Source organism: Nocardia sp. SYP-A9097 (assembly GCF_009649815.1).
Classification (GTDB): domain Bacteria; phylum Actinomycetota; class Actinomycetes; order Mycobacteriales; family Mycobacteriaceae; genus Nocardia.
Map to the genome: position 1 here is coordinate 1 of NZ_WJIC01000012.1, position 57,671 is coordinate 57,671.

Sequence of the window (57,671 nt, forward strand, 5' to 3'; positions counted from 1 at the left end):
CATACTCCAACTCGCCCTGGGCATTCCAGCGCACCAGATCACCCGTGCGGTACATGCGCGATCCCGCCGAGCCGAACGGACACGCCACAAACCGCGACGCCGTCAAACCCGGACGACGCAGATACCCACGACTCACTCCTCGACCCGCGATATACAACTCACCCACGACCCCGACCGGGACCTCGGACAAACCCTCGTCCAAAACGAAGAATGCGAGATTACTCAGCGGAACACCGATCGGGCTGACACTGCCATTCGCATCGGACTCATCGAGATCCCGGAACGAGGCATGCACCGTCGTCTCGGTCGTGCCATACATATTGATCAAACGCGGAGCATCCGAATACCGGCCCCACCACGACGACAGACGATAAGGTTCGAGCGCCTCACCGGCAAAAACAACCGCGTCGAGCTTCAACAGTTGCCGCTCCGGTTGCATATCCTCAACCGCCTGCAGAGCATGGAATGCCGACGGCGTCTGGCTCAACACCGTCACTTGCTCATCGACCAACAGCCGATGCAAATCCACCGGCGACCGCACCACCGACTCCGGAACCACCACCAACCGGCCGCCATGCAGCAGCGCGCCCCACATCTCCCACACCGAAACGTCGAACGCATAGGAATGGAACTGTGACCACACCTGCGGCGCCGCTGGGACAAACCCCGAACCGCGCACCGCGACGAACAACTGGGTCACGTTCTCATGCGTGACAGCGACGCCTTTGGGAGTGCCGGTCGTACCGGAGGTGTAGATGATGTACGCCAACGCCGACGCGGGCGGAACCACCAGAGGTGTACCGGATTGGCTGGCCGGGGTATCGGATCGGTCGGCCGATACGTGGTCGGCGACGTTGATCACGGCGAGGCCGTGTCCGGTCAGCCGGGACACGTACTCATCGGTCGTGATCACCGCGACCGGGGACGCATCGGCGAGCATGAAACCGACCCGTTCATCGGGATGACGCACATCAATCGGCAGATACGCGGCCCCGGTCTGCAGTACCGCCACGATCGACATGATCGCCTCAGCCGATCGCGGTAGCAGCAGCGCAACAATGTCGCCCGCACCGATTCCCCGCTCGATCAGCACACGCGCGAAGCGTGACGACGCATCATCGAGTTCGCGATAGGTCCACGACTGTCCCTCGAACACCATTGCCACCGCATCGGGCGTGCGCGCCACCTGCGCGGCGAACAATGCCGGAATCGATACTGCCGCAGTGTCTTCGGCCAGCGCCGCCCGGTTGGAGTAGCTCGCCAGCTGAACCAGTTCCCGCTCATCGAACACCTCGATCGAGGACACCAGCCGCTGCGGGTCAGCGATCACCGCGTCCAGCACCCGCCGCAACCGAGCCACAAAATCAGCGAAGGTGCGGTTGTGGCAATACGCGAACGCGCTGGTCTGTCGAAGCGTGATATCGCCGGTGCCATCGATAATCGCGAGACTGAAAGTATCGAGGTCTCCAATATTCAGATAGTCGAATGTCCACTGCCCACGTGCGCCAGCCAATGGGGGGAAGCTCGGCATGACGTTGACAATCATGTCCAGCTCCGCGGACCCCAGCGTACGAACAGGGAATCGCTGATGACGGGCGCATTCCCGAACCCTGTCGCTTACACTCTTGACGAATTCAATGAAACCGATATCGCCGTCGACCGTAATCCGCAAAGGTGCGACACCCGAACACATTCCCGGAATAGCCTTCAATTCCGGCAGCGTTCTCCTGCCGACCGGAATACCCAGAATCACGTCCCGCCTACCCAAATCGCGGGAAGAACACAAGGCTGCCGACGCAACCAGAATCGTGGTCCATCGCACACCACACATATCGGCAATACGTTTGACATCCCGCACCAGCGACTCCGCCAACTTTATCGGCCGGGAATCGACATCATCGGCAGATGCTCGAATCAGCCGGGGAGTGGCGTCGCGATCGGATTCCAGCAGTGCAAGTTCATTCAGCCAAAAGTCGCGATCCAGGGCATACTCGTCCGACTCCTCGTATTCCTTTTCCAGTCGAATCAAATCGGCGAGACCCGAGAAAGAACTCGGCGTGGGCTCCAGACCCGCAGCAAATCGTTCATACAGTTCGAATACTCGATATGTAAATATCGTGGCGCCGAACCCGTCCAGAACAAGATGGTGCGAAGAAAAGAGAACGTATACCTGATCGTCTCCGGTTCTGAAGTAGGCGAACCGATACAAAGGCCCCACCAGCGGCATGGGCTTGTTCAACTCCGCATGAGCCAGCTCGAGCGCCTCGGCCTGCGGGTTGTCGCTGGACCGAAGATCGACCAGCGGCCAACCCAGAGCCTCGTCCACATCGCCCACCTGCTGACAGACAACGCCATCCGATTCAAAGATGGACACACGAACCGGATCCGACTCGAGCACCGCCTGTCGCAGTGCACGATCCATCACCTGCGGGCTGAATTCGCCATCAACAATTACGAGCTGCCCGATAATCCATCCAGCCCCCTCACCGCCGACTATCTGTTGCCCCAGCCATACATCGAGCTGAGGTCCGGTCAAGGGAAAAATTTGAGACTGAATTGACATGTTTAGACCCATAATCTATGCGGGACAGCCCATAGGCGGCGGGGCAGCAACGCCCAGCAAGTCCGAAGTTCTCGATGGTTGGCTACTCGACGAATAGCCGACAGTCATTTTCAACCGTCGCCAAATACAGCTCGGCTCGTGCACGCAGTAGTCGAATAAATTCGACCATGACATCGATGCCTAATACGGCCCGCGACTCACAGCGGACCGATAATTACACTGCCGATGACGGCATGGATTTATAGGCCAACCCAATGTTGATCCACATACGCAGTTCCATCAGCCCGGGAAACCCCTTCGACCTGGACGGACCAACCTTCCGGAACCGCCGAGAAATCGGGCCACAATGAATACTCACCGAGATCATTACGAAGAACTCTGAAGATGCCGTCTTCGTTATCGAACGGATTGGACACAGTTCACCTTTCGAAGGATTCAGAAAACTTGGGTGCACGTCCCGACAACTCCCCGTCGACGGGACAACCCAACCGCCATAGATCATGGCTCTGAGCCAAGGGCTTCACTGCCCGAGACAACATCGGTGCCACCACAGATCGACCACGCTCGGGATCGTGTTCGTGGCGGCCCCGCTTCACCGGTACCACGGAATCCATGGCGGATGTCGGTGCGTCGCTACCATCGGATGGCCGGCAACGATCTCACATTGCGATGGCGTCGGAAATCCGAACGCCACATCGGGGCGAACGGGCTTGCAGTGGAACTCGATGATCGAGGCATCCACGCGAAGAGCTACGCCGCAGCGGCCGAATCACCTACGGCACATCGAAAAACCGCATGCGCCAATTGTTTTGAAGTTACGGAACCCTCAAGCCCCGCCCCAGCGACAGAATCGTCGCAATCCATGTGGTCTCCCTTCCACCTGAAGAGGACTGTAACACGTTCTCGTTTCGCATGCCGAACGAAGTCCACTGCGGCACAATGCCTTCAGTTGAAAGCGGGCAACACGCTGCGCAAATCCCCCGCGATCCGAAACGCCCTGTGGCCCAACCTCTTCGCGCCACGAAGAGGTTGGGCCACAGTACTTTTCAGATCTACCGCCGACTCAGCCGAAGTCGTACGTGACCCCGGTGAGACGCTCGGACTCGACCCACAGTTTGCCCGCGAGGTCCGGATCGTTGGCCTCCGCGCTGGCCTCGACCAGCACCGGATAGCCGTGGATTTTGCCTGTGGGACCGTAGAATTCGCCACCGCGCGCGCTCGGGTCGGCGGCTGCCCGCAGCGTCGGCAGCGCACCCATCTCGGTGCTCTGCAACATCCAGCTCGTCGCCCAGTTGATGGTGGGATGCTTGAGCATTCGGATCGCCGGACTCAGGTTCTCCACGAAGTCCGAGTGTGCTGCGCCCGGATGTGCCGCCAGCGCAACGAGTTCCGCCGCAGTGCCATTGAGCTGGCGCTGCAATTCGAAGGTGAACAGCAGATTCGCCAGCTTGGACTGCCCGTACACCCGCATGCCCTTGTAGGCGCGCTTCTCGTACCCCAGATCATCCAGATCCAGCACGGTCGACCCATGCCCGGAACTGGCACTGCTCACGGTCACCACCCGCGCACTCCCGGCCGCCAGCAACCGATCCAGTAGCAGCCCCGTGAACGCGAACGGCCCGAGATGATTTGTCGCGAAAGTGGTTTCGAACCCGTCCACGGTCTCGCTACGCTCCCGATTGAGCGTCCCCGCATTATTGATCAGCAGGTCGATTCGCTCATACTCGGCGCGCACCTGATCGGCCGCCTCGCGCACCGACGCCAGCGACGAAAGATCCACCCGCACAATGGGCAACTCGGCCTCGGGCACGCTCGCCCGAATGACATCCGCCGCCGCGGCGGCCTTCTCGACATTTCGACAGGCCAAGACGACCTTGGCCCCGCGCTCGGCGAGCCGCAACGCGGTCTCCAACCCGAGCCCGGCACTTGCACCCGTGACAATGGCGGTGCGGCCCCGCAGATCCGGTATATCAGCCGCGGTCCACGGCGTCTTCTTATTACCCACAGCGCGATCCTGACTGTTCCGATCGAGAACTTTCTCGATCAGCAGCCTAGATCGACTTCTACATGCCGACCAGTCTTCTACCGCTCGGTCGACGGACCCGAGCGGTAGCGGACAAGCCACGAATGTTGTTGTGCCGCAGGTCAGACCGGCGTGACCGCGGTGGCCAGCCAGTGCGAACCATCCTTGGTCAGCTCGACGCGCAGGCGCGAGCTGGTGATGGTGCCCTGGGGCAGGCTGTCGCTGGTGGTCACCTGATTCATGAAGATGAGCACGGCGGCGTGATCGCGGTCGGTGGAAATGACGCCCGAAGCCTGCACGGTGGCCTGGACGTTGATCTTCTTTTCCTTGGCGGTCGGGATGACCGTCTTGTCGATCAACTTCAGGTAGGTATCGCGCAGATCGCCGGTCATATTGTCGGCGGCCTTGGGCATTTCCTTGTCGACGCTCTCGTACTGGTACGAGGACATCGTCTCCACGGTGTGCGTCGCGGCGGCGACCGCGTCGGTGCGCGCCCTTTCCGACTGCACATCGGACCAGTACCGGAAACCGGTGAACGAGGCGGCGGCGACGGCGGCGATGAACAGGATCGCGGCGGAGGCTACGAGGATGGTGCGCTTGTCGAATTTCATGCCACGAACTCCAGTTTCGAGGCGGTCACGTTGCCGTTGCCGTCCTTGGTCACGGTCACCCGGAAGCGGTAATCCTTCAGCTGCGGCTGATTACTGGCCGCATTGGTGACCGTCTGCTGGCCGAGCACCAGCACGTGCGCCGAATCGGGGCCCTCGTCCTCGATGGCCGCGGCCAATACCGATCCGTTGGACTGCACCTTGATCTGCTGGAAGATCTGCTTGTACAGGTCCCGGTTCTGCGAGTATTCGGCCTTGAGATCACCGGACACCACCGACAGGATGCGGTCGATGTCCTGATCGGCCGTCCCGTCCTTCATGGTGGACAGGTTGATCACGGTCTGCTTGGCGACCTGGATGTACTCCGCCCGGCGTTCGTGCAGGGCATTGGCCTGATGCTGGTGGTAGAAGAAGACCCCACCCGAACCGGCCAGTACCAGCGCGGAGATCACAGCAACCACGGCCGCCGCCATACCCACGCGACCGAGTGCGCGGAACCTGCTGCGGGACTTCGATTCCGACTTCGCCTCGGCGGTGTCATCGGCATCATCGGCCCCCACGGCAGCGGCTACCGATACCGTCTCGGCGGTATCGACCGACGTCGTGTCGGCTGGGTCAGCCGCCTTCGACAGGTCGATCGCATCCACCTTCACGGTCGCGGCATCGATGGAATCGGCGGCATCCGCCGATCCACCGTCCACGGCAACAGCGATCTCCGCGACAGTCGATTCGACCTCGACCACCGGGGTCTCGGCCTTCTCGGTCGCCTTCGCCGCGGCGGCCTGCACCGGGGTCGAAGCTGAGAATTCCGCCTTGGTCGGCTGGGCGTCCTCGACAGGCGGACCCGCCTGTCGTTCAGCCCGCCGCCTGGGGCGGCCGCTGTTTGCCGTGGTATTGCTCATCGCTGTTGCTCCTCGAGCATTTGCTGCCAACTGGAAGGCACTGTACTGGAGCCGTCAGCGCCGATGTCCCCCCGCCGGTAGGTCCGGCCGTCTGGTCCGAGGAAGGTGTTGCTCCCCGGATCATCGTGCGTAATGAATGCTGCCGGCTGGTTGCCCAGCAGGTTGTTCAGCGGCTGCCCGTTGTTGTCGACCGGGTTCGGCGCACCGAAGGGCGGGTTGTCGCCCAGCGGCTGATAGCCGTTCGGATCGCGGCAGAGCTCCGGGCTGGGAGCCCGCTTGCCGGGCACCTCCGCACAGGGGGTGTTGCGGATACCGCGCACTGCTTCGCGGGCGTTCTGCGCCACCTTGCAGTACATATTGTCCGGCGTCTGAACCTCCGACACATCACCCGGTGCCCTGCGCTGATCTGCGGGCAGGAAGCCGGTGGTGCATCCCGGAGGATCATTGAGGCCGAGCATGAAGTCGACCATAGCGCCATATTCGGTCGGGCCGCGGATCGCGGTGAGCAGCGCCGAGAGCAGCGGCGGGTAGATCACCAGAATCTGTTCGAGCCCGGCGTGATAGGTGACGCCGACCTGTCCGACGGTCACCATATTGGCCAGCAGGATCGGCAGGGTCGGCTTCAGATCCTGGAATGTGTCGGTGGCCTTCTGCGCCGCAGATGGGGTGTGCTGCAGGACCGCTCGCAGCGCCGGATCATGCTGGCGCAGTTGGTCGGTCAGGGTGGCCAGGTCCTTGGTCCAGCCGCGGATCGACTCATCCGACTGGTTCTGGGTGTCGAGCAGCGGACCGAGCTTCTCCAGTAGGTCCTTGGTTTGCCCGGTGTTGTCCTTGGCCTCCTGCACCAGCAGGGAGGCGGAATCGATGAACCGCTGCAGATCCGGTCCCGCACCGTTGAAAGCGGTGAAGGCGTCGTTGATGACCTCTTGCAGCTTGGTATCGGCGACCGAGGACAGCAGTCGATCCGCCTGATCGAGCATGCTGCCCACATCCTGTGGCAGCTTGGTCTGCTCGACCGGGATCACCGAACCATCGTGCAGATTCCCGCCTTTCGGCGCATCCGCCGGAACCAGGTCCACGTACTGCTCGCCGATCGCGGAAACGCTCTTCACGTATGCGGTGACATCGGCGGGGATCTTGTAATCGCTGTTGATCGACAGCTTGGCATCGACCCCGGCCGGGGTCAGATTGACCGCCTCCACCTTGCCGACATTGGTGCCGCGATAGGACACGTTGCCGGTCGGGTAGAGACCGCCCGTAGCCGTCAATTTGACTGTGACGCCATATCTTCCGATGCCGAACATGGCGGGCAGGTGCACATAGCTACCCGCCATCACCGTCAGGCCGATCACCGTCAGCACCGAGAAAATGGAGAGCTGAATCTTGACGAACTTGGTGAGCTTCACCGACCCCCGCCTTCCTGCGTGCTGGGCACGGTCAGCCCTGGGATTGCGGGCAGGCCCGGAATCGGTGGCAGCCCGGCAATACTCGGCACCGGCGCGGCCGGTTGCGGATTGAGCGGATCGGACATCGGATCACCCTTACCCATTGCGGTAGGCGGTACCCCGACTCCGAGGGTGGCCTGGGCCCCGCCGAAGGCACCACCGAGCGGCGTCCCGGTCAGGAAGTTGGAGTCCAGTCGCGCCTTGGTGATATCCGCGGTGATCACCAGGTTCATGTAGTCGCCCTTGATGACTCGATCGATATTGCGCATCGGGAAGGGGAACGTCAACAACCACTCCAGCGAATGGGCGAGCTTATCGCCGGTATCGGCCAGCGTCTGCAGCGTCGGTGCGAGGTTCGCCAGATCGGCCTTGAGGCTGTCCCCTCCGCCGTCGATGATCCGCTGCACGATATCGCTCAAACTTCCCAGCGCCGTAAGAGTTTTGGTGATGTTCTCACGACGATCCGCGAGGACGGTCAGGGCCGGATGGATTTCGGTGACGGCTTGGGTGAGCTCATCCTTCTGGTTCGACAGCACACCCGCGAAGCGGTCCAGCCCGCCCATCGCGCCGATGATGTCACCGGTCTGCTTGTCGAGCGTGCTGGTCAGCTGATCCAGCTGCGGGAGCAGATCGCGAATGGCGTCGGTGCGCCCGGTGAAGGTGGCATTGAGCTCCTTGGTGATGGTCTCCACCTGTGAGATACCACCGCCATTGAGCACCACCGACAGCGCGGAGAGCGTCTGCTCGGTGGTTGGGTAGGCACCCGCGCGGTCCAGCGGAATCAGGTCGCCGTCCTTCAGAGTCCCTTGTGCCTGTTCGTCTTTGGGCGCCGACAGCTCGACGTGATTACTGCCGAGCAGACTGGTCTGCCCGATCCGTGCGACGGCGTTGGCGGGCAGCTGCACACCCTTGTCGAGGCCGACGGTGACCAGCGCATGCCAGCCCTCGACCTTGACCCCGGTGACCGTACCGACGGCCACGTCATTCACCTTGACCGGTGAATTGCGGGTCAGCATGGTCACATTCGGCATCTGGATGCGAACTGTCCAGGAGCCTTCGCCGGTACCGATCGAACCGGGCATCGAGACGGAGTTCAGTCCATCCCATTCGCATCCGCTCACGCCGAGCAGCGCGACCAGGCCGACCGCGACGCCGGCGATACGAATCCGTCGGCGGTTCATCATCGTCCTCCTCCGGGCAGCATCACGTCGGTGAGGCTCTTGGGCGCGACGTCCGCCGGAGTACCGACACCCTGGCCCGCCAAATCCGGTGTGCTGTAGGTGAGCTGGTTGGGGAAGGCGTTCTGCTGGGTCGCCGGGTTGAGCAGCAACGGGGGGTAGTTCATGATCAACGAATTCAGCACCGGCCCCAGATACTGCTTGCACAGCGCCTCACTCTTGTCCGAATCCTTCTCGCCGACGGATCCGGCGATACCACACAGGAATTGGACCGGGTTGGCGAAGTTGGGCGCCGAGACCGCACCGGTGATCGTGCCCTGCGCCGGCTTGTAGAGCTGGTAGAAGTTCACCAGCGCGGTCGGACCGGAGTGCATGATCTTCTCCAGGTCGCCCTTCTTGTCGGCGAGCACCTGGGTGGCATCGCCCAGCCGCTGGATGCCTTCGGTGAGCGCACCACCGCGTTCATCCAGGAAGCGCTTGACATCGGTGACCGCAATATCGAGATTGTCCAGTCCCGCACCGAGATCGGTGGAGACGCCGGACAGCACCGACGACACCGAGGCGAGCCGGCCTTCGAACTGGACGATCTGATCATTCGACTTGGACAGCACATCCACGAGCTGCTGCAGATTGCGAATGGTGCCGAACAGATCGGTCCGGCCGTCCGACAGCGTATTCAGCGTGCTGGACAGCTCTTTGAGCGTGTCCCGGAACGCCTGTGCGTTGCCATTGCCGAGGTTCGCGGCGGCGGTGTCGATGACCCGGCCGAACGAACCCTGCTTATCCTCACCCACCGGTCCGAGTGCAACGGACAGCTTGGTCAGTTCGGTCTTGATATCGTCCCACTCCACCGGAACGGCGGTGTGCTCGATCGGAATCGACGCTCCGTCAGCCATTTTCGCGCCGCCGGTGTAGGCGGGCGCGAGCTGGATGAACCGTGCCGAGACCAGCGACGGCGAGACGATCACCGCGGCCGCGTCGGCGGGAATATCGATGCCGCGGTCGACCGTGATCTTGGCGGTCACCCGGTCCTTGCCCGGCTCGATCGAGTCGATCTTGCCGACCTTCACACCGAGCACCCGGACCTCGTCGCCCACGTAGAGCCCATTGGTCGAGGGGAAGTAAGCGGTGATGTGCTTCTTGCCGATATCGGCGACCAGCCCGTAGACCAGCCACCCGACCACGGCGACCACCAGACCGGCAGCGACGAACCGCGTCCACCGCGGCAGTTTGCGAATCGCGTTCACTTCGGCGGCTCCTTGGGTGTGGGCACGATGGAGATGCCCCCGTCGAGGTAGCTCTGCAAGGACTCCGGCAGGTGCTCGGGCCAGACCATGGCGTCGATCAGCGCCCGAATGGGCTTGCTCTCACCATTGGCGACCATCGATTGGAAGTACGGGCCGGAGCCCACCTGCTCGCCGAGCGCGGCCTCGAACGGACCGATATTGTCCAGCGCCTTGCCGATCTGATCCTTGTTCTTCTGCAGCAGCGCGAGCACCGAATTCAGTCGGTCCAGCGTCGGCTTCAGCTGCGCCTCATTGTCATTGACGAAGCCGGAGAGCTGCTGCGCCAGACCGTTGATGTAGACGATCAATTGGCTTATCGCGGCGCGCCGGTCGTTGAGTTCGCCCAGCAGGCTGTTGCCGTCGAGCAGCAGCGTATTGAGCTGTCCCGCACGGTCTCCGAGCACCTTGGTGACGCCCTGAGCGTGCGACAGCAGTTCGGTCAATGCCTTGTCGCGCGCGTTCAGGCTGCGCGACAGTGCCGTCACCCCGTCGAGCGCGGAGCGCAGCGGGGCCGGGGTATCGGCGAAAGCGTCCGACAGCGTATCGAGGGTCTTGTTGACCTGATCGGTGTCGAGCCCCTTCACCGTCGTCGCCAGATCACTGAGCGCGTCATTGAGCGAGTACGGAGAGGTGGTGCGCTCCAACGGAATCGGATCGGCAGCACGAATGGCACCATCACCCGCCGGGGTCACCTCGAGCGATTTGCGGCCCAACATCGTATTGGTCTTGATGGCGGCGGAGGTCTTGCCGCCCAACACGATCGACTCGTCGAGCGTGAAATGCACCTTGACCTTCGCGCCGTCCAGCTCGACCTTGTCGACCCGGCCCGACCGCACACCCGCGACCTGTACCGGATCTCCCGGAAGCAGCCCGCCCGCATCGGAGAAGAAGGCGTTGTAGTCCGCGCCGGATCGAATGAACGGCAGGCGGTCGAATTGTATGGCGGTGAGGCAGACCGCCACCGCGAGCACGATGCCGACCGCGCCGATATTCAGTAGTGGAGAACGTTGTTGATCCATCAGCCGGCACACCTTCCGGTGGTCTGCATACCGGGCATCTTGATGAGCTGCGTGCCACCGTCCGGCGCATCGGTGAGGAAGTTCGCACCGCAGATGTACATATTCAGGAACGAACCGTAGGAACCGATCCGAATCAGCTTCTTATAGGTGTCCGGCAGCAGGTTCATGACGTACTGCAGCTGATCCTGCTGATCGTCGAGGTTCGCCGACAGGCGCCCCAACTCGGTCACATTCGATTTCAGATCCGGACGCACCACCTGCAGCAGGTTGGTGAGATCGCCTGTCGCACCGGCCAATCGGGGCAGCGCGTCACCGATCGGATCCTTGTCCGCGGCCAAACCGCTGACCAGACGCTGCAATTCGTTCAGCGTGGTGCCGAAGTCCTGATCCTTGGCGTCGATGGTGGCCAGCACCGTCTCGAGATTCTCGATCACACTGCCGATCAGGGCATCCCGGTCCGCGAGCGTCTTGGTGAACGAACCACCGCTGTTGAGCAGCGACACCAGCGTTCCACCCTGGCCTTGGAACACCTGCAACAGCGCACCTGTCAGATCGTTCACCTGCTGCGGATTCAGACCGCGCAGCAGCGGTTTGAATCCGCCGAGCAGCATGTCCAGATCCAGTGCGGGCTTGGTGTGCTCGACACCGATGGTCGAGCCCTTGCGCAGCGGCTGCGCCGTGCCCGGTCCTTCCATCAGTTCCAGATAGCGGTCACCGACGAGGTTTTCGTAGCGAATGGCCGCTTGGGTACCCGAATACACGTGGTACTCGTTGTCGATATCGAAGTCGACATGCGCCAGATGATCTTTGCCGACGGTCACCCGCGACACCGAGCCCACCGGCACACCGGCGATTCGTACCTTCGCACCCGGCAGCACCCCCGACGAACTGGTGAAGATCGCGTGGTAACCGGTCGAGCGCGAGAAACGCATCTGGCTGAAGATCACCCCCAGCCCTGCCAGGATCAGCACCATGACCAGGGTGAAGATCCCCAGTTTCACGGTGGTCGCTTGCGGTTTGATGCTCATGGGTTGGGCACCCCCGGAAGTCCTGCGAACAGAAGCTGGAACACCTTGGGGCCGTTGAGATGCGTGGATGTCGGCGGCGCCCACACCTCGCCCTCGGTGGTATCGGTGACCAGGTAGTTGGAGTGGCTGTTCGGCACGCGATCGAGAATGTTCTCGCAGTGCGGGCCACCGGTGGCGTTCACCTTCGGCAGATCCTTCGGGTACTCGTACGGGGTGCCGCCGGGCATGAAGCTCGCATTCAGCGACACGTACGGGCCGTCACCACCGAAAATGCGGTTACCGACGTCGAGATTGTCGGACGCGCCGACCACCAGGCAGTACAGCGCCGAGCGATACTCGTGTAGCAGATCGGTGGTGGGGCGCAACAGGTTCAGCGAATCGATCAGCGGCTGCTCGTTCTGGCCCAGCACATCGCCGGTGGTGTTCGCCAGACCCATGAGGTTCAGCAGCACCGCGTCGAAGTTGCCTTTCTCGTCGACCAGGCTCTTACCCGTCACCGCCACATTGCCGGTGGTGCGCAACAGATCCGGCGCGGCATCGGCGTACAGATTGGTGACACCGATCGAGGTCGCCATATCGCGCTGCAGATCGGGCAGGCTCGGGTTGAGCTCCTTCAAGACACCGTCGCTGTCGACCAGCAACTGCCCCAGCTTGTCGCCACGTCCTTGCAGGGCGGTGCCCAGCGCGGTCAGCGTCGCGTTCAGCTTCTCGGGTGCGACCTTGCCCAGCACATCATTGAGGTGCTGGAAGAGTGTATTGAATTCCACGGTGACAGCTCCGGCGTGCACGGTGGCACCCGGGCGCAGCGATTCGCTCGAAGGCTGTTGCGGCTCTTCGAAATTGATGTACTTGGCGCCGAACACCGTGGTGGATCGAATGTCCACCAGCGCGTTCGCGGGCACCATCTTCAATTTGTCCGGATCAATGGCGAGTTCGATATTCGCGCCGTCCGCGGTATCGGTAATACCGGTGACATGACCGATCTCCACGCCGCGGATCTTCACCTTGGCATCTTTGTCGAGCACCAGGCCGCTGCGCGGAGCCGCAATATTCACCTTCGCGGTGTCGGTGAAACCGCCAGCGAAGCTGATCAGGCAGATCACGACCACGGCCACAAGGCTCAGCACGAGTCCGGCCCCGCACAGGCGGATGACCCAGCCCTGTTCGAGATACCGCTCGGCTTTTGGTTTCTGGGCGGCGGGCGAGCCGATCGGGCCCGTCACCACCTCACGTGTTTGCGCCATGTCCGCCCTACCCGGAGAGATGGAAGTTGCCGGTGGTGCCGTAAATGGCAAGGGAGATCAGCAGTGTCACCATAACCACCGCAATCAGTGATGCCCGCACCGCGTTACCGACCGCGACACCGACACCGACCGGACCACCTGCGGCGTGATAGCCGTAGTAGGTGTGGATCAGCATGACGGCCATGGCCATGAAGATCGCCTGCGCGAACGACCAGAGAATGTCGCTGGGGATCAGGAAGGTCGAGAAGTAGTGGTCGTACACACCGGCCGACTGCCCGTAGATCACCACCGTCGCAAAACGGCTCGCGATGAACGAGGCGACGACCGCGAGCGAGTACAGCGGAATGATCGCGACGATCCCCGCGAGAATCCGGGTACCCACCAGGAAGGGCACCGGCCGGATGGCCATCACCTCCAGGGCGTCGATCTCCTCCGAAACTCGCATGGCTCCCAATTGTGCGGTGGTACCCGCGCCCAGCGTCGCCGCCAAGCCGATACCCGAGATCACCGGTGCCGCAATACGCACATTGATGAAGGCGGAGAAGAAGCCGGTCAGGGCCTCGACGCCAATATTGCCGAGGGAGTTGAAGCCCTGCACGGCAATGGTGAAGCCGGCGGACAGGGTGAGGAATCCGACGATCACGACGGTACCGCCGATCACAGCCAAAGCTCCCGTACCCATCGAGATCTCGGCGATGAGGCGGATGGTTTCGGTGCGGTAGTGAATGAGCGCCTTCGGGACCGACCCGATGGACCGCCCGTAGAACACCGCGTGCTTACCGATGGAATCGAGACCCTCGGTAAAGCGCCGAAAGCGTTTGGCCACCTTCGGAAAACGAGATTGGATCACGAACGCCATCAGATCACCGCGCCGTGAACTTGATACCGGCGGCGGTTACGACCACGTTGATAACGAACAACGCCATGAAGGCGAAGACGACGGTCTGGTTCACGGCATCGCCGACACTCTTGGGTCCACCCTTGACGTTCAAGCCCAGATAGCAGGCGACCAGTCCGGCGACAAGGCCGAACAGGGCGGCCTTGATTTCGGAGAGGACGAGCTCCGGGAGGTGGGTCAGCAGGGTCAGGCCGTTCACAAACGCGCCCGGGTTCGCACCCTGCAGGTAGACCGAGAAGAGGAAGCCACCCAGGATGCCGATGGTGGAGACCAGGCCGTTGAGCAGGAAGGCCACGAACATCGACGCGAGCACACGCGGGACGACCAGACGCTGGATCGGGTCGATACCGAGCACCTTCATCGCGTCGATCTCTTCGCGTATGGTGCGCGCGCCGAGGTCCGCACAGATGGCGGTGGCACCGGCACCGGCCACGATGAGCACGGTGCACATGGGGCCGACCTGGGTGATGGTGCCGAACGCCGCGCCGGCGCCGGAGAGATCCGCGGCGCCGATCTCGCGGAGCAGAATATTGAGGGTAAAGCTGACCAACACGGTGAACGGAATTGCCACCAATAGGGTCGGGATGATGGAAACCCTGGCGATGAACCAGGACTGATCGATGAATTCCCGTCGTTGAAACGGTGGCCGCACCATGGCTCGGGCGACAGCGCCGGCGAGTTCGAAGAACCCTCCGACCGCCCGTAACGGTACGGCGAGGACATCATTCATTCCCGCGATTCCTCCTGCCCCTGCCTAGCTATAGCTTCCGAGATCTGAATGTGATCTCGGTCCCGTCCGAAGATTAGAACACGTTCCAGTAGGGCTTCGGAAGGTTTCGACGGTTTTGAACTGGGCTTCTTTCTGAACTGTTGTCCAGTTTCAGGAACATGTTCACCCCAGGTCTACCATCATGAACGTGGAACCTTTGTGAGGCGCCACACAGAGTTGATTCCCATTCCTACCAACGATTGATCGCATGATCAACCTGGAAACGGGGGTGAAAACCCCCGCTACCGGCATATAAGGGTCGGCTAACCGAGATCCATCAGCGCGGACGCCGAGAACGTGGCACCCGCCGGACGCTCGGCGAAATATTCGCCGAGCGTGTCGGCCAGACCCTCACGGGTCCATTCACCTTCGGCATCGAAGCGCTGCTCGACAATCGGGGCCGCCATGAGCGCGACCATCGGGCCGTAGACGACGAAGAGCTGGCCACTGATGGCAGCCGCGGCCGGGGAGGCCAGGTAGGCGACCAGGCGCGCCACATGATCGGGCGAAAGCGGATCCGGACCCTCTTCGGGAGCGGCGGAGAAAACAGCCTCGGTCATAGAGGTACGCGCACGCGGCGCGATCGCATTGGCGCGCACACCGAAATTGGCCAGCGCGCGCGAGGCCGACAGTGTCAGCGCGGTGATACCCGCTTTGGCCGCACCGTAATTCGCCTGTCCGGCGGGGCCGAGCAGACCGGCCTCGGAGGAGGTGTTGATGATGCTGCCGTAGACCGGCGCACCCGCCGCCTTGGACTTGGCCCGCCAGTACGCACCGGCATTACGGGTCAATAGGAAATGCCCGCGCAGATGCACGGCGACGACCGCGTCGAAATCCGCGTCGGACATGTTGAACAACATCTTGTCCCGGGTGATACCGGCATTGTTGACCACGATGTCCAGGCCGCCGAAGGTCTCCTCGGCGGTACGGATAAGAGCGTCGGCGGTGGCCGATTCGGCAATACTGCCCGCCACGAATTCCGCCTTGGCACCGAGAGCGCGAATGTCGGCGAGGGTTGCGCTGACCGCGTCGTTCTCGGCAAGGTCGTTCACAATGACCGAAGCGCCGGCCCGGGCCAGCTCCAAGGCTTCGGCCCGGCCCAGCCCGGCACCCGCGCCGGTGACGATCGCCACTCGGCCGGTAAGACTCACATCAGTACTCACCGGGCCGACTCTAGAACGTGTTACACCCAGCGAGCAAGGCTGGGGTCAGACCAGCTTCAAAGCCGCCTTGGGGCACTGCGCCACCGCGGTCCGCACATCTTCCTCATCACCGGGAGCAACCTCTGCGCCGATGATGTGCAGAACATCGTCATCATCGAGTTCAAAGACGTCGGGGGCGATTCCGACACAGATTCCGTTCGCCTCGCACTGGTCGAGATCAACCGTGACCTTCATAGCCAACTCCTTTGCCACAACAGTGCGCCGAGCCTAACAAGACCCGCCCCGCGCGGGGTAGGAAGTGCGGCCTTACACGCGACGATACTGGAACATGTTTCACCTGCTGTGCAATGATCGGCTGAACCCTGATAACGAAGGCTAGAGGTATCGCTATGCGGATCGCATACACGCCGCAACAGGAACAGCTTCGTGCTGAGCTGCGTGAATATTTCGCCAAACTCATCACCCCGGAGCGCCGGGCAGCGCTGGCCGCCCAGACCGGCGAGTACGGCGAGGGCAATGTCTATCGCGAGTGTGTCGCCGAGATGGGACGCGACGGCTGGCTCGCCCTCGGCTGGCCCACGGAGTACGGCGGCCAGAACCGTCCAACCATGGATCAGCTGATCTTCACCGACGAGGCCGCCATCGCCGGTGCGCCGGTGCCGTTCCTGACGCTCAACTCGGTAGCGCCGACGATCATGCACTACGGCACCGAAGAGCAGAAGAAGTTCTTCCTGCCCAAAATCGCTTCGGGCGAGATCCATTTCGCGATCGGCTACTCCGAACCCGGCGCCGGCACCGACCTCGCCTCGCTGCGCACCTCCGCGGTGCGGGACGGCGACGAGTGGATCATCAACGGCCAGAAGATGTGGACCTCCCTCATCGCCTACGCCGACTACGTCTGGCTCGCCACCCGCACCGACCCGACCGCCAAGAAGCACAAGGGCATCTCGATGTTCATCATGCCGACCAAGGCAGAGGGCTTCTCCTGGACGCCGGTGCACACCATGGCCGGCCCGGACACCGGCGCCACCTACTACCAGGACGTGCGCGTCAAGCACTCCGACATGGTCGGCCCGGAGAACGGCGGCTGGTCGCTGATCACCAATCAGCTCAACCACGAACGCGTCGCGCTGACCTCCGCCGCATCGCTCACCCTCGCGGTCGAGCAGGTCACCGACTGGGCCCGGAACACCAAGAACTCCAACGGTTCCCGCGTCATCGACCAGGAGTGGGTGCAGATTCTGCTGGCCCGTGTGCACGCCAAGGTCGAGTACCTGAAGCTGATGAACTGGGAGCTCGCCTCCGGTGCCGACGCCGGCGCCGGCGCCTCACCGCGCCCGTGGAACGCCTCCACCTGCAAGGTGTACGGCACCGAACTGGCCACCGAGGCGTACCGCGCCCTCATGGAGGTGCTCGGCCCGCAGGGTTACCTGCGCCAGGACTCCGCCGGTGCGCAGCTGCGCGGCCGGATGGAGCGCATGCACCGCTCCTGCCTGATCCTCACCTTCGGCGGCGGCACCAATGAGGTGCAGCGCGACATCATCGCCATGACCGCCCTCAAGCAGCCCGCTTCCGTGCGCTAACCGAAATCAAGGTAACCATCATGGATTTCACTCTCACCGAGGCGCAGCAGGATCTGGCCCGCCTCACCGCCGAGGTCACCGGCAAGCTCGTCACCGCCGACCGGCTGCGTGAGCTCGACAAGAACAAGGACGCGTCCGGCAACCCGACCGTGCGCTTCGACGACGCGCTCTGGAGCTCGCTCGCCGAGACCGGTGTACTGGCGGCGGCGCTGCCGGAGACCGTGGGCGGCAGCGACTTCGGCGTGCTGGAGCAGACCTCGATCCTGCGCGAGATCGGCAAGTCCGTCGCACCCGTGCCGTACCTGTGGTCCATCGTGCTCGGCGCGGGCGCGCTGGCACGATTCGGCTCCGCGGCCCAGCGTGAGTCGGCCGCACAGGCCGCGAGCGGCGAGATCATCCTCACCGCGGCGCTGAGCGAGGAGCGCAACTGGGAGCCCGCCAAGCCGGTCACCACGGCGACCGACAATGGCGGCTGGCAGCTGACCGGTCTCAAGACCACCGTGCCGTTCGCCCGCCAGGCGGCGCGAATCCTGGTGTCCGCCAGTGTCGACGGCTCCCCCGCCGTCTTCCTGGTCGACCCGGCGCACACCTCGGTGCGCGTCGCGGACCAGATCGTCACCGACCGCTCCCCCGAGGCCGAAGTCGAATTCACCGGCACCCCGGCCGAATTGGTCGGCACCGTCGAACAGGGCGCCGAAATCCTGAACTGGCTGCTGGAGCGGGCCTGGCTCGGCCTGGCCGCCACCCAGCTCGGCACCCTCGAGAAGGGCCTCGAACTGGTCGCCGACTACGCCCGCGAGCGCGAGCAGTTCAACCGCAAGATCGGCAGCTTCCAGGCCGTGGCGCAACGCCTCGCCGACGCCTACATCGACATCCAGGGCGTTCGCCTGGCCGTCCAGCAGGCCGCCTGGCTGCTCTCGGAGGACCTGCCCGCCACCGCCGAGGTGCACACCGCCAAGTTCTGGGCGGCGGAAGCGGGTCACCGCGTCGCACACACCGTCGTACACGTACACGGCGGCGTCGGCATCGACCGCGACCACATCGCCAACCAGTACTTCACCGCCGCCAAGCACAACGAATTCGCCATGGGCGGCGCAACCGATCACCTCCGCGCCCTAGGCGCATCCTTCGCCCAGGCATAGCCCCCCACGGATAGTCCTGCGGCACAAAGCAATACGAGGCAGCGGCACACCAGTGCCGCCGCCTCGCCGCATTTCACGTACCTTCCCCCGGCAGACGGTCGGGTAACCAGAGGGCGCGGCGAGCGGTCAGGGCACCAGGGGGCCGGCGAGGATCCGCGCTCCGGTGGCTCGGTCGCCGGTCCAGGTGAGGGCGGGATCGTCGGCTGGTTCGCGCTGCCACAGTGCCAGTAGCAGATCCGATGCGGTGCCGGAGATTTCGGCGACCGCTTCGCCCGGACCGTAGGTCCAGGTCCGGCCGGTATCGGTGGCGCGCAGGCCGAGCGCCTGTTCGGGCGCGGTGGCCAGGCCGCGGTGAATCATGCGGGGCGCGAAGAGTTCCCAGACCTCTTCGATGCCGTCGACGGCCAGATCCGCGTCGATGGGTTTCGGGACGCCGAAGGCATTCTGTCCGTCCCACACGTGCATGAGGGTTTCCAGTGCGCGGCGCCGCTGCCAGAATCCGACATTGCGCGGCATGGAGCGGGTGAAGGTCCACGCCTCCTGCCCTGGATCGGCCGAGAGTGCCGCGGCCAGCGCATCGGCGGTCTCGTCGTACCATTCCCGCAGCGCCACAGCGTCTTTCGGCGCGGGCTCGCCTTGATAGTCGCCGCGCAGTTCGGCGACCGCGGTTACCACCCACATATTGCCCTGGCCGAGATGATCGGCCAGATCGTAGAAGGTCCAGTCGCCGCAGGACGGCACCGGCGTGGCAAGGTCGGTTTCCGGCGTGATGAGGGCACCGAATTCGGTGAGCTTCGCGCAGAGCAGGGCCAGGTAGTCCATGCCGATCACGGTAAACCGGATCGGCCCGGGGCACGCGGCGGAGCGCGGTACCGACCCGGATCGACTCGGGTCAGGATTCCAGTTCGCGGACCGGGACCACGCGGTCGAAGACCGGGTCGGGATGGTCGGGGGAGGGCTCCAATTCTCGCATGAGCAGATCGCTCATGGCGTCGCCGCGCAGGACCCGACCGAGTTCGGCGGCGGCGCGATAGTGGGTGGGCGTGCGCAGCACCTTGCGGACCGCGGCGGCGATCTGCTGCGGAGTCGCGGTGCGGGACAGCGTGATTCCGGCCTGATGAGCGCGCACCCGCGCGGCATTGTCGGCATGATCGCGCCCGTGCGGGAGCAGCACCACGGGCAGGTCGGCGGCGAAGGCTTTGACCAGGGTGCCGTGGCCGCCATGGGTGATCACCAGGCTGGCGTGCCGCATGAGTTCGTGATGCGGGGCGGCGGATAGCACGGTCACATTGGACGGCGGGGAGATCGCGGTCGTGTCCAGGGCGGGACCGGCGGTGACGAGCCCGCGGACCGGCAGCCGCCCGAGCGCGTCGACAATGCGCTGCAGGCATTCGGCCTGATGCTCTTCGTTGCTCGAGAGTGAGACCAGTACCAGCGGTTCACTCCCCTCGGGCAGCGTCCATTCGGCGTCGCGCGCCCAGCTCGGATCATCGAGAATCGGGCCGACATACCGCACGCCGTCGGGCCGCTGCGCCGCGAAATCGAATGCCTCACTGGACAATACGAGCTGCCGATGCGCCAGCTGCACCTGATCCTGATAGTGCGCGAGCCGCTCCAGCCCGAAATCCGCGCGCAGCTCGTTCAATTGCGGCAGCAGTTCCTGGTCCCAGCGCCGCTGCACCATGGACCCGACCACGCGGTCCCGCCAGCGACCGACCGGTCCCCCGGCCTGGCCGAAGCCGGTGCCCGGCGGCGGTCCGCCCTCCACCGGCAGCGGGTAGATGCCCGGTATGAGCACCATGAACGGCAGGTCCCGCGCCTGCGCGGCCACCATGGCACCGAAGGCGAAGTAGGAGGCGAGCACCAAGTCCGGCCGTTCGGAGTCGATTTCGGCGGCGGTATCGCGGGCGAAACCCGCCCCCGCGCGCGAGCGCAGCCGCGCACCGGTGGCCGTGACCTCGGCCGCGAGCGATTCCTCGGCCAGCACGGTGACCCGGTGCCCGCGGTCGACCAGCCTGCGCACCACCCCCAGCTCCGGTGGCACGGTCCCCCCGCTGCCGGTGAGCGCGACCAGGTAGCTGTGCTTCATCAGGCACCTCCTGTCAGTCACTCTGTCACGGTCGGCGGCTCCCCGACTTCCCGATGGGTAAATGATGTGTCACAGGCCACAGCGACCGCGCACCGATGAGTTTCCCGCGGACACCCCGTCCTCTCCTATGACACCTACGGACGCGCAAAGAGTTTGCGGATGAGAGGACGAAAAACCATGGCCAGCAAGATGATCTTCATCAACCTCCCCGTGACCGACCTGGAGCGTTCGAAGAGCTTCTACGAGACGCTCGGGTGGAAGGTGAATCAGGACTTCACCGACGAGAACGCGGCCTGCATCGTCATCGACGACAATATCTGCGCCATGCTCCTGACCAAGAGCTTCTTCACCACCTTCAGCACCCGTCCGATCGGCGACACCACCGCCACCGTGAACGGCCTCTACACCCTGGCGCTGGGCAGTGCGCAGGAGGTCGACACCCTCGTTGACGCCGCCCTCTCCGCGGGCGGCACCGAGGAGGTCAATGCCGATAAGCGCGCCCAGGAGGCGCAGGTAGGTATGCACGGCCGCACCTTCCTCGACCCGGACGGCCACCAGTGGGAGCCCTTCTTCATGGCGTACCCGGGCGCCAACTGAAGCTCTCATATCGAAATGCGAACGGCCCGCCGGGAATTCTCCCAGCGGGCCGTTCACGCATGTCGTCGCGCTGCGCCGGACCACCCCGGCGCATCCACACCTACGCGGCGACGGAGTCCAGTTCTACCGCAGTTCCGGCGCAAGTCCGAAAAGCGGGAACAGGCGGTCGGTATCGAGGAAGAAATTGAGGCCCGCAATGCGGTCGCCGTCCAGCTCCAGCACGATGATCGACCAGGGCACCCACACGCCCGGCTCGTCGTCGCTCGGCTTGTATTGACCGTATGCCGGAAGGCCGTTCGCACCCGCGAGCGGCACCATGCGCGAATCGCGGCAGGCCGAACCGGTGCCGAGCATGAACGTGGCCACATTCTCCGGCCCGCTGATCCACAGCGAGAACGGCGGCATGGACAGTGCCACATCGGCTTTCAGTAGTTCGGTGAGCGCGGTCATGTCATAGGACTCGAACGCGGCGACGAAGTCGTCGACGAGTTTGCGCTGCTGCGCATTGCTTTCGTCGAAGACATCGGAGACGGTGGCCACGGCCTGCGCCTTGGACATGGTGGCGCGGGCCCGCTGTAGTGCGCTGTTCACCGATGCCGGAGACACATTCAACATGTCGGCGGTCTCATTGGCGGAGAAGCGCAGCACCTCGCGCATGATCAGAATGGCGCGCTGGGTGGCGGGTAGATGCTGTACCGCCGCGACAAAGGCAAGGCGCAGTGTGTCTTTCGTGCTGACGGCCTCGGCGGGATCGGAACCGAATGCGAGACCGTTCGGAATCGGTTCCACCCAAACGTAATCCGGCTCCGGCGGGGGCAGCGGGCTCTCGGGTGTACCGGCGGAGTTGAGATCCATCGGCCGGGCCCGGCGCTGCGGACCGTCGAGCATGTCCAGACAGACATTGGTCGCGATCTTGTAGAGCCAGGATCGGACGCTGGCGCGCCCTTCGAACGAGTCATACGACTTCCACGCCCGCGTGAACGTCTCCTGCACCGCGTCCTCGGCCTCGAACGAGGATCCGAGCATTCGATAGGCGTAGGCGCACAATTCGCGCCGATGCCCTTCGAAGGACCGCAACACGTCATCCGTGATGGTGGTGGACCCGCCGCCTGTCTCGCTCATGCAGAACACTCTGACACAGGGCACCGACAAGAAATAGACACCGAAAACACCTGTGCCCGCCCGTTTCGCAACGGGCGGGCACAGGGGCCTCGGTAGTGCTCAGGCACTCACTTGCTGACGGGCGCCGGAGCATCCTCGTCGGCGGGGCGCAGCTCGGTCTCGGCCTTGGCCCACTGGTAGTCGGGCTTGCCGGCCGGATTGCGCTTGATCTGATCCACGAACCACAGGCTGCGGGGCAGCTTGTAGGAGGAGATCTCCTGGGTCAGCACCGGACGCAGATCATCGAGGGTGGGCCGATTCTCGCTGCGGCACTGCACCACCGCGACCACCCGCTGGCCCCAGCGCTCGTCCGGCACGCCGACCACCAGCGCGTCGAAGATCTCCGGATGGCACTTGAGCGCGCCCTCGACCTCTTCGGGGTAGATCTTCTCGCCACCGGAGTTGATGCTGACCGAACCGCGGCCGAGCATGGTGACGGTGCCGTCCCCCTCCACCCGGGCGTAGTCGCCGGGGATGGAGTAGCGAATCCCGTTGAGCTCCTTGAACGTCGCCTTGGTCTTGACTTCGTCCTTGTAGTAGCCGAGCGGGATGTGCCCGCTGCGCGCGATGAAGCCGGTCTTGCCGGAGCCGGCCTCGACCGGGTGGCCGTCGTCGTCGAGCACCTGGGTGGAGCCGTCGATCTTCACCCGCGGTCCGCCGGTGTGGGTCTGGCCCTTGGTGACCATGGAGAGGCCGCCGAAACCGGTCTCCGAGGAGCCGATGGAGTCGGTGATCATCCGGTTGGGCAGCGCGTCGAGCAGCTTGTCCTTCAGTGTCGGCGAGAACAGCGCGGCACTGGAGGCGATCATGAACAGGCTCGAAAGGTCGTACGGCGCACCGGTTTCCGGGTTGCCGCCGTCGATGGCGTCGCACATCGGGCGGGCCATGGCGTCGCCGGTGATGAAGATCAGGTTGACCTTGTGCTTGTCGATGGCCTGCCACAGTCCGTGGCCGCTGAACTCGGGCAGCATGAGGGTCTTGCCGCCGCTGAACAGCGCCATGAAGGTGGCCCACTGCGAGCCGCCGTGGATCATCGGCGCGACCGGGTAGCGCACCATCTGCGGGTTGGCCGCGCCGACCTTGGCGTGCTCCCACTCATCGGTGACGTACTCGCCGCTGAGGAAGTTGATGCCGCCGCCGAGCACGCGCCAGACGTCCTCCTGCCGCCACATGACGCCCTTGGGCATGCCGGTGGTGCCGCCGGTGTAGAGCATGTACAGGTCGTCGGGGGAACGCTCGCCGAAGTCGCGCTCACCGGACTGCGTGGCCAGGGTGGCCTCGTATTCGGTGGCACCCTCGGGCAGCGGGAGGTCGGTGCCGTCCTCGACGACCACGACGGACTTCAGCAGTGGCAGGTTCGGCCAGATATTGGCGACCTTGTCGACGTAGCGACGCTCGACGACCAGCGCGACCATGTCCGAATTGTCGAAGATGTACTGCAGTTCGTTCTCGACGTACCGGTAGTTCACGTTGATCATGACCGCGCGGGCCTTGAACACCGCGACCATGGCCTCGACGGCCTCGATGGTGTTGCGCGAGTAGATGCCCACCTTGTCACCGGGCTGGACGCCCTGCGCCTGCAGATAGTGGGCGAGCTGATTGGCACGCTGCTCGAGCTCGGCATAGGTGACCGAGCGAGTGTCGTCGACCAGAGCGACGTTTTCGGGCATGAGGTCGATGGCGTGTTCGACAAGGTCCGCTATGTTGTGGCTCACAAGAATGAAAATAGAACGTGTTCTCGTGTGAGGCAAGCCACGAATTTTGATAAGGCCCCAAATCGCTGTGGCCCCTGACACACCCTACTGCGCGGGATGCCTAATAGGAATAGCGCGGCCGAAGCCCGCCCGGGGGTGCCGGATCATCCGGAAACACACACCGAGCGGGGAACTATTTCTGAAACGAGTTCTACGACTGGATGAGCGGCTTCAACCGCTCGAATTGCGCAACATCCCGCACCCCGACGAGCAACATGGTGACGCCCGCCTGCTCCCACACCTTCAACTGCTCACGCACGTGCGCCTCGTCGCCGATGATCGTGGTGTCCAGAATCAGCTCGTCCGGAACCGCCGCGGCCGCCTCGTCCTTGCGGCCGGTGCGGAACAGCCGGGTGATCTCGTCGACCTGCTCGCCGTAGCCCATCCGCCGATACACCTCGGCGTGGAAGTTCATGTCCTCCGCGCCCATACCGCCGATGTACAGGGCCATGAACGGCCGCAGCCGATCCAGCTCGGCCTTGGTGTCGTCGGTGAGGATGACCTGCGCGGTCGCGGCGATTTCGAAGTCCTCCCGCGAACGCCGGGCACCGGCCCGCGCGAAGCCCTCGTCGAGCCATTGGTTGTACATATCGGCCAGGCGCGGGGTGTAGTAGATGGCCAGCCAGCCGTCGGCGATCTCGGCGGTCAGCGCCACATTCTTGGGACCCTCCGCGCCGAGCCAGATCGGCAGGTCCGAGCGCAGCGGATGGGTGATCGACTTGAGCGGCTTCCCGAATCCGGTGGCGTTCGCGCCGTTGTAGGGCAGCGGGAAATGCGGCCCGTCGTTCTGCACCTTGCCTTCCCGCGCCAGCACCTGCCGGATGATCGAGATGTATTCGCGGGTGCGCTGCAAAGGCTTGGCGAACGACTGCCCGTACCAGCCCTCGACCACCTGCGGTCCGGAGACGCCGAGCCCGAGAATGTGCCGTCCACCGCTGAGGTGGTCGAGGGTCAGCGCGGCCATGGCGGTGGCCGTGGGCGTGCGCGCCGACATCTGGACGACCGAGGTGCCCAGGCGGATCCGGCTGGTGCTCGACCCGAGCCAGGCGAGTGGTGTGTAGGCGTCCGAACCCCAGGATTCGGCTGTGAAAACGGCGTCGAATCCGGTCTCCTCGGCGGCCGCCACCAACTCCGCGGTGTTGGTGGGCGGCTGTGCGCCCCAGTATCCGAGTTGCAACCCAAAGCGCATGTCCGGTTCCCTTCCCATGTGGGCTCTTGCCACCTTCATTAGAACCTGTTCTACTCGATCGCGTGACTCTGGGGAACACCGAAGTACTCGCAGCACCGCTGGTGATGAAGTTCGACTACACCCGCTCCACCGGACCGACCATCGGACGCTTCCTGACCGGGTTGCGTGCCGGGCGGATCGTCGGGGTGCGCGGTTCCGATGGGCGCGTCATCGTGCCGCCCGCGGAATTCGATCCGATCACCGCGGATGCCCTGACCGATTTCGTCGACGTGGCCGATGTCGGCACCGTGCAGTCGTGGAGCTGGGTGGCCGAACCGCTGCCGAACCAGCCCTTCGACCGCCCGTTCGCCTACGCGCTCATCGAACTGGACGGCGCGGATACCGCGCTGCTGCACGCCGTGGATGTGGCCTCACCGGCCGATATCTCCACCGGTATGCGGGTGCGCGCCCGCTGGGCCGCCGAACGCACCGGCGACATCCATGACATCGCCTGCTTCGAACCCGGCGAAACCTCCACCGCCCCTGCCGATTCCGTGACGATCGCGGATCCGGTGACCGGCATCGTGACGCCGATCGAACTCTCCTTCAAGCACACCGCCTCGCCGCAGGAGACCGAATTCCTGAAGGCCATTCTCGAGGGCAAACTGCTCGGCGCGCGCGCCGCCTCGGACGGCAAGGTGTACTTCCCGCCGCGTGGCGCGGACCCGCGCGACGGCTCGCCGACCGAGGATTACGTCGAGGTCGTCGACACCGGCATCATCACCACCTACTGCATCGTGAACGTGCCGTTCCTCGGCCAGCGCATCAAGCCGCCGTATGTGGCCGCGTACATCCTGTTGGACGGCACCGATATTCCGTTCCTGCACCTGGTGCTGGGCGTCGAGGCCGACGAGGTCCGGATGGGCATGCGGGTCAAGGCCGCTTGGAAGCCGCGTGAGGAGTGGGGTCTGGGCCTGGCCAATATCGACCACTTCGAGCCGACCGGCGAGCCCGATGCCGCGTACGAGTCCTTCTCGCACCACCTGTAAAGGCGAAAACGTTGAGCGACAACGCAACTGATATCGCGGTGGTGGGCTTCGCCCACGCACCGCACGTGCCGGAGACCTTCGGCACCACCAATGGCGTGGAGATGCTCGCGCCCTGCTTCCACCAGCTGTACGACAAGCTGGGTATCCGGCAGACCGATATCGACTTCTGGTGCTCGGGCTCCTCGGATTACCTTGCCGGACGCGCCTTCTCGTTCATCTCGGCCATCGACGCCATCGGCGCGGTGCCACCGATCAACGAGTCGCACGTGGAGATGGACGCGGCGTGGGCGCTGTACGAGGCGTGGGTGAAACTGCGCTCCGGACAGGCGGAGACCGCGCTGGTCTACGGCTTCGGCAAGGCGTCGGCGGGCACGCTGCGCCAGATCCTGACCCTGCAGACCGACCCGTACCTGGTCGCGCCGCTGGGCCCGGACTCGATCTCGCTGGCCGGCCTGCAGGCCCGCGCCGGTATCGACGCCGGTCGCTGGAGCGAGCGCGATATGGCCGAGGTGGCCGCGCGGGCTGCCACCAATGCCGCCGCCAAGGGTGGCAGTGCCACCGCGCGTACCGAATCGGATATCGAAAAGCTTTTGGCCGCGGAGTATGTGGCAAATCCGTTCCGCGCCCATGACATCGCGCCCATTACCGATGGCGCGGCGGCGATCGTGCTGGCCGTGGGCGACCGGGCGCGCGAGCTGACCGAGCGTCCGGCGTGGATCAGCGGTATCGCGCACTACATCGACACCCCGATTCTGGGTGCGCGCGATCTCACGGTCTCGCAGTCCGCTTCGCGTGCCGCCAAGGCCGCGATCAACGGTGGCGCAACCGATTTCGACCTTGCCGAACTGCACGCGCAGTACAGCCACGAGGAGCTCATCCTCGCGCAGGCGCTGGGCCTGAACGGCTCCACCCGGATCAATACCTCGGGCGGCCCGCTGTCCGGTAATCCCATGTTCACGGCCGGGCTGGAGCGCATCGGCTTCGCCGCCACCGAAATCATCAATGGCACCGCGAATCGCGCCCTGGCGCACGCCAGTAGCGGTCCCGCGCTGCAGCAGAACCTGGTTGCCACTCTGGAGGCACGCTCATGACCAACCTTGCCGCCGTGCTCGGCACCGGCCAGACCCATCACGTGACCAAGCGGTCCGATGTGTCCATGGCGGGCATGCTCCGCGAGGCCATCGATCGCGCGCTCGTCGACTCCGGTCTCACCATGGCCGATATCGACGCCGTGGTCATCGGTAAGGCCCCCGACTTCTTCGAGGGCTCCATGATGCCGGAGCTGTTCCTCTCGGATGCGTTGGGCGCCACCGGAAAACCGCTGCTGCGCGTGCACACCGCGGGCTCGGTCGGCGGCTCCACCGCCGTCGTCGCCGCCAGCCATGTACAGGCGGGCGTGCACGGCAAGGTGCTCGCCCTCTCCTGGGAGAAGCAGTCCGAGTCGAACGCCATGTGGGCGCTGTCCAACCCGGTCCCGTTCACCATGCCGGTCGGCGCGGGCGCGGGCGGCTACTTCGCCCCGCACGTGCGCGCCTACATTCGCCGTTCCAACGCACCGCTGCATATCGGCGCCATGGTCGCGGTGAAGGATCGCCGCAATGGCGCCCGGAATCCGTTCGCGCACCTGCAGCAGCCGAATATCACCATGGAATCGGTGATGGCATCCCAAATGCTGTGGGACCCAATCCGTTTGGACGAGACCTGCCCGTCCTCGGACGGCGCGTGCGCCATGGTGATCGGCGACGAGGCCTCGGCCAAGGCCGTGGAGGCCACCGGTAAGAAGGTCGCCTGGATTCACGGCACCGCCATGCGCACCGAACCGCTCGCCTACGCCGGGCGCGACCAGGTGAACCCGAAGGCCGGTCAGGCCGCTGCCGCCGCACTGTGGAAGCAGGCCGGGATCACCAACCCCCTGGAAGAGATCGACGCGGCCGAGATCTACGTCCCTTTCTCCTGGTTCGAGCCCATGTGGCTGGAGAATCTCGGCTTCATGCCGGAGGGCGAGGGCTGGAAGCTCACCGATGCGGGCGATACCGCCATCGGCGGAAAGCTGCCCGTGAATCCGTCCGGCGGCGTGCTCTCCTCCAACCCGATCGGCGCATCGGGCATGATCCGCTTCGCCGAGTCCGCCAAGCAGGTCATGGGCCGCGCGGGCGACTACCAGGTGGAGAACGCGCGCAAGGCGTTCGGTCACGCGTATGGCGGTGGCTCACAGTACTTCTCGATGTGGGTGGTCGGGAGTGAGCAGCCGTGAGTGAGCATCCCGCGCGGGTAGCGGGCACCGCATCGCAATCCGCGGTGCGCGCCAAAGATAAAGAAGCGTGGGTCGCGCTGTTCGCGGCCGACGGCATTGTGGAGGATCCCGTCGGGCCGTCCTTCTTCGATCCCGAAGGTGTGGGTCACCGTGGCCCGGAAGCCATTGCGGCGTTCTGGGACAAGGCGATCGCGCAGACCGACAAGATCGAATTCCTCTTCGAGGACTCGTTCGCCTGCGGTAGCGAGGTGGCGTACACCGGTCGCATTCGCACCCATATGGGCGGTCAAATCATCGATGCCGAAGGCGTTTTCACGTACCAGGTGAATCCGGACGGCAAGATCGCCGCCCTGCGCGCCTTCTGGGAGACCGAGCGCGCTATGAAAACAATGAAACCAGCCTAGCGACAACACTTTCGGTGTGGGCGAAGGAAAAGGAGCGGGAGACTGGATTCCAGTCTCCCGCTCCTTTTCTTATTGCCCTGAGTTGTGAGAGGCAGGGCAGGTCAGTACTTTTCGCGCACGGTCCGGCTTTCGCGCATGCTCAGTGCGCGACGGGACAGCCGCCACTCGGCTTGGTGCCGTAGTCGACCTGGAACTCCTTGACGCCGTTCAGCCAGCCCGAGCGCAGCCGCTTGGGATCACCGAGCTTGGTGATGTCCGGCATGTAGTCCGCGATCGCGTTGAAGATGATCTCGACCTCGAGCCGCGCCAGATTCGCGCCGACGCAGTAGTGCGCGCCGGTGCCGCCGAACGACAGATGCGGGTTCGGATCGCGAAGGATGTTGAAGGTGCCGGGATCCTCGAACACCTCCTCGTCGAAGTTGGCCGAGCGGTAGGACATCACCACCCGCTGCCCCTTCTTGATCTGCACGCCGCCGATCTCGACATCCTCGAGCGCGGTGCGCTGGAAGCTGCTGACCGGGGTCGCCCAGCGAATGATCTCGTCCGCGGCGGTCCTGGGTCGCTGTGCCTTGAAAAGTTCCCACTGGTCCGGGTTTTCGAGGAAGGCGATCATGCCGTGCGTGGTGGCATTGCGGGTGGTCTCATTGCCGGCCACGGCCAGCACCATGACGAAGAAGCCGAACTCCTCCGGCAGCAGGCCCTCACCGTTGACGTCGGCATTGATCAGTTCGGTGACGATGTCATCGGCCGGGCAGGCACGACGGGCCTCGGCCATCTGATACGCGTAGCCGAGGATTTCGGTGGAGGCGACCACCGGATCGGCGTCGCTGTCGGGATCGTCGTAGCTGGTCATCTCGTTGGACCACTGGAAGAGCTTCTTGCGGTCTTCCTGTGGCACGCCGATCAATTCGGCAATGGCCTGCAAGGGCAGCTCGGCCGCCACCTGCTCGACGAAATCGCCGGATCCGGCCTGCGCCGCGGCCTGCACGATGGCCTCGGCGCGAGCGGTCAGCTCGGCGCGCAGGCCGTTGATGACGCGCGGGGTGAAGCCCTTGGAGATGATCTTGCGGAGCTTGGTGTGCTCGGGAGCGTCCTTGTTCAACAGCACGAAGCGCTGCAGTTCGATCTGCTCACGGGTGATGTCGTCCTGGAACCGCGGGATGGCGGTGTTCTCGAACGTCGAGAACACATCGTCGCGCCGCGATACGGTCTTGATGTCGGCATGCTTGCTGATCACCCAGAAGCCGTCATCCTGGAAGCCACCGGCCTCGGGAGACTTGGGATTCCACCAGATCGGCGCGGCCTCACGGAGTTCGGCGAACTCCTCCGCCGGTACTCGGTGCTGCCACATCTCCGGGTCCGTGACGTCGAAGCCTTCCGGCACGTTCGGCCGGGCCTGGGTGTCAACCACCAGCTGTCTCCTTTGACTAACTGAAACACGTTCTACCGTTATTCAAGCACAGGCGGTAAGACTAGGGAAGGAACCGAAAAGGACTTACATTACCTATAGAGAACTTGTTCCAGTTCTGATCCGGAAGGAAACACCATCGTGGGTACACCCGTCATCGTCGAGGCCGCACGCACACCCATCGGCAAGCGCAACGGCTGGCTGGCCGGCCTGCACGCCGCCGAACTGCTGGGAGCGGCACAGAAGGGCCTGCTGGACCGCGCCGGGCTGGATCCGGCGCTCGTGGAGCAGGTCATCGGCGGCTGTGTGATGCAGGTGGGCGAGCAGTCCAACAACGTCACCCGCACCGCCTGGCTGCACGCCGGACTGCCGTGGCAGACCGGTGCGGTCACCATCGACAATCAGTGCGGTTCGGCACAGCAGGCCACCGGTCTGGTCGCGGGGCTCATCGCCACCGGCGCCATCGAGGCCGGCGTCTCCTGCGGCCTGGAGTCCATGAGCCATGTTCCGTTGGGCGCCAACGTCGGAACGCACGCGGGCCCGCGCCGCCCGGCCTCGTGGAGCATCGATATGCCGGACCAGTTCACCGCCGCGGAGCGAATTGCCAAGCGGCGCGGCATTACTCGCGACGACACCGACGAGTGGGGCGAGCGTTCGCAGCGACTGGCCGCACAGGCGTGGGCCGAGGGCCGCTTCGACCGCGAGGTGCTGACCATCGTCGGTGCGCCGCAGGTCGACAAGGAGGGCAATCTCACCGGCGAGACCGCCGATATCAGCCGCGATCAGGGTCTGCGCGCGACCACCCGCGAGGGCCTGGCGAAGCTGAAGCCGGTGCTGGAGGGCGGGATTCACACCGCGGGCTCCTCCTCGCAGATCTCCGACGGCGCCTCCGCCGTGCTGCTGATGGACGAAAAGGCCGCTGAGCGTGCGGGTTTGCGCCCGCGCGCGCGGATCATCTCGCAGTGCCTGGTGGGCGGTGAACCCGAATTCCATTTGGACGGACCGGTTCAGGCGTGTGAGCGCCTGCTGGAGCGCAGCGGCATGAGCATCGGCGATATCGATCTGTTCGAGATCAACGAGGCGTTCGCCTCCGTGGTGCTGTCCTGGGCGTCGGTGCACAAGCCGGATCTGGATCGGGTGAACGTCAATGGTGGCGCCATCGCGATCGGGCATCCGGTGGGCAGCACCGGAACTCGGCTCATCACAACGGCTTTGCATGAACTCGAGCGGTCCGACAAGCAGACCGCGATGATCCTCATGTGCTGCGGCGGCGCACTCGCGACCGGCACCATCATTGAGCGAATCTAGGCCAGATCAATCAAATTCGGCCGAGGTTGAACGTTCATCCCACTTGTCGCGAAACGTGGCGTACGCCACACAAACTTGGGTACAGACAAGAAGATGAGACGTCAGCTATCTTAGGGTTACCGACAGCCCGTCGTGGAAGACCTCCGCGACGGGCCAGAACCGGGACTCTTAAGCCCTCCGCAAGAACGGTGGCGCTGGCCCGCAAACACCCAAGCCAAGGCCGGTTCACCGGATCACCGCCTAGAAGCTTCAAGGAAATCGCGGATCAGGCGTAGGTTTTCAGTTACTGAGCCGCTAATATCAATGATACGTATCCGAGATAACGACTGTTAGTACAGCGAAGGGAATTGGGCGGCTCACAATGGCTGATTTCGCGGCGCGGCTGAACAAGCTGTTCGAAACCGTGCATTCCCCGGGGCGTAAGCCGCACACCAACGCAGAGGTGGCGGCGGCGCTCACGGCCTCCGGCCATCCGATCTCGAAACCGTATCTCTCGCAGCTGCGGTCGGGACAGCGGACCAACCCCTCTGACGAGACGGTGGCCGCGCTGGCGAAGTTCTTCAAGGTGAAACCGGACTACTTCTTCAACGACATCTACGCAGCCAAGATCGATCACGATCTCGAACTGCTGTCCCAGCTGCAGGGCTATGGACTACGTCGCCTGTCGAGTAGGGCGTTCGACCTCTCTGAAGAATCACAGAACCTCCTCACCTCTATGGCGGAGAAGTTGCGGGCCAGCGAAGGGCTGCCCGAAATTCCTCCGGACGGCACGGAATAGGTCCCGTACCGGGGAATCTCGGTGCGGCCGTCTCGGAGGTCGCACCGGGCTGACCCGGTACACGGACTTGCTCTCTGCTCGATCGGGTACTGCAGGTGCCCGATCAGGTTTCGGTGACGGCGCTGCTTGCAGGGCAGCGCCTCTCATCGTGGAGCCATTCGGTCGACTGAAGAGTGTTACACCGGCCTCAGCGTGCTGAGGCCATATGGCGTGGCTCGCTGCGCCCGTGCTTTATGCACAATCCTGGCATTTCGCTGCCCACATCACGAGGGCCGAGATAGAGCCGGATGATCTGTGCACTATGTCGTTTTGTGTGATGTGAGCGTTTCGCCCCCAATGCACCATCTGCGACAAGTGCCCTATTGTGCTGTGTGCACAAATATTTATGTGCTGCGAGCACAAACTCTTTGTGCATTGAGCACAGAACGCGACAATTCGGTCGCATTCAATCGCGGTAACGGCAAAAGTGAGCCGCCGACTCCAATAAGACATTGGCGCAATCAAGACATCAGTTGCGGCAACAGTGCGACAAGAGATGGCCCCATGCCAAGGCATGGGGCCGTTCTCTATTCGTAGCAAAGTCTTGCTCTTGGGGAAGCCTCGACTAACGCACTATGAACAACACGCGGTGGCCGAACTCAGCGCTTTGCGGTGCTGCGGCTGGGAGCCGTGGCACCCGCGTCGAAGGCGCGGGCAATGACCTGCACCCAGCCGCGCGGGCCGACGCCCGGCGGCGGCGCGATCCAGCGACCGTCGATCAGTACCTCGCCGAACGGATTTCGCGCCCACTCCGCCACTCGTGCCGCGCGCTCGGCGACGGCCTCGGGGGGTCTGCCGACCGCTGTCAGCTCCATACCACCGCCCGACTGCAGATACAGGGCGTCCATAATCTGCGTGACCTGGTCCGAGGCCTTCAACTGGGTGGCCGAACCGGTCTGGTCCTTGGCCACCACCTCCGGGAAGCGCGCGATCAACACCCGGTGCAGCGTGCGAATCTGCTTCAGCAGCAGGCGCGCTCGCGCCCACAGCTCGATCACGATCCAGACCGCGCCGACCGCGATGAGCAGGCTGGCGAGCTGCCAGAACGGCCAGAACCAGTCGCCCGCATCCGGTTTCGCCATCGACTCATGTATCAATTCGCGCCGCACCGACAGCGCGGCCAGCACGCCGACCACCAGCGTGCCCACACAGTAGAGCGCGATACCGCGGCCCAATGCGGTCCAATCCAGGTTGCGCACACCGGTGATCACGATGAACAGGCACTCCAGCACGATGATCACCCAGCCGAAGGTGATCGACCACAGCAGGGTGAGCGCCATGGCGACCGCACCGCCCGCATAGATGAACCAGGCGATCTGACGCAGATTCCGGCGCGACACCACGGGCCATGCGGCGGCCGCCACCACCGAGGTCGCGGTGCCGAACAACATCCAGGACGCGGTGGCGAGCCGATCGGAGAACCAGCTGCCGTGCACGCCATTGGGCAGCAGATGATCAACTGCCACACCGATTTCCGGGATACAGATGGTCGCGGCGAGCGCAACCGAGGCCACCGCGACGATAATCGCCACCCGGGCCGTTGTCGCCGGTTTCACCAGCACCCGGCCCACTCGCGCACCGGCGGCCATCCAGACCAGCAAGGCCGTCAACCAGAAGGTCATGCTGCGCCCTCTCCCGAATGTCCGAGGGGCGCTACGTGGTTACGCAAGCTGCCTCCTCCGCGCCCTGACTCGGTCAAGCTGTGCCCTCTCGGGGATGTCCGAGGGCCCTCCGTGGTTACGCAAGCTGCCGCCTCCGGGCCTGACTCGGTCATGCTGTGCCCTCTTTCGGATGACCGAGGGCCCTCCGTGGTTACGCAGGCTGCCGCCTCCGGGCCTGACTCGGTCATGCTGTGCCCTCTTTCGGATGACCGAGGGCCCTCCGTGGTTACGCAGGCTGCCGCCTCCGGGCCTGACTCGGTCATCCGAGTGCCTCATCGAATCGAAGGACCGAGACGCCTGCGCCCCGGCTGTTGAATACGCGCAGGCGGGTCATGAGCATGCTGGCGAAGGTCTCGGCCTCCCATTCGCACTGCTCGTCCTCGCCGAGCTCCACGATCTTCTGGTGCGAGCGCTGACTGAGCATGTAGGCGATGAGATCGTCACTGGCCTCGAGGACCACCTCGGCGGCCGCCTCGCCCGGATGGTCGAAGACGATATGCCCCAACTCGTGTGCCAGGGTGTGCTCGCGGCTGGGCAGTGCCTCGGCCAGCACGATCACATCCTTGTCCGGATAACTGCGGCGCTGACCGCAGACACCCGGACCCAGTTGCGCACTGGCGATCTCGATCATGCGGCGGCGCTCGGCCGAGATGGCGAGCACCACCTCGTCGAGATTGGTGGCGTCGAAATCGGCGGCCACCGCGCACACCGCGTCCACCGCCGCCGCCACCCGGCGGTACGACCCGATGCTACGAGCCCGGCTCTCCGTCATGCCCTCACACCCCCGGTCCGAAGAACGCGGCCCGCGCGGCATCGACCCGCGCCTGTGCCGCCGAAGCGCTTTGGAAGCTCACCGCACCCGAACCGGCGCCCGCCAGGGTGAGCGCGATCAAACCGCCGATCACCGAGAGCGGTTTCACCGGCGGCAACGGCGCGTTCGCCGAAGTCGGCTTCACATCCGGATTCGGTTGTGCCAGCACAGGTGCCGGGGCCGGTGGGGGTGGCGGTGGGGCCGGCGCGGGCGCGGGGGCGGCCTCGGGAGCGGGCGGCGCGGGCGCGAGCACCGGCGCGACGACCGCGGGGGCCGGGACCCTCGGCGCGGACGGAATCTCCAGCGGCACCGCCGGAGCCGCCGGGACGGGTGGATTCGGCAGCGGAATCAGAAGCAGCAGCAGTGGCGAGGCGCAGATACCCGCGGAGCCGACCGCCGCGGAGCCCACCGCGGCGGAACCTACTGCGGCAGAACCGACACCGGAACCACCGCCGAGCGCGGAACCCGCTGCGGCGGAACCGATTCCAGCGGAACCGACAGCCGCGGAGCCGGTACAGAACGCGGCGAGACCGGCCGAGCCGACCGCGGCGGAACCCACCGCCGCCGAACCGACTCCGGCCGAACCGGTACCGAGCAAGGCGGCCAGCAGACCCGCGCCCGCGGAACCTACTGCGGCAGAACCGGTTCCGAGTGCGGCCGAACCGGTCGCGCCCAAACCCAGGGCCGCCGAACCGGTGCCCGCACCCGCTGAACCGACCGCCGCCGAGCCGGTCGCGCCGAGGCCGAGCGCCGCGGAACCGGTGCCCGCGCCCGCCGAGCCGACAGCCGCGGAGCCCGTCCCGCCCACAGCCGATCCGGTGCCGCCGAGCAGCACTCCCAATCCCGCGGATCCGGTGCCCGCCGAGCCGACTCCGGCGGAGCCGACACCCGCGGAGCCCACCGCGGCGGAGCCGGTGCCGAGACCGAGAATGATGGCCAGCAGATCTCCGGGCCCGGCAACGGGATTCAGCGGAACGGCCACGGCGTGCGGATCGGGGACACCCACGGTCGGGTTCCCACCCGCTCCCGGTGCCGGTTCCAGGTCTATACCCGGTTGCGCTTCGGCGGGCACCGGCCCGAGCAGCGCTGACCCGGCGACAGCCGCGATCACTGCCACCAAGCGCAATGCACGACCAATGACCATGCGAGAGCCATCCCCTCATCAATACTGTGCAGTCGGCTTGCTCCAGTACTGCGGAGCGGCACACAAACATCCGGCTGCCCCGATTGCCGGACCTTTGCGGAACGCGGTCATCGTACCGGTCACTACGTCACCCCGCGCAACTCTCGATCCCGATAGGGAGCCTTCCAAACCGTACGCCTGCCTTCGGTCACCTGTACCGAATATCAACAAGCGCCCCAGCACAATTGACCGATCACACCGTTCTCGGTCACCCCCGACCGCCCCACCGAACCCCCATCGCCCATGGCAGACAAGGACATTCCAGACCAACCAGACAGCTACCGTTCCGGTACCTCAACCAGGCACAACAGGCCCATCAGTACATGCCCCCGCATAGTGAGAGCGACATCACAATCGATGCTTCGCATCGGAAACACAAATCGCCGGTACTCCATTCGGAGTACCGGCGATGAAAGCTGGTGGAGCTGACGGCGATTACGCGCCGTAGACGGGCTCGGGAGTGGTGGCCTTGGAGAGCAGGTCGCGAACGGCGGGGCCGAGCTCGGCGGGCTCCCAGCGGGCGCCGCGATCGACCGAGACGCCGTGCCGCCAGCCGTCGGCGACGGTGACCTTGCCGGCCTCGACCTCGAACATGCGACCGGTGACACCGGCGGAATCGGCGCTACCCAGCCAAACCACCAGCGGGGAAACGTTTTCCGGGGCCATGGCGTCGAAGCCGCCGTCCTCGGGGGCCGCCATGGTCTCGGCGAAGACGGTCTCGGTCATGCGGGTGCGCGCGGCCGGGGCGATGGCGTTCACCGTGATGCCGTAGCGCGCGAATTCGGCGGCGGCGGTAATGGTCAGGCCCGCGATACCGGCCTTGGCCGCCGAGTAGTTGCCCTGACCGACCGAGCCGAGCAGACCCGCGCCCGAACTGGTGTTGATGATCCGGGCCTCGGGCTGACGGCCGGCCTTGGACTCGTTGCGCCAGTACTCGGCGGCGTGCCGCATCGGGGCGAAGTGGCCCTTGAGGTGCACCTTGATGACGGCGTCCCACTCGTCCTCGCCGAGGTTGACCAGCATGCGGTCGCGCACGATACCGGCATTGTTGACCAGCACATCCAGGCCACCGAAGGTCTCGACGGCGGTGGCGACCAGACGGCGCGCGCCCTCCCAGTCGGAGACGTCGTCGCCGTTCACGACGGCTTCGCCACCGGCGGCGCGGATCTCCTCGACCACCTTCGCGGCACCGGAGTCCGGCTTGGGGGTTCCGTCGAGCTCGGCACCCAGGTCGTTCACCACGACCTTGGCACCGGCGGCGGCGAACGCCAGCGCGTGCGCACGGCCGATGCCCTGGCCCGCACCGGTCACGATGACGACGCGGCCGTCGCAGATCTTGTTGTCGGTCATATCGAATACCTCGCTGATGAGTGAGTGGGGATCAGTGGCCGGTGACGGCGGGAACGTCGGCCGTGGATGCGTTCAGGAAGGCGGGCTTCTCGCCGCCGCCGTGCACCAGCAGCGCGCTACCGGTGACGTACGCGGCCATGGGAGAGGCCAGGAAGGCGGCGGTGCGGCCGATGTCCTCGGGGCTTGCCATGCGCTGCATGGGAACCGTGCTGCTGACCGCGGCGATACCGTCCTCGTCGCCGTAGTGCAGATGCGAGGATTCGGTATTGACCAGACCGCAGATGACCGAGTTCATCCGGACCTTGGGGGCCCACTCGACCGCGAGCGAGGAGACCAGGCTGTCCACGCCGGCTTTGGCCGCGCCGTAGGCGGCGGTGCCGGGGGAAGGCCGGTGGCCGGAGACGCTGGAGATCATCACGATCGAGCCGCCGGTGTCCTGCTTCTGCATGACGTCATTGGCGACCTGCGAGACCAGCAGCGGCGCAAGCAGATTCAACTGAATGATCTTGGAGTGGAAGTTCGGGCTGGCATCGGCCGCGAGCGCGAAGGGTGCACCACCCGCGTTATTGATGACGGTGTCGAGCCGACCGTACTTCGCGACGATGGCGTCGATCATCTCGCGCACCGAATCCGGGTCCCGCACATCGCACGGGAGGAAGTCGATACCGCGCCCATTGCTCTCGACCGGGGTGTCGGCTGGGCGGCGCGCACATGCCACGACGGTCGCGCCGGCGTCCAGGAATACCCGGCTGATACCGGCCCCGACTCCACGCACGCCGCCGGTGACCAAGACGACCGAGCCGGAGAGGTTCACTTCGATTGCCACCGTGCTAACCTACCAAGCACTTGCTTGTTTTGCCAACGATGGGCAGCTACAACTCAAAGGAGGCGCGATGGGAATCATCCGTCACACCGAAACAGAAGGCGTCGAAGTCGTCACTGTCGACTACGCGCCGGTCAATGCTCTGCCTTCCGATGGATGGTTCGCGCTCGCCGACGCTGTCACCGCGGCCGGGCGCAACCCGGAGACGCGCGTCGTGGTGCTGCGCGCCGAGGGCCGCGGCTTCAACGCCGGTGTGGATATCAAGGAGATGAACGCGGACGTCGGGCACACCGCCCTGATCCGCGCCAACCACGGTTGCTTCGCCGCGTTCGCCGCCATCTACGACTGTGAAGTACCGGTCGTCACCGCGGTCAACGGCTTCTGCCTGGGCGGCGGCATCGGCCTGGTCGGCAACTCCGATGTCATCATCGCCTCCGACGACGCGACCTTCGGCCTCCCCGAGGTCGACCGCGGCGCGCTCGGTGCGGCCACCCACCTCTCGCGCCTGGTCCCCCAGCATCTGATGCGGACCATGTTCTACACCGCGGGCACGCTTACCGCACAGCAGCTGCACCACTACGGGTCGGTCTTCAAGGTCGTGCCGCGCGCCGAACTCGACGCCGCCGCAATGGAAGTCGCCAAGAACATCGCCAATAAGGACGGCCGCGTCATTCGCGCCGCCAAGAAGGCGCTCAACGGCATCGACGTGCAGGACGTGCACAAGTCGTACCGGTTCGAGCAGGGCTTCACCATGGAGCTCAACCTCGCCGGTGTCGCCGACGAGATCCGCGCTCGGTTCGACGACGACCTGGCCGCCCAGAAGAAGGGGAAGTAAAAAGCCATGCGCGACAAGCGAATGAGCCTCGACGAGGTCGTCGGTGAGCTCCGCAGCGGAATGACCATCGGCATCGGCGGCTGGGGTTCCCGGCGCAAGCCGTTGGCCTTCGTCCGTGCGATTCTGCGTTCGGACATCAAGGATTTGACCGTCGTCACCTACGGCGGACCGGACCTGGGCCTGCTCTGCTCGGCGGGCAAGGTGCGAAAGGCGTACTACGGCTTCGTATCCCTGGATTCCGCGCCGTTCTACGATCCGTGGTTCGCCAAGGCGCGCACCGGTGGCGAGATCACCGTGCGTGAAATGGACGAGGGCATGGTCAAGTGCGGGCTGCAGGCCGCCGCCGCGCGCCTGCCGTTCCTGCCGATTCGCGCCGGATTGGGTTCTGCCGTAATCGATTTCTGGGAAGGCGAGCTGAAGACGGTTCAGTCGCCGTACACCGATGCCGACGGCCGCAGCGAAACCCTCGTCGCCATGCCGGCTTTGAACCTCGATGCCTCGTTCGTGCATCTGGATCTGGGCGATAAGCACGGCAATGCCGCGTACACCGGCGTCGACCCGTACTTCGACGACCTGTACTCCCTGGCCGCCGAGCGCCGCTACCTGTCGGTGGATCGCCTCGTCGAAACCGACGAACTGGTGAAAGCCGTTCCGCAGCAGTCGATCATCCTCAACCGCATGATGGTCGACGGCGTGGTCGAGGCCCCCGGTGGCGCGCACTTCACCTTCTCCGGCAGCTACGGCCGCGATGAGAAGTTCCAGCGCCACTATGTCGAGGCCGCCAAGACGCCCGAGTCGTGGGCCGAGTTCAAGGCTCGCTTCCTGGACGTGTCCGAGGACGAATACCAGGCCGCCGTCCGTGCTTTCGCCGAGGAGCAGAAGTAATGACCGACACCACCACGATCACTCGCGCGGAGATCTGCGTCGTCGCGTCCGCCGAGATCTTCCGCGGCGCGGGCGAGATCATGGCCAGCCCGATGTCCACCGTCACCACCATCGGCGCGCGGCTGGCGCGGCTCACCTTCGAGCCGGATCTGCTGCTGTCCGACGGTGAGGCGCTGTTCTTCGCCGAGGTTCCGCCCATCGGCGGCAAGGCTCCCATCGAGGGCTGGATTCCGTTCTCGAAGGTCTTCGATGTCGTTGCCTCGGGTCGTCGCCATGTGGTCATGGGCGCCAACCAGATCGACCGCTTCGGCAACCAGAACCTCTCCGCCTTCGGTCCGCTGCAGCAGCCGACCCGGCAGATGTTCGGTGTGCGCGGCGCGCCCGGCAACACCATCAACCACGCCACCAGCTACTTCGTGCCCAAGCACAATAAGCGCGTGTTCGTGGAGACCGTCGATATCGTCTCCGGAATCGGTTACGACAAGATCGATCCCGAGAACCCGGCGTACCGGTTCCACCACCTGCACCGCGTGGTCTCGAACCTGGGCGTCTTCGACTTCAACGGCCCGGACCACACCCTGCGCGCACTGTCGCTGCACCCGGGCGTGAGTGCCGACGAGGTCGCCGAGAACACCTCGTTCGAGATCGCCGGTCTCGCCGAGGCGGGCGAGACCCGGCTGCCCACCGAGGAAGAGCTGCGGATCATCCGAACCGTGCTGGACCCCAAGGGCTTCCGTGAGAAGGAAGTGACGGCATGACCGCTCGGCTGAAGACGCCGCTGACCGAACTGGTCGGCATCGAGCATCCGATCGTGCAGACCGGAATGGGCTGGGTCGCCGGACCCGGTCTGGTCGCGGCCACCGCCAATGCGGGCGGCCTCGGCATCCTGGCCTCGGCCACCATGACCTTCGAAGAACTCGAAGTGGCCATCGCCAAGACCAAGTCGCAGACGGACAAGCCGTTCGGTGTCAATATCCGCGCCGATGGCTTCGATGCCGCCGAGCGCTGCGAGTTGATGATCCGTGAGGGCGTGAAGGTCGCCTCCTTCGCGCTCGCGCCCAAGAAGGAACTCATCGCGCGCCTCAAAGACAATGGCGTGGTGGTGGTTCCGTCCATCGGCGCGGCCAGGCACGCGGTGAAGGTCGCCTCGTGGGGTGCGGACGCGGTGATCGTGCAGGGCGGTGAGGGCGGTGGACACACCGGCCCCGTCGCGACCACACTGCTGCTGCCGTCGGTACTCGACGCCGTGGACATCCCGGTGATCGCCGGTGGCGGTTTCTTCGACGGTCGCGGCCTGGCCGCCGCACTCTCCTACGGCGCTGCCGGTGTCGCCATGGGCACCCGCTTCCTGCTCACCCAGGAGAGCAGTGTGCCGGATTCGGTGAAGCAGGAGTACCTGACTCGCGGCCTGCAGGACACCATCGTCTCCACCAAGGTCGATGGCATGCCGCACCGCGTGCTGAACACCGAACTCGTGCAGAAGCTGGAAAACTCCGGCCGCGCACGCGGTTTCGCCGCCGCGGCGTCCAATGCGCTGAAGTTCAAGGGCATGACCGGCATGAAGTGGACGACCCTCGTCAAAGACGGTCTGGCCATGCACAAGCACAAGGACCTCACCTGGTCCCAGGTCATCATGGCCGCCAACACCCCCATGCTGCTCAAAGCCGGTCTGGTGGAAGGCAATACGCATGCGGGCGTGCTCGCCTCCGGTCAGGTCGCGGGCATCATCGACGACCTGCCGACCGTGCAAGAACTGATCGACCGCATCATCGCCGAGGCGATCACCCGCATCGACGCCCTCGGTGCCTACCGCGTCACCGACGCCGAAGCCACCGCATAACCCACTCCCCCTGAACTGCGCGGCCGACACAAACGGCCGCGCACCTCACGGACCCGATCGACCTCGGGTCCGTAGCGCGGTGCCCCGCACCGCGCGCACAGGCCGCCCCCGGAACCTCTCGCCCAGGGGCGGTCTGTCTGCGTTTCCGCGACTTTCGGCCAGACTCACGCACCTGGACAGTTACGTTGGCGACCGGCGGTCACGCAGTTGCCGAGTTAGCCCGTCCCCGGTGAGTTACCCCGGGCGGCACGAAATCAGTTGGCGACTCCGGCTACGGCGTGCCGGGGGAATTCGCTGGGCCGGACGCGCGTACTGGTGCCACCATGTGGCGATGGGAAATGTCCTGATTGTCGGTGATGTGCATGGGAACACCGAGCATGCGCTGACAGTGCTGCGGGTCGCGGTGCGCGAGGGGTGCTCGAAGGTGTTCGCGGTGGGGGATTTCGGGGCCTGGGAGCATATGGCTTCGGGGCGGCGGTACTTCGACGTGGTGAACAGGGCGGCCAAACGGGCCGGGGTGACGGTGTATTTCCTGGATGGGAATCACGACAAGTCTTCGCTGCTGGTCGAGAAGTACGGGGATCAGCGCGACGAGGAGGGGTTCCTGGTGTGCCGGAAGTTTGTGCGGTACGCGCCTCGGGGGCATCGATGGACTTGGGAGGGAACGACTTTCGCCGCATTCGGCGGGGCCCGGTCCACCGATAAGGGGTGGCGGCTGGCGCGGGAGGCGCGCAAGGAGGAGCAGGCGGTCGAGCGGCGTGGTTACGGGTCGAATCGGCGGCCGCTCACGGCCGGGACACTGTGGTTCCCGGAGGAGGAGATGACCGACGACGAAGTGGAAAGCCTTCTGGCCGAACATGATTCGCCGGTGGATGTGCTGCTCACGCATGACAAGCCGCGCGCCTCGCAGCCGAAGTTCAATCGTAAGAACAAGCCCGAGTGCTTCCCAAATCAGGACCGCGTGCAGCGGGTGGTGGAGCGGTTGCGGCCCGCCGTGCATTTCCACGGCCATCTGCACTACCGGTACACCGAGACCATTCCCGCCGGGCCGGACCATTGGACCCGCGTCGAGGGTCTGGCCGCCGATCCGGACGCCTCACATCACCCGGCGTACACACCCGAACACTCCTGGTCGGTGCTGCAACTCCCGCTCGCGGCCACCGAATCATCGGCCGAACCCGTCGCCGGTTGAGACATTCCGCGAGGTCGGGGCGGTAGACGCGTCTTCAACCTTGCATACATAGCGATGCGTGCATATGATCGCCAGCGGTCATGAATGAAGGGAGATCGACATGGGCGCAGGGCACGGACACGGCCATGAGGATGGGCATTCGCATGGTCACGGGCATTCGCACGGAGCTACCGCGGACAGCGACAAGCGCTGGCTGGCGGGCGCACTCGCGCTGATCGTCGCCTATATGGCGGGCGAGGTCGTGGTCGGCGTGGTCTCCGGATCGCTGGCGCTGCTCTCGGACGCGGCGCATATGCTCACCGACGCGGCATCGATCGCGCTCGCGCTGTGGGCTATTCGACTCGCCGCGCGACCCGCCGCCGGACGCATGACCTTCGGGTGGAAGCGCGTCGAAATCCTCTCCGCCATGGCCAATGGCGCGACCCTGCTGGTGCTGGCCGCCTGGCTGACCTTCGAGGCGATCCGCCGACTATTCGATCCGCCGGAGGTCACCGGCGGACTGGTACTCGCCACCGCGCTCGTCGGCGTCGTCGTGAATCTCATTGCGACACTGATGATCAGCCGCGCGAATCGGACCAGCCTGAATGTGGAGGGCGCCTTCCAGCACATCCTCACCGACCTGTACGGCTTCATCGCCACCGCCATCGCGGGCGCGATCATCATGACCACCGGCTTCGTACAAGCCGATGTCATCGCCACCCTGATCGTGGTCGCCCTCATGGTGAAGGCCGGAATCAGCCTGGTCCGCGCATCGAGTCGCATCTTCCTCGAAGCCGCCCCGGAAAACCTCGATCCCACCGCGATCGGTGCGGCCATGGCCGGCCGCGACCACGTCGTCGAGGTGCACGACCTGCACATCTGGGAAATCACCTCCGGCTCCCCCGCCCTCTCCGCCCATGTCCTGGTCGAACCCGGCTACGACTGCCACGCCGTCCGCGAAGACCTCGCCCACTTCCTCTCCCACGACCACCACATCGACCACGCCACCCTCCAGGTCGATCACGCCCAACCCGGCGTCCTGGCCCTGGGCCGCGACAAGGAATCGCACTGCGAACAATCCCATGGCCCCGCCCACACCGCCCTGCACTGATGGTCTGTCGTAACTGATGGTCTGTCGTAGCGGAGGCGACAACTGATCTCGCGCCGCCAGGGGTAACTCGTCGGGGACGGGCGAACTCATCCGCACCCGACCGCCGGCCGCCGACGGAACTCGTGCCCGCCTGAATCTGGCCCGAAGGCGCGGAGAGGCGGAAGAGCATACTGGCGGGCGTGAACTGGATCAGTACCCCGTTGACCGTTGGCTCGTTGCTGACTTCGTGGCGCTGGGATACCTCGACCGTCGTGATCACGGCGCTCATCGGGGCCGGGTATGCGTGGGCGTGGTTGGCGGCGAAGCGGAATGGTGTGGACCTTCCGGCGCGTGGGCGGGCCATCTGTTTCGGGGTGGTGGGGCTGGCGCTGTGGCTCTATACCGGGGTCGGGGCACTCGGGGTTTACTCGGACACGCTGTTCTGGGTTCGGGCGCTGCAGACGTTGCTGCTGCTTTATCTGGTGGCGTTCGGGTTGGCGGCGGGGACGCCGTTGACCGTGCTGCGGGGAGCGCTCGGCGAGGCGGGGCAGGCTCGCATGGATCGGGTCCTGAAGAGCCGGGCGGTGACCGGGCTGACGTTTCCACTGGTGCCGTCGGCGGCCATGCTGTTGACGCCGTGGCTGCTGTACTTCTCGCCCTGGTACGAGTCGGTGCTGCGCAATGGCGTGATCGATGCGGTGACCCGAATTGTCCTGGTGTGCATCGGATTTCTGTACTTCTATTCGCGGTTGCAGGCGGATCCGGTGCCGCGCAAGTACTCCCAGGCGGTGTCACTGCTCATTACCGTGATCGAATCCCTCGCGGATGGCATTCTCGGCATTGTGGTGTGGCTCGGCCCGATCCTGGCCGCCGACTACTACCGGGAGGTGGGCCGCACCTGGGGTCCGAGCCTGCGCATGGATCAGACGGCCGGAGCGGGCATTCTCTGGCTGCTCGGCGATGTGCTCGGAATTCCGTTCGCGCTCATGCTCATGCGCGCCTGGTCCGATGATGAGAAGCGCAGGGCCGCGCAGGTTGATGCCGAACTCGATGCGGCCGACGCGCGCGCCGAACCGGTTGTGCCCGAGGATGATTCGGCGCAATCGGGCACCGAGGCGCCGGAGCCGGCCCGGCCGGGCACCGGTCTGTGGTGGGAGAACGACCCGCAGTTGAGTCAGCGCTTCCGCCGCCGCTGAAGATCGCGCCCGCTAATCGCTACTCGCTGCGCGCGACTCTCCACCCGCGTTACTGTTGGGCGTGAACAGGTTTCGGCACAGTTCGCACGTGGTCGGCTCGCCCAGTCGCGCGTTCCGAGGCGCCGAACTGGTGCTCTGCGCCGGTGCGGTCGCCATTACCGCGCTCGCCGCATTGATCCTGTCGGCCTCCGCCGGAACCGGTGCGACCACGCTGAGCACCCTCGGTGTTTTCGCGGTACTCACCCTGGCGGCACATCTGGCGGTGCGGCGGTGGGCGCCGAGCGCGGATCCGGTACTGCTGCCGTGCGTGGTGCTGTTGAACGGGCTGGGGCTGGTGCTCATCGACCGGCTCGATCATGAGAATCCGCTGGCGGGTGGTACCGCGCAGGCCAGTGACGCCGCGCACCAATTGATCTGGACCGCAATAGGAATCGGACTTTTCGCCCTGGTGCTGGCGCTGGTGCGCGATCACACCGTGCCCGCCGAATACGGTTACACCTGCGGGCTCGCGGGACTGGGCGCACTCCTGCTGCCGGCGCTACTGCCCGCGCAATACAGCGAGGTCAATGGCGGTAAGAGCTGGATTCTGCTGCACGGCTTCTCGATTCAGCCCGGCGAGTTCGCGAAGGTGCTGCTGCTCATTTTCGTGGCCGCGTTCCTGGTGGCGAATCGGGAATTGTTCACCAGCGCCGGACATCGCCTGCTGGGCATGACTTTTCCGCGCCTGCGAGACCTGGCACCGCTGCTGCTGGTGACGGCCATGTCGCTGCTGGTGCTCATGTACGAGAAGAATCTGGGCTTCTCACTGCTGGTGTTCGGCACCGTACTGGCCATGATCTATATCGCCACCGATCGGGTGTCGTGGCTGATCATCGGTTTCGCCATGTTCGCGATGGGGGCCACGCTCGCCTATTCGCTGTTCCCGCATGTGCGGGTGCGGGTGCAGGTGTGGCAGGACCCGTTCGCCACGTATTACACTTCCGGATACCAGATTTCGCAGGCGCTGTTCGGAATGGCGACCGGTGGACTACTCGGGACCGGCATCGGGGCGGGGCGGCCGCAGGAGGTGCCGTTCGCCAAGACCGACTTCATTATCTCGACCATCGGTGAAGAGCTCGGTCTGATCGGATTGACCGCGGTGCTCGCGCTCTTCCTGGTGCTCACCGTGCGCGGGTTCGTGGCCGCGCTCGCCACCCGGGACGCGTTCGGGAAACTGCTGGGCGGCGGGTTGGCGTTCTCGATCGGCTGGCAGTTGTTCGTGGTGGTGGGCGGGGTGACCAAGCTGATTCCGCTGACCGGTCTCACCACACCGTTCATGTCGTACGGCGGGTCGTCACTGCTGGCGAACTATGTGATCGTGGCGCTGCTGATCCGCATCTCGCACGACGCGCGGACGGCACCACCACCGCCCGCGCGACCGTCCACTCCGCTGGCCGAGGCTCAGACACAACATGTTTCGCGGCGGTGGCTGGGCCGGGCGCGGTGAGTTACTTGTCGATGGGGTCGTCGTAGGACGAGGTGCCCTCGTCGAGTAGTGGCTCCTCGACCTTGTAATGCGCGGGCGCGAGGAAACGCAGTACGTGATAGCCGGTAATCACGACCAGGGTGCCGAGGGCGATACCGCTGAGCGTGAAGGTATCGGTGAATTTCATGCTCACATTGCCGATGCCGATAATCAGACCGGCCGCGGCGGGCACCAGATTGAGTGGATTGCGTAGGTCCACCCGAGCATTGGTCCAGATCTGCGCGCCCAGCAGGCCGATCATGCCGTACAGGATGACCGTGATGCCGCCGAGTACACCGCCCGGAATGGCCGCGACCACCGCACCGAACTTCGGGCACAGACCGAACAGCAGCGCGAAACCGGCTGCGGCCCAATAGGCGGCGGTCGAGTAGACGCGAGTGGCGGCCATGACGCCGATATTCTCCGAATAGGTGGTGTTGGGCGGACCACCCACCGCGGTCGACAGCATGGAGGCCACGCCGTCGGCGGCGATGGCGGTGCCCAGTTTGCTGTCCAGATTGTCGCCGGTCATCTCGCCGACGGCCTTCACATGCCCGGCATTCTCGGCGACCAGGGCGATCACCACGGGCAGCGCGACCAGCACGGCAGACCATTCGAAGGACGGCGCGTGCAGTTGCGGCAGGCCGATCCAATCGGCGTGTGCGACACCGGAGAGATCCAGCCGCCAGTGATCGGTGACCGCACCGCTGCCATCGGCCGAATGGATCTTGCCGAACACTCGATCCAGCACCCAGGAGAAGGCGTAGCCGAAGATCAGCCCGAGGAAAATCGCTATGCGCGACCAGAATCCGCGCAGCGCGACCACCGCGAGCCCGGTGAACAGCATGACCAGCAGCGCCGTCCACTGATCCTGCGGCCAGTAGGTGGAGGCGGTCACCGGCGCGAGATTGAACCCGATGAGCATGACCACCGCACCGGTCACCACCGGTGGCATGGCCGCGTGAATGATGCGCGCCCCGAACTTCTGCACCGCCAACCCGATGAGGAACAGAGCCGCGCCGACCGCGAGGCAGGCCCCGGTAACCGTCGCGCTACTGCCGCCCTGCGCCCGAATAACCGCCGCCACACCGACGAACGACAGTGAACACCCGAGATAACTCGGCACCCGCCCCTTGGTCGCCAGCAGGAAGATGGTGGTGGCGACACCGGACATCATGATGGCCAGATTCGGGTCCAGCCCCATCAGCACCGGCGCTACAAAACTGGCCCCGAACATGGCCACCACGTGCTGCGCACCCAATCCCAGTGTGCGCGGCCACGACAACCGTTCATCAGGCCGAACCACCGCACCCGGCGCGGGCGTACGCCCGTCCCCGTGCACCCGCCAGCGGACACCCAAATCCATGAACAGCCCGCTTTCTACCGAGGCCGGAAACCAATTCGGGCAAATAGTAATCCGAGCAAATCTCCAGCTCCCCACCACACACGCTCACCACACCCCGCCTGGCTCACCCCCAGCCCGACCGCACTCCACTCACCCCCAGCCCGACCGCACCCCGCCCTCTCAGCCCGACGGCACTCCGTTCAGACCAGCCGGACCGCACGCCGCTCCCTTCAGCTGGACCGCACCCTGCTCAGCCCCACCGCGCTACCCCAGCCCGTACCGCCGACGCACATTCACCGGCAGCGCGTAGGGGTTGGATTCGTGAGCGTCGGTAGGCGGTTCGCAGACCGAATTCTCGGCCGCGATGGGCGCGGACTCGAGCAGGGTGCGCAGCGCACGGGCGATCGCGGGATCGGATACCACCTCCCGTCGTAGCTCGGCAGCCGAAGCACAGGCGCGGGCGAGCGCCTGTTCGTGCCTGCGCGAAATAGCTTGGGCAAGACCGGGCTCCGTCAGTCGAAGGTCGATGATCCGCCCATCGGCCGCGACCTCGATTCGCACTCCCTCCCCCGCCGCGACTCCCCGCACCCGTTCCACGGACTCCTGTACGCGCCGGGCCTTACGCGCGATCTCCTCGAACCGGCCCTCCCCTGACCTGGACATATACCAACCGTAGGTCGAGAATGGCCGCCGCGCACCAGGTCTGCGAGCTTCGCACCCCAACACCCCCCGGCGTTTCGGGTGGAACCACCGAAGGCCGTCAGGGCATGACGCGGATCTGCTGCATCATGTCGTGGTCGGCGTGGTCGAGGTTATGGCAGTGCCAGACGTAGCCGCGGATCTCGGGGTGACCCGAAACAGCCTGTGCGTCATGCATTCCCGAAGGGGCGATGGCCTCCGCGCCCGGCGGGATCGTCAAGGCGGTGTCGGGGTCGAAGTCGAGATCCTCGACCGAGGGCCAGTGCACCATGACTCGGGTGATGGTGTCGGTGGGCATTCGATGGTGTCCTTCCAGCCGACTTCCCAAGGGGGCGGGCCCTGTTGGGGGCCGATCGCGAAGGGGTCGGCGGAGGGGGTCCAGCGGGTGCCGAATGCGGGGGGTGTGTTCGCCAGCCAGTAGGCCGAGGTGAGGATGGGCTGGCGGCCGATTACCCGGAGGCGGGCCAGGTGCAGGTGGATGGGGTGGTCGAAGGGGGTGGAGTTGACTATGTCCCACTGTTCGCCGGGGCTGACTCGAATCGACGGGGTGGGTACCGCCGTGTCCAGCAGGCCCAGGTCGGTTCCGATTGCCCAGCAGGGCATTCCATTGGAGAACTCGAAAATGTATGGGCGCGAATTGGATCCGTTGAGTATCCGGAACCGGTACAGCGTCCGCCGCACCCGCAGCAGCAGCCATACCTTACCGTTCACGCAGGCCACATCGCCGACCTGTCCGGATTGGTTGTAGCCCTCCGGAATATAGGTGGCGACCATGGGTTGCAGGCTGCCGTCCGGGTTGAATGTGCGGTCCTGCACGATGAGCGGTATCTCGAACTCCCCGCTGGGCAGGCCGAGCGGGTTGTCGTCCCGTCCGGTGTCGAATTCGTCTCGCACGTAATATATTCCGGCCAGCCCGGCCTGAATGTTCAACCGCGTGATACCCATTGTGTGGTCGTGATACCAGAGTGCCGCGGCCTCTTGCCGATTCGTGTACGTGAAGCGCGGCCCGCCGCCATTGCGCCACCCGACGAGCGGATGCCCGTCGGCATCGGGCGCATTGGCCCCGCCGTGCAGGTGCACGGTGAATCGCGGATCGGTGCGATCCCGTTCGGTCACCCCGTGCATGGTCAGATCCACGTGCGGCGCGAGCACATGGGTGCCGAGTTCATTGTGAAACGCTATGCGCGCCACCCGATCACGCCACGCCTCGAGGTTAGGCCCGAGCACGTCCCGCCCGAAACCCCAACTGCGCGTCTCCGGTAGATCCCGGTGATACCGGTGCGCCCCGGACATGGCCGCCAATTCCCCTGTCGCGGCACGGGTCTCGGGTATCGGCAGCTCGTCCACACAGGGCTTCAATGCGGGCGAGTGATAGTTCAGCGGAGTGTAGGTGGGTGCGGGCAGTGGCGGAATCGGGATGGGCGGCGGTGGCAGCGGCGCCGGATCGGCTCGCGCGACCCCCGCCATGCCAAGCCCCACCCCGAGAGTCCCCAATAGAAAGCCCCGCCTCGGCAGGTTCTCGCTCATATCGCGTCGATTCGCCCACCCGGCCGGGTCGCCGGGTTTGTCCCATTCCTCGACTATCCCACTTCTCCGGAAACGCCGAAGGCCACACACCGAAATTCGGTGTGTGGCCTCCGAACGAGCGGAAAGACTACCGGCGCAGCCGAACTCAGCCCAGGCGCTCGATAATCGTCACATTGGCGGTGCCGCCACCCTCGCAGATGGTGAGCATGCCGTAGCGCCCGTTCACCCGCTCCAGCTCATTGAGCAGCGAGGCGAACAGCTTGGCACCGGTCGCGCCGAGCGGGTGCCCCAGCGCGATGGCCCCACCATTGACATTGACCTTGTCCGGATTCGCGCCGGTCTCCTTGATCCAGGCCAGCACGACCGAGGCGAACGCCTCGTTGATCTCGATGACATCCATATCGTCGATGGTCAGCCCGGTCTTTTCGAGAGCCCACTTGGTGGCCGGAATCGGCGCGGTGAGCATGTAGATCGGGTCCGCGCCACGCGCGCTCACATGGTGGATGCGGGCACGGGGGGTGAGCCCGTACTCCTGCACCGCCCAATCCGAGGCCAGCAGCGTGGCGGCCGCGCCGTCGGAGATCTGGCTGGCGAGCGCGGCGGTGACCCGGCTGCCCTCGGCGAGCGGCTTGAGCCCGGCCATCTTCTCCATGGTGGTCTCGCGCGGGCACTCGTCGATCCAGAAGTCGCCGACCGCGACGATCTCCCGGTCGAAGCGGCCGTCGACAATGGCCTTGCGGGCGCGCTCATTGCTGCGCAGCGCCCACTCCTCCATCTGCACCCGGGAGATGTCCCACTTCTCGGCGATCATATTCGCCGAATTGAATTGCGACACTTCACCTGTGCCGTACCGGTGATCCCAGCCCTGCGCACCGACGAACGGGGCCTCGAAGCCGTACTGCTGTCCGGCGAGCATGGCCGCGGAGATCGGGATGGCGCTCATGTTCTGCACACCGCCGGCCACGATGATCTCGGAGGTGCCGGACATGATGGCCTGCGCGCCGAAGCTGATGGCCTGCTGCGAGGAGCCGCACTGGCGGTCCACGGTCACGCCGGGCACCGACTCCGGGTAGCCCGCGACCAGCCAGGAGGTGCGCGCGATATTTCCGGCCTGCGGGCCGATGGTGTCGCAGCAGCCGAACACCACATCGTCGACGTGCACCGGGTCCAGGTCGGTGCGGCCCATCAGCCCGCGCAACGCCGCCGCGCCGAGGTCGGCCGGGTGCACATCGGCGAGCGAACCGCCGCGCTTGCCGACGGGGGTGCGCACGGAGTCGATCACATACGCCTCGCGCATGGGCGAGTACTGACGGCGGGAGGATGCTGACATGGTGAACTCCTACTGACTGCGGGCTGTTCTTTGTGGACTATCTCGCGTCGGGGCTGGTGAGCCCGTCGAGCACGATGGTCAGGTATTGCTTGGCGAGGCTGTCGACGGTGATCCGGCCACCGGGCTGGTACCAGCGCACCGACACCCATACGGTGTCGCGCAGGAACCGGTAGGCCAGTTCGATATCCATCTCGGGGCGGAAGCTGCCGTCTTCGACACCATTGGTGAGAACCTGGTGCCAGAGTTCGCGGAACTCCCGGTTGTATTCGTCGATATAGCCGAATCGTGGTGTGCCACTGAGGCGTTTGGCCTCGGCCTGGTAGATGGCGACGGCGGCATGCCACTGATCGAACGATTCATAGGAGGCGATCACCAGTGCCTCGAGGGTGTCGCGGGCGCTCAGGCCGGAGCCGACGATCTCGCGGTAGCGAGTGAAGAGGTCGTCGAGGAAGCCCCGCAGAATTTCGTCCACCATTGCTTCTTTGGAATCGAAGTGGTGGTAGAGACTCCCGGATAGAATGCCCGCGGCGTCGGCGATATCGCGAACCGTGGTGGCGCGCAAGCCTCGTTCGGCGAAGAGGTTGGCGGCCAGGCCGAGCAGCTCGCTACGACGCGCTGACTTGGAAGGCTCCGAGGGTGGGGTCACGAACCCCAATATACAACCAAGCATTTGCTTGGTCGAGTCAGGGATGTCCAACTCTCGAAACTTTCAGGGGCTCCGCCCCTGAAAGCCCGACAAGTCTCCGGCTCGGCGGCTGACCCGCGGAATAGGGGGCGCTGACGCCAGGTTTCAGGGGCTCCGCCCCCGAACCCCCGACAACGCTCGGGCCCTATCGGACGGAGTATCTGAGCGGCGATGAGACGGAAAGGTCGGCCAATAATCGGTCGCAGATGACTATCGGGGAGATTCCGGCTCTGGCCATTCGCGCCACGAGCGCCAATCTTCGCTCCGGACTGTCCCATTCGACGGTCAGGGGTTCGCGGCCCGGGCCGGCGTCCACGGTCGCCATGACGCGTGGCGGCTCACCGTTGTGCGCGGGTTCTTCGACGATCTTCAGGACCATGCCACGCTGCCAGGCGCGGTAGGTCTCCATATCGGCCCCCTCCACCAATTTGTCGGTGGCGGCGCATAATCCCTGCGCGATGCCGTCGGCGAAGGTGGTGCGGTCGTAGTGCACGCGCCCGCAGGTGCGGACCACTTCCAGGAGATCGGAGCGCACCTCGCGGAGTAACGCGGTCTGTTTTCGCCGGCGCTGTTCGGCCTCGGACAGTGGCTGCCAGGATTCGCTGACCAGGCCGATGCGCCGGGCGCGATCCCGATCGCGGATCAGGTCCCGCCGCAGTGCCGCTCGCGGATCGCGGAGTATCTCGACCTCGTCGACGGCGTGTTGTTCGAGTATCTGTGCCGCGCGCATGGCGGTGGCGCGTTCGGAATCATGCTCGAGTAATTCCGCACCCAGGGTGAGCGCGGCCAAAACGACATTGTCGAGTCTGCGGCGCGCGAGAACGACCTCACGGACCAACTCGAGTTCCAACTCGGAACGGGGTTCTTCCATTGCTGCTTGTTGTCGGCGATCCGGACCCATGGGTCGCGCCCTTCGACTATGCGGAACCGGCCTAAACCAGGATTGCACAATGACCACACCGGCGCGCCAGGCATTTTTGCGCCCGCGGATAAATCAGGCAGCGTTCAGGGCATGAAAAACGCACTGCCGCGCCCGAGTGCGAGCGCGGCAGTGCGAAATACTGCGACCGGGTGACACGGCTTTCCACATCACCCGTATATCCGAATTCGGTTGCGTTGAACCGAAATCGGTGAAAACGCTTCGAATCAGGCGCGCTGACTCGAAATGGAGACGACCTCACCCGTGAGGTAGGTGGTGTAATCGCTCGCCAGCATGGCGATGGTGGCCGCCACCTCCCACGGCTCGGCGGCGCGACCGAAGGCTTCACCGGCGGCCAGGCGATCCAGCAGCTCACCGGAGGTGACCTTGTCCAGGAACGCGTGCCGGGCGATGGACGGCGCGACGGCATTGATACGCACGCCGAATTCGGCGGCCTCGACGGCCGAGCAGCGAGTCAGCGCCATCACACCGGCCTTGGCGGCGGCGTAGTGCGCCTGTCCGTGCTGGGCACGCCAGCCGAGCACGCTCGCGTTATTGACGATCACGCCGCCGTGGCCCGCATCGCGGAAGTACGCGAGCGCGGCGCGAGTGGCGCGGAAGGTGCCGTTGAGGGTGATGTCGATGACCTTGTCCCACTGCTCGTCGGTCATATCGACGACGGGGGTCTCACCGCCCAGCCCGGCATTGTTGACCATGATGTCGATGCGCCCGAGCGCGGCGACGGCACCCGTGATGAGCTGGTTCACCTGCTCGGTGGAGCTGACATCGCAGGGCACGGAGGCGATTCGGCGGTCCGGGAATTCGGCCTGCAGCGCCTGCTCGGTCTCCTTCAGGCGACGCTCGTGCCAGTCGGAGATCACGACATCCGCACCCTCGGACAGCAGGCGGCGCGCGGTCGCCGAACCGATACCGGTTCCGGCGGCCGCGGTCACGACCGCGACCTTGCCGGCCAGCAGATTGTGGCCGGGGGTGATTTCGGGGGCGGTGGACAAGTCAGTCACGGACGAGCCTCTCGGGGAAGTCCGAGCACCCGCTCGGAGATGATATTGCGCTGTACCTCGTTCGAACCGCCGTAGATGGTGTCCGCGCGAGTGAAGAGGAAGAGCCGCTGCCAGGCATTGAGGTCATCGCCCTCGGCATCGGCGATGAGGCCGGGCGCGCCGAGCACGTCCATGGCCAGCTCGCCGAGATCGCGATGCCAGTTGGCCCACAGCAGTTTGGTGACCGACGCCGAACCGGCGGCGGTGCGGGCGTCGACGGTGGCATCGTCGTGCCCGGACTCCAGGGTCCGCAACACGTGGGCGCGCAGCACGCGCAGCCCGACCCAGGCCTTGTCGAAACGGTCTGCGATGACGGCGTTTTCGAGGGTGCCGTTCGTACGCGCGACCGCCTCGAGGTCGGCGAGTTCACGCGCGTACCGAATCTGCTGCCCGACGGTCGAGATGCCACGCTCGAAGGTGAGCGTGCCCATGGCGACCTTCCAGCCGTCGCCGGGCGCGCCGACCACCAGATCGGCGGCGGTGCGGGCATTGTCGAAGTAGACCTCGTTGAACTCCGCGGTCCCGGTGAGCTGGATGATCGGCCGCACCTCGACGCCCGGCTGCTTCATGGGCACCAGGAGGTAGGACAGGCCATGATGGCGAGTCGAGCCCTTCTCGGTGCGCGCGACAACGAAGCACCAGTCGGACAGATGCGCGAGCGAGGTCCAGACCTTCTGCCCGGTAATGGACCATTCGTCGCCGTCCAGGTACGCCGAGGTGCTGACGGCCGCCAGATCCGAGCCCGCGCCGGGCTCGGAGTAGCCCTGGCACCAGAGTTCGGTGACATTGCGGATACCGGGCAGGAAGCGGCGCTTCTGCTCCTCGGTGCCGAAGGCCAGCACGGTCGGGCCGAGCAGTTCCTCACCGAGGTGCGAAACACGGCTGGGCGCATCGGCTTTGGCGTACTCCTCGTGGAAGATGACCTGCTGCGCGAGGGTGGCGTCGCGGCCGCCCCACTCCTTGGGCCAGCCCAGGCAGGTGAGACCCGCCGCGGCGAGAGCGCGATCCCATTCGAGGCGTTCCTCGAAGGCTTCGTGCTCGCGCCCGGGACCGCCGAGACCGCGCAGTTCACGGAACTGTCCGTTCAGGGCTTGGGCCAGCCAATCCCGCACTTCAGCACGAAATTCTTCGTCTTCCATGCTCACAACGTCCACTGCACGGCTCGCCGTGGTCCCGCTGGCCGGTTCGGGGGTCTGGATCATGCTCACCTCCGTAGAGTAACCTACCAAGCACTTGCTTTGTTAGACCCATTCCCGGACGCTCGGAGACCCTGTGACATCCCCACCGCAGACCACTCCGCTCGCACTGCACCACGCCGCGAGCGTCTTCGGTTCCGCACCCGCCGTCTCCGACGGTGCCGTGCGATTGAGCTGGGCAGAACTGCTCGATTCGGTCCGCGAGACCGCGCGTGTGCTTATCGCACGCGGTGTGCGACGCGGCGACAAGATCGGCATCTGGGCTCCGAACACCCATCACTGGGTGACCGCGGTGCTTGCCACCCACTATGTGGGTGCGGTTATCGTGCCGCTGAACACGCGGTACGTGGCCGATGAGGCCGCGGATGTGCTGGGCCGGGTGGAGGCCAAGGCGCTGTTCATCGTCGGCAGTTTCCTGGGCCGCGATCGCCTCGCCGAACTGCGCGCGGACGCACCGGAATTGGCGATCGAGACGGTCATTGTCATTCCCGCCGAGCGGGAAGAAGCCGTCGACAATGCCATCGCGTGGTCGGAGTTGCCGAAGCTGGCCGAGGCCGTCAGCCTCGAGGACGCCATCGCCCGCGCGGAATCGGTTCGGGCCGAGGATCTTTCGGACATTCTGTTCACCTCCGGCACCACCGGGCGCAGCAAAGGTGTGCTCATCTCGCACAGCAAGGCGCTCACCAGCGCCCGTGCCTGGGCCGACTGCGCCACCCTGAACAGCGATGACCGCTACCTGGTGGTGCCGCCGTTCTTCCACAGCTTCGGTTACAAGGCGGGCATTCTCGCGTGCCTGGTCACCGGCGCGAACATCCTGCCGCAGGCCACTTTCGATGTGCCCGAGACCATGCGGTTGATCCACGACGAGCGCATCAGCGTGCTGACCGGACCGCCGACCATCTTCCAGACCATTCTCGAGCACCCTGCCCGCGCGACGGCCGATCTGTCGTCGCTGCGGGTCGCGGTCACCGGCGCGGCCACCGTGCCGGTCGTGCTCATCGAGCGCATGCGCGACGAACTGCGCTTCGATGTGGTGCTCACCGCGTACGGGCAGACCGAATCCGGCGGCTTCGGCCTCATGTGCCGTCCCGAGGATTCGGCCGAGACGATCGCGAACACCTGTGGCCGGGCCATCGACGGTTTCGAGGTCAATCTCGCCGACAATGGTGAACTGCTGCTGCGTAGTTCGCAGATCATGGTCGGCTACCTCGACGACACCCAGGCCACCACCGACACCATCGACAAGGATGGCTGGCTGCACACCGGCGATGTCGCGGTGATCGACGAGCGCGGGTACGTGAAGATCACCGACCGGCTCAAGGACATGTACATCTCCGGCGGCTTCAATGTGTATCCGGCCGAGGTGGAGCAGGCCATGGCGCGATTGGACGGGGTCGCCGAGACCGCGGTCATCGGCGTGCCGGACGAGCGCATGGGCGAGGTCGGCAAGGTCTACGTGGTGCGCCGGCCCGGGGCCGAGCTGACCACCGAAGACGTTCTCGCGCATGCCAAGAAGATGCTCGCCAATTTCAAGGTTCCGCGGTTCGTCGAGTTCCGCGATCAGTTGCCCTACAGCGCCGCGGGCAAGGTTCTCAAGCGGCAACTACGTGAGGAGACGGAATGACCGGTCAGGCGCGGAGGCGGCAGCGGAGCGTAACCACGGAGCGCTCCGGTTATTCCAGAAGGGATGCAGCGTGAGC

General features: G+C 65.1%; 54 protein-coding genes (1 of these 54 running past the window's edge). 19 read left to right on the forward strand and 35 right to left on the reverse strand.

Features of this window, described 5'->3' with window-relative positions; translation table 11 throughout:
• From GFY24_RS23100 to GFY24_RS23170, 15 genes are all read right to left on the reverse strand, one after another.
• A partial coding sequence (locus tag GFY24_RS23100; protein ID WP_194852994.1) for an amino acid adenylation domain-containing protein occupies positions 1–2,536 on the reverse strand: 2,536 nt, incomplete at its 3' end.
• 266 nt (positions 2,537–2,802) lie between these two features.
• Positions 2,803–2,979 carry an MbtH family protein gene (locus GFY24_RS23105; RefSeq protein ID WP_309231218.1) on the reverse strand — a complete coding sequence of 59 codons (177 nt, stop codon included), beginning with the start codon at positions 2,977–2,979 and terminating at the stop codon, positions 2,803–2,805.
• Positions 2,980–3,626: 647 nt separating this feature from the next.
• Positions 3,627–4,568: an oxidoreductase gene (locus GFY24_RS23110; RefSeq protein WP_309231219.1), complete on the reverse strand. Its 942-nt coding sequence runs from the start codon at positions 4,566–4,568 to the stop codon at positions 3,627–3,629.
• Positions 4,569–4,708: 140 nt separating this feature from the next.
• Entirely contained in the window at positions 4,709–5,197 is a 489-nt protein-coding gene (locus tag GFY24_RS23115; RefSeq protein ID WP_153807190.1) for a h domain protein, read from the reverse strand.
• Positions 5,194–6,096, reverse strand: a complete 903-nt coding sequence (locus tag GFY24_RS23120; protein ID WP_153807191.1) for a hypothetical protein — start codon at positions 6,094–6,096, stop codon at positions 5,194–5,196. Before GFY24_RS23120 ends, GFY24_RS23115 begins: the two co-directional genes overlap by 4 nt.
• Positions 6,093–7,502 carry an MCE family protein gene (locus GFY24_RS23125; protein ID WP_309231220.1) on the reverse strand — a complete coding sequence of 470 codons (1,410 nt, stop codon included), beginning with the start codon at positions 7,500–7,502 and terminating at the stop codon, positions 6,093–6,095. Before GFY24_RS23125 ends, GFY24_RS23120 begins: the two co-directional genes overlap by 4 nt.
• Positions 7,499–8,725, reverse strand: a complete 1,227-nt coding sequence (locus tag GFY24_RS23130) for an MCE family protein (protein ID WP_375336084.1) — start codon at positions 8,723–8,725, stop codon at positions 7,499–7,501. Before GFY24_RS23130 ends, GFY24_RS23125 begins: the two co-directional genes overlap by 4 nt.
• The gene (locus GFY24_RS23135) at positions 8,722–9,966 is read right to left on the reverse strand and encodes an MCE family protein (protein WP_309231221.1); all 1,245 of its coding nucleotides are present in this window, start codon (positions 9,964–9,966) and stop codon (positions 8,722–8,724) included. Before GFY24_RS23135 ends, GFY24_RS23130 begins: the two co-directional genes overlap by 4 nt.
• On the reverse strand, positions 9,963–11,024 hold the full coding sequence (locus GFY24_RS23140; protein WP_153807192.1) for an MCE family protein: 1,062 nt from the start codon (positions 11,022–11,024) through the stop codon (positions 9,963–9,965). Before GFY24_RS23140 ends, GFY24_RS23135 begins: the two co-directional genes overlap by 4 nt.
• Positions 11,024–12,052 (reverse strand): MCE family protein, encoded by a 1,029-nt coding sequence (locus GFY24_RS23145; protein ID WP_153807193.1) that lies wholly within the window; start codon positions 12,050–12,052, stop codon positions 11,024–11,026. Before GFY24_RS23145 ends, GFY24_RS23140 begins: the two co-directional genes overlap by 1 nt.
• Positions 12,049–13,296 carry an MCE family protein gene (locus tag GFY24_RS23150; RefSeq protein WP_153807194.1) on the reverse strand — a complete coding sequence of 416 codons (1,248 nt, stop codon included), beginning with the start codon at positions 13,294–13,296 and terminating at the stop codon, positions 12,049–12,051. The genes GFY24_RS23145 and GFY24_RS23150 overlap by 4 nt, the downstream gene beginning before the upstream one ends.
• Before the next feature lie 7 nt (positions 13,297–13,303).
• On the reverse strand, positions 13,304–14,155 hold the full coding sequence (locus GFY24_RS23155; protein ID WP_153807195.1) for an ABC transporter permease: 852 nt from the start codon (positions 14,153–14,155) through the stop codon (positions 13,304–13,306).
• A 4-nt stretch (positions 14,156–14,159) separates the two neighbouring features.
• Complete coding sequence (locus tag GFY24_RS23160; protein ID WP_153807196.1) at positions 14,160–14,924, reverse strand: ABC transporter permease; 765 nt, start codon at positions 14,922–14,924, stop codon at positions 14,160–14,162.
• A 302-nt stretch (positions 14,925–15,226) separates the two neighbouring features.
• The gene (locus tag GFY24_RS23165; protein ID WP_309231222.1) at positions 15,227–16,126 is read right to left on the reverse strand and encodes a 3-oxoacyl-ACP reductase; all 900 of its coding nucleotides are present in this window, start codon (positions 16,124–16,126) and stop codon (positions 15,227–15,229) included.
• Positions 16,127–16,171: 45 nt separating this feature from the next.
• Positions 16,172–16,360 carry a ferredoxin gene (locus GFY24_RS23170; RefSeq protein ID WP_153807198.1) on the reverse strand — a complete coding sequence of 63 codons (189 nt, stop codon included), beginning with the start codon at positions 16,358–16,360 and terminating at the stop codon, positions 16,172–16,174.
• 155 nt (positions 16,361–16,515) lie between these two features.
• Between GFY24_RS23170 and GFY24_RS23175 the strand changes: the two genes are divergently transcribed.
• Both GFY24_RS23175 and GFY24_RS23180 read left to right on the forward strand, forming a co-directional pair.
• Positions 16,516–17,709 carry an acyl-CoA dehydrogenase family protein gene (locus GFY24_RS23175; protein WP_153807199.1) on the forward strand — a complete coding sequence of 398 codons (1,194 nt, stop codon included), beginning with the start codon at positions 16,516–16,518 and terminating at the stop codon, positions 17,707–17,709.
• 20 nt (positions 17,710–17,729) lie between these two features.
• Positions 17,730–18,851, forward strand: coding sequence for an acyl-CoA dehydrogenase family protein (locus tag GFY24_RS23180; protein ID WP_153807200.1), 1,122 nt, complete (start codon positions 17,730–17,732; stop codon positions 18,849–18,851).
• A gap of 126 nt (positions 18,852–18,977) precedes the next feature.
• Here GFY24_RS23180 and GFY24_RS23185 read toward each other — a convergent pair whose 3' ends face one another.
• Both GFY24_RS23185 and GFY24_RS23190 read right to left on the reverse strand, forming a co-directional pair.
• Positions 18,978–19,673, reverse strand: a complete 696-nt coding sequence (locus GFY24_RS23185; protein WP_153807201.1) for a maleylpyruvate isomerase family mycothiol-dependent enzyme — start codon at positions 19,671–19,673, stop codon at positions 18,978–18,980.
• Between the two features lie 70 nt (positions 19,674–19,743).
• Positions 19,744–20,940, reverse strand: coding sequence for a glycosyltransferase (locus GFY24_RS23190; RefSeq protein ID WP_153807202.1), 1,197 nt, complete (start codon positions 20,938–20,940; stop codon positions 19,744–19,746).
• A gap of 177 nt (positions 20,941–21,117) precedes the next feature.
• On the opposite strand from GFY24_RS23190, the gene GFY24_RS23195 reads away from it, so the two are divergent.
• Entirely contained in the window at positions 21,118–21,537 is a 420-nt protein-coding gene (locus GFY24_RS23195; protein WP_153807203.1) for a VOC family protein, read from the forward strand.
• A 123-nt stretch (positions 21,538–21,660) separates the two neighbouring features.
• Here GFY24_RS23195 and GFY24_RS23200 read toward each other — a convergent pair whose 3' ends face one another.
• From GFY24_RS23200 to GFY24_RS23210, 3 genes are all read right to left on the reverse strand, one after another.
• Complete coding sequence (locus GFY24_RS23200) at positions 21,661–22,659, reverse strand: sigma-70 family RNA polymerase sigma factor (protein ID WP_153807204.1); 999 nt, start codon at positions 22,657–22,659, stop codon at positions 21,661–21,663.
• A gap of 107 nt (positions 22,660–22,766) precedes the next feature.
• Entirely contained in the window at positions 22,767–24,413 is a 1,647-nt protein-coding gene (locus tag GFY24_RS23205; RefSeq protein ID WP_309231223.1) for an acyl-CoA synthetase, read from the reverse strand.
• 190 nt (positions 24,414–24,603) lie between these two features.
• Positions 24,604–25,641, reverse strand: coding sequence for an LLM class F420-dependent oxidoreductase (locus GFY24_RS23210; protein WP_153807205.1), 1,038 nt, complete (start codon positions 25,639–25,641; stop codon positions 24,604–24,606).
• A 62-nt stretch (positions 25,642–25,703) separates the two neighbouring features.
• On the opposite strand from GFY24_RS23210, the gene GFY24_RS23215 reads away from it, so the two are divergent.
• The 4 genes from GFY24_RS23215 to GFY24_RS23230 are packed head-to-tail and all read left to right on the forward strand — an operon-like array spanning position 25,704 to position 29,327.
• Positions 25,704–26,669, forward strand: coding sequence for an OB-fold domain-containing protein (locus GFY24_RS23215; RefSeq protein ID WP_309231224.1), 966 nt, complete (start codon positions 25,704–25,706; stop codon positions 26,667–26,669).
• Positions 26,670–26,680: 11 nt separating this feature from the next.
• Complete coding sequence (locus GFY24_RS23220) at positions 26,681–27,760, forward strand: thiolase domain-containing protein (protein ID WP_153807206.1); 1,080 nt, start codon at positions 26,681–26,683, stop codon at positions 27,758–27,760.
• Complete coding sequence (locus GFY24_RS23225; protein ID WP_153807207.1) at positions 27,757–28,923, forward strand: thiolase domain-containing protein; 1,167 nt, start codon at positions 27,757–27,759, stop codon at positions 28,921–28,923. The genes GFY24_RS23220 and GFY24_RS23225 overlap by 4 nt, the downstream gene beginning before the upstream one ends.
• Positions 28,920–29,327, forward strand: coding sequence for a nuclear transport factor 2 family protein (locus tag GFY24_RS23230; protein ID WP_309231225.1), 408 nt, complete (start codon positions 28,920–28,922; stop codon positions 29,325–29,327). Before GFY24_RS23225 ends, GFY24_RS23230 begins: the two co-directional genes overlap by 4 nt.
• A gap of 139 nt (positions 29,328–29,466) precedes the next feature.
• Here the strand turns inward: GFY24_RS23230 and GFY24_RS23235 are convergent, their stop codons facing one another.
• A complete protein-coding gene (locus tag GFY24_RS23235) occupies positions 29,467–30,678 on the reverse strand; it encodes a cytochrome P450 (RefSeq protein WP_153807344.1) in 1,212 nt (403 codons plus the stop codon).
• 198 nt (positions 30,679–30,876) lie between these two features.
• On the opposite strand from GFY24_RS23235, the gene GFY24_RS23240 reads away from it, so the two are divergent.
• Together GFY24_RS23240 and GFY24_RS23245 are read left to right on the forward strand one after the other, a co-directional pair.
• Positions 30,877–32,043, forward strand: a complete 1,167-nt coding sequence (locus GFY24_RS23240; protein WP_309231226.1) for a steroid 3-ketoacyl-CoA thiolase — start codon at positions 30,877–30,879, stop codon at positions 32,041–32,043.
• A 361-nt stretch (positions 32,044–32,404) separates the two neighbouring features.
• Positions 32,405–32,821, forward strand: a complete 417-nt coding sequence (locus GFY24_RS23245; protein ID WP_153807208.1) for a helix-turn-helix domain-containing protein — start codon at positions 32,405–32,407, stop codon at positions 32,819–32,821.
• Positions 32,822–33,459: 638 nt separating this feature from the next.
• On the opposite strand, the gene GFY24_RS23250 is transcribed toward GFY24_RS23245, so the two are convergent.
• From GFY24_RS23250 to GFY24_RS23270, 5 genes are all read right to left on the reverse strand, one after another.
• Positions 33,460–34,482, reverse strand: a complete 1,023-nt coding sequence (locus GFY24_RS23250) for a hypothetical protein (protein ID WP_153807209.1) — start codon at positions 34,480–34,482, stop codon at positions 33,460–33,462.
• Positions 34,483–34,780: 298 nt separating this feature from the next.
• Positions 34,781–35,293, reverse strand: coding sequence for an ImmA/IrrE family metallo-endopeptidase (locus GFY24_RS23255; protein ID WP_153807210.1), 513 nt, complete (start codon positions 35,291–35,293; stop codon positions 34,781–34,783).
• A 4-nt stretch (positions 35,294–35,297) separates the two neighbouring features.
• Positions 35,298–36,476 (reverse strand): hypothetical protein, encoded by a 1,179-nt coding sequence (locus GFY24_RS23260; protein ID WP_153807211.1) that lies wholly within the window; start codon positions 36,474–36,476, stop codon positions 35,298–35,300.
• 474 nt (positions 36,477–36,950) lie between these two features.
• A complete protein-coding gene (locus GFY24_RS23265; RefSeq protein WP_153807212.1) occupies positions 36,951–37,865 on the reverse strand; it encodes an SDR family oxidoreductase in 915 nt (304 codons plus the stop codon).
• A gap of 31 nt (positions 37,866–37,896) precedes the next feature.
• Positions 37,897–38,685 (reverse strand): SDR family oxidoreductase, encoded by a 789-nt coding sequence (locus tag GFY24_RS23270; RefSeq protein ID WP_309231267.1) that lies wholly within the window; start codon positions 38,683–38,685, stop codon positions 37,897–37,899.
• Between the two features lie 73 nt (positions 38,686–38,758).
• Here GFY24_RS23270 and GFY24_RS23275 point away from each other — a divergent pair, with 73 nt between their 5' ends.
• The 8 genes from GFY24_RS23275 (at position 38,759) to GFY24_RS23310 (ending at position 47,191) form a co-directional block, all read left to right on the forward strand.
• Positions 38,759–39,523: an enoyl-CoA hydratase family protein gene (locus tag GFY24_RS23275; protein WP_153807213.1), complete on the forward strand. Its 765-nt coding sequence runs from the start codon at positions 38,759–38,761 to the stop codon at positions 39,521–39,523.
• Between the two features lie 6 nt (positions 39,524–39,529).
• Positions 39,530–40,408 carry a CoA transferase subunit A gene (locus tag GFY24_RS23280; protein ID WP_194852995.1) on the forward strand — a complete coding sequence of 293 codons (879 nt, stop codon included), beginning with the start codon at positions 39,530–39,532 and terminating at the stop codon, positions 40,406–40,408.
• A complete protein-coding gene (locus tag GFY24_RS23285; protein ID WP_153807214.1) occupies positions 40,408–41,166 on the forward strand; it encodes a CoA-transferase subunit beta in 759 nt (252 codons plus the stop codon). Before GFY24_RS23280 ends, GFY24_RS23285 begins: the two co-directional genes overlap by 1 nt.
• Positions 41,163–42,248, forward strand: coding sequence for a nitronate monooxygenase family protein (locus GFY24_RS23290; RefSeq protein ID WP_153807215.1), 1,086 nt, complete (start codon positions 41,163–41,165; stop codon positions 42,246–42,248). The genes GFY24_RS23285 and GFY24_RS23290 overlap by 4 nt, the downstream gene beginning before the upstream one ends.
• Before the next feature lie 331 nt (positions 42,249–42,579).
• The gene (locus GFY24_RS23295; RefSeq protein ID WP_153807216.1) at positions 42,580–43,440 is read left to right on the forward strand and encodes a metallophosphoesterase; all 861 of its coding nucleotides are present in this window, start codon (positions 42,580–42,582) and stop codon (positions 43,438–43,440) included.
• A 100-nt stretch (positions 43,441–43,540) separates the two neighbouring features.
• Positions 43,541–44,530, forward strand: coding sequence for a cation diffusion facilitator family transporter (locus tag GFY24_RS23300; RefSeq protein WP_153807217.1), 990 nt, complete (start codon positions 43,541–43,543; stop codon positions 44,528–44,530).
• 179 nt (positions 44,531–44,709) lie between these two features.
• The gene (locus GFY24_RS23305; protein ID WP_309231227.1) at positions 44,710–45,705 is read left to right on the forward strand and encodes a cytochrome c oxidase assembly protein; all 996 of its coding nucleotides are present in this window, start codon (positions 44,710–44,712) and stop codon (positions 45,703–45,705) included.
• A gap of 88 nt (positions 45,706–45,793) precedes the next feature.
• Positions 45,794–47,191, forward strand: coding sequence for an FtsW/RodA/SpoVE family cell cycle protein (locus GFY24_RS23310; RefSeq protein ID WP_309231228.1), 1,398 nt, complete (start codon positions 45,794–45,796; stop codon positions 47,189–47,191).
• Between the two features lies 1 nt (position 47,192).
• Here the strand turns inward: GFY24_RS23310 and GFY24_RS23315 are convergent, their stop codons facing one another.
• The 9 genes from GFY24_RS23315 to GFY24_RS23355 all read right to left on the reverse strand — a co-directional run bounded on the left by GFY24_RS23315 (position 47,193) and on the right by GFY24_RS23355 (position 55,983).
• Positions 47,193–48,575 carry a uracil-xanthine permease family protein gene (locus GFY24_RS23315; protein ID WP_153807220.1) on the reverse strand — a complete coding sequence of 461 codons (1,383 nt, stop codon included), beginning with the start codon at positions 48,573–48,575 and terminating at the stop codon, positions 47,193–47,195.
• A gap of 243 nt (positions 48,576–48,818) precedes the next feature.
• The gene (locus GFY24_RS23320; RefSeq protein WP_153807221.1) at positions 48,819–49,217 is read right to left on the reverse strand and encodes a hypothetical protein; all 399 of its coding nucleotides are present in this window, start codon (positions 49,215–49,217) and stop codon (positions 48,819–48,821) included.
• A gap of 97 nt (positions 49,218–49,314) precedes the next feature.
• Complete coding sequence (locus GFY24_RS23325; protein WP_153807222.1) at positions 49,315–49,551, reverse strand: multicopper oxidase domain-containing protein; 237 nt, start codon at positions 49,549–49,551, stop codon at positions 49,315–49,317.
• Positions 49,470–50,720 (reverse strand): multicopper oxidase domain-containing protein, encoded by a 1,251-nt coding sequence (locus GFY24_RS23330; protein WP_194852996.1) that lies wholly within the window; start codon positions 50,718–50,720, stop codon positions 49,470–49,472. The genes GFY24_RS23325 and GFY24_RS23330 overlap by 82 nt, the downstream gene beginning before the upstream one ends.
• A gap of 205 nt (positions 50,721–50,925) precedes the next feature.
• Complete coding sequence (locus GFY24_RS23335) at positions 50,926–52,077, reverse strand: acetyl-CoA C-acetyltransferase (RefSeq protein WP_153807347.1); 1,152 nt, start codon at positions 52,075–52,077, stop codon at positions 50,926–50,928.
• Between the two features lie 70 nt (positions 52,078–52,147).
• A complete protein-coding gene (locus GFY24_RS23340) occupies positions 52,148–52,780 on the reverse strand; it encodes a TetR/AcrR family transcriptional regulator (RefSeq protein WP_153807224.1) in 633 nt (210 codons plus the stop codon).
• A gap of 160 nt (positions 52,781–52,940) precedes the next feature.
• Positions 52,941–53,666: a hypothetical protein gene (locus GFY24_RS23345; RefSeq protein ID WP_228566586.1), complete on the reverse strand. Its 726-nt coding sequence runs from the start codon at positions 53,664–53,666 to the stop codon at positions 52,941–52,943.
• A 275-nt stretch (positions 53,667–53,941) separates the two neighbouring features.
• Complete coding sequence (locus GFY24_RS23350; protein WP_309231229.1) at positions 53,942–54,736, reverse strand: SDR family oxidoreductase; 795 nt, start codon at positions 54,734–54,736, stop codon at positions 53,942–53,944.
• Positions 54,733–55,983 carry an acyl-CoA dehydrogenase family protein gene (locus tag GFY24_RS23355; protein ID WP_375336085.1) on the reverse strand — a complete coding sequence of 417 codons (1,251 nt, stop codon included), beginning with the start codon at positions 55,981–55,983 and terminating at the stop codon, positions 54,733–54,735. The genes GFY24_RS23350 and GFY24_RS23355 overlap by 4 nt, the downstream gene beginning before the upstream one ends.
• A 64-nt stretch (positions 55,984–56,047) precedes the next feature.
• Between GFY24_RS23355 and GFY24_RS23360 the strand changes: the two genes are divergently transcribed.
• Together GFY24_RS23360 and GFY24_RS23365 are read left to right on the forward strand one after the other, a co-directional pair.
• Positions 56,048–57,595, forward strand: coding sequence for a FadD3 family acyl-CoA ligase (locus tag GFY24_RS23360; RefSeq protein ID WP_309231230.1), 1,548 nt, complete (start codon positions 56,048–56,050; stop codon positions 57,593–57,595).
• 70 nt (positions 57,596–57,665) lie between these two features.
• Positions 57,666–57,671, forward strand: the 5' portion of a protein-coding gene (locus GFY24_RS23365) for an enoyl-CoA hydratase (protein ID WP_309231231.1). The gene runs 894 nt beyond the window's last position; the window shows 6 of its 900 coding nt (coding positions 1–6); the start codon lies at positions 57,666–57,668; its stop codon lies off the right edge, out of view.

Bases quoted from the DNA above. Each gene is read 5' to 3' on its own strand.
- GFY24_RS23200 (WP_153807204.1), bottom strand. From the start codon at position 22,659: ATGAGCGAGACAGGCGGCGGGTCCACCACCATCACGGATGACGTGTTG.
- GFY24_RS23130 (WP_375336084.1), bottom strand. From the start codon at position 8,725: ATGATGAACCGCCGACGGATTCGTATCGCCGGCGTCGCGGTCGGCCTG.
- GFY24_RS23115 (WP_153807190.1), bottom strand. From the start codon at position 5,197: ATGAAATTCGACAAGCGCACCATCCTCGTAGCCTCCGCCGCGATCCTG.
- GFY24_RS23145 (WP_153807193.1), bottom strand. From the start codon at position 12,052: ATGAGCATCAAACCGCAAGCGACCACCGTGAAACTGGGGATCTTCACC.
- GFY24_RS23325 (WP_153807222.1), bottom strand. From the start codon at position 49,551: ATGCCCACCGACACCATCACCCGAGTCATGGTGCACTGGCCCTCGGTC.
- GFY24_RS23175 (WP_153807199.1), top strand. From the start codon at position 16,516: ATGCGGATCGCATACACGCCGCAACAGGAACAGCTTCGTGCTGAGCTG.
- GFY24_RS23155 (WP_153807195.1), bottom strand. From the start codon at position 14,155: ATGGCGTTCGTGATCCAATCTCGTTTTCCGAAGGTGGCCAAACGCTTT.
- GFY24_RS23345 (WP_228566586.1), bottom strand. From the start codon at position 53,666: ATGGAAGAACCCCGTTCCGAGTTGGAACTCGAGTTGGTCCGTGAGGTC.
- GFY24_RS23235 (WP_153807344.1), bottom strand. From the start codon at position 30,678: ATGTGGCAGCACCGAGTACCGGCGGAGGAGTTCGCCGAACTCCGTGAG.
- GFY24_RS23300 (WP_153807217.1), top strand. From the start codon at position 43,541: ATGGGCGCAGGGCACGGACACGGCCATGAGGATGGGCATTCGCATGGT.
- GFY24_RS23275 (WP_153807213.1), top strand. From the start codon at position 38,759: ATGGGAATCATCCGTCACACCGAAACAGAAGGCGTCGAAGTCGTCACT.
- GFY24_RS23335 (WP_153807347.1), bottom strand. From the start codon at position 52,077: ATGCGCGAGGCGTATGTGATCGACTCCGTGCGCACCCCCGTCGGCAAG.
- GFY24_RS23285 (WP_153807214.1), top strand. From the start codon at position 40,408: ATGACCGACACCACCACGATCACTCGCGCGGAGATCTGCGTCGTCGCG.
- GFY24_RS23120 (WP_153807191.1), bottom strand. From the start codon at position 6,096: ATGAGCAATACCACGGCAAACAGCGGCCGCCCCAGGCGGCGGGCTGAA.
- GFY24_RS23295 (WP_153807216.1), top strand. From the start codon at position 42,580: ATGGGAAATGTCCTGATTGTCGGTGATGTGCATGGGAACACCGAGCAT.
- GFY24_RS23140 (WP_153807192.1), bottom strand. From the start codon at position 11,024: ATGGATCAACAACGTTCTCCACTACTGAATATCGGCGCGGTCGGCATC.
- GFY24_RS23255 (WP_153807210.1), bottom strand. From the start codon at position 35,293: ATGACGGAGAGCCGGGCTCGTAGCATCGGGTCGTACCGCCGGGTGGCG.
- GFY24_RS23340 (WP_153807224.1), bottom strand. From the start codon at position 52,780: ATGCTTGGTTGTATATTGGGGTTCGTGACCCCACCCTCGGAGCCTTCC.
- GFY24_RS23210 (WP_153807205.1), bottom strand. From the start codon at position 25,641: ATGCGCTTTGGGTTGCAACTCGGATACTGGGGCGCACAGCCGCCCACC.
- GFY24_RS23260 (WP_153807211.1), bottom strand. From the start codon at position 36,476: ATGGTCATTGGTCGTGCATTGCGCTTGGTGGCAGTGATCGCGGCTGTC.
- GFY24_RS23150 (WP_153807194.1), bottom strand. From the start codon at position 13,296: ATGGCGCAAACACGTGAGGTGGTGACGGGCCCGATCGGCTCGCCCGCC.
- GFY24_RS23180 (WP_153807200.1), top strand. From the start codon at position 17,730: ATGGATTTCACTCTCACCGAGGCGCAGCAGGATCTGGCCCGCCTCACC.
- GFY24_RS23320 (WP_153807221.1), bottom strand. From the start codon at position 49,217: ATGTCCAGGTCAGGGGAGGGCCGGTTCGAGGAGATCGCGCGTAAGGCC.
- GFY24_RS23170 (WP_153807198.1), bottom strand. From the start codon at position 16,360: ATGAAGGTCACGGTTGATCTCGACCAGTGCGAGGCGAACGGAATCTGT.
- GFY24_RS23190 (WP_153807202.1), bottom strand. From the start codon at position 20,940: ATGAAGCACAGCTACCTGGTCGCGCTCACCGGCAGCGGGGGGACCGTG.
- GFY24_RS23245 (WP_153807208.1), top strand. From the start codon at position 32,405: ATGGCTGATTTCGCGGCGCGGCTGAACAAGCTGTTCGAAACCGTGCAT.
- GFY24_RS23280 (WP_194852995.1), top strand. From the start codon at position 39,530: ATGCGCGACAAGCGAATGAGCCTCGACGAGGTCGTCGGTGAGCTCCGC.
- GFY24_RS23290 (WP_153807215.1), top strand. From the start codon at position 41,163: ATGACCGCTCGGCTGAAGACGCCGCTGACCGAACTGGTCGGCATCGAG.
- GFY24_RS23330 (WP_194852996.1), bottom strand. From the start codon at position 50,720: ATGGCGGGGGTCGCGCGAGCCGATCCGGCGCCGCTGCCACCGCCGCCC.
- GFY24_RS23225 (WP_153807207.1), top strand. From the start codon at position 27,757: ATGACCAACCTTGCCGCCGTGCTCGGCACCGGCCAGACCCATCACGTG.
- GFY24_RS23315 (WP_153807220.1), bottom strand. From the start codon at position 48,575: ATGGATTTGGGTGTCCGCTGGCGGGTGCACGGGGACGGGCGTACGCCC.
- GFY24_RS23160 (WP_153807196.1), bottom strand. From the start codon at position 14,924: ATGAATGATGTCCTCGCCGTACCGTTACGGGCGGTCGGAGGGTTCTTC.
- GFY24_RS23265 (WP_153807212.1), bottom strand. From the start codon at position 37,865: ATGACCGACAACAAGATCTGCGACGGCCGCGTCGTCATCGTGACCGGT.
- GFY24_RS23250 (WP_153807209.1), bottom strand. From the start codon at position 34,482: ATGACCTTCTGGTTGACGGCCTTGCTGGTCTGGATGGCCGCCGGTGCG.
- GFY24_RS23185 (WP_153807201.1), bottom strand. From the start codon at position 19,673: ATGGACTACCTGGCCCTGCTCTGCGCGAAGCTCACCGAATTCGGTGCC.
- GFY24_RS23195 (WP_153807203.1), top strand. From the start codon at position 21,118: ATGGCCAGCAAGATGATCTTCATCAACCTCCCCGTGACCGACCTGGAG.